The organism is Arthrobacter sp. PvP023 (assembly GCF_017832975.1).
Taxonomy (GTDB): Bacteria; Actinomycetota; Actinomycetes; order Actinomycetales; family Micrococcaceae; genus Arthrobacter.
This window is the reverse complement of record NZ_JAFIBI010000001.1, coordinates 456,979-513,196: the sequence shown is the minus strand read 5'-3', so window position 1 is coordinate 513,196 and position 56,218 is coordinate 456,979. Positions and strand designations below refer to the sequence as shown.

The window sequence follows — 56,218 nt, the reverse complement described above, 5'->3', positions numbered from 1 at the left end:
CGCGCCATTCGGACACGCACTGGTGAAGGCTGCGCAGGAGAACGACAAGATCGTCGGCCTCACCGCGGACCTGGGCAAATACACGGACATGCACATCTTCGCGCAAGCCTTCCCGGAACGGTTCTTCCAGATGGGCATGGCCGAGCAGCTGCTCTTCGGGGCGGCCGCGGGACTGGCCGAAACCGGACTGGTGCCTTTCGCGTCCACCTACTCCGTCTTCGCCGCCCGCCGGGCCTACGATTTTCTCTGCCTGGACAGCGCCGAACCGAACCTGAACGTGAACATCGTGGGCGGCCTGCCGGGCCTGACCACCGGCTACGGCCCCAGCCACCAGGCCACCGAGGACATGGCGATCTTCCGCGGCATGCCCAACCTGACCATCGTGGACCCCTGCGACTCGATCGACATCGAACAGGCCGTGCCCCAGCTCGCGGCCAGCGAGGGGCCCACGTACCTGCGGCTGCTCCGCGGAAACGTGCCCACCGTGCTGGACGAATACGGCTACACCTTCGAGCTCGGCAAGGCAAAGGTCCTGCGCGGCGGGAACGACGTCGTCTTCATCTCCAGCGGGCTCATGACCATGCGGGCGCTGCAGGCAGCCAAGGCGCTGGCCGAACACAACGTGGACGTCGCCGTCGTCCATACCCCCACCATCAAACCGTTCGACGCCGCGACCGTCCTCGCCGAGATCAACACCGACCGTCTCGCAGTGACGCTGGAAAACCACAGCGTGATCGGCGGGCTGTTCGAAACAGTCGCGTCCGCCGTCGTCACCGCGGGACTGGGCAAGCGGGTGGTGCCCGTGGCACTGCCGGACGAGTTCCTCGATGCCGGCGCTTTGCCCACCCTGCACGAGCGCTACGGCCTCTCGGTCCAGCGGATCGTGGCGAAAGTGCTCGCGGAGCTGGGCTAGCCAGAACGACCGGCGGAAGCGCGGACCCGGTTACAACACCGCTCCGCGCTTCTGCCGTAACATCAACAGTTAACCAACCGACTGTAAACAGTCGACCCCTGACATTGAGGAAGTGCCACAATGGCCGGAGCAACAGCACCCCTGCTGGGACTGCAGAAGAAAAGCCTCCGCGAGCAGGCCCTCTCCGCGCTGCGCACCGCCATCACCAGCGGTGAGCTGGAACCCGGCCGGCACTTGGTGGAAACCGAACTCTCGGACATGCTCCAGATCAGCCGGGGGACCCTGCGGGAGGCGTTGCGGCAGCTTGAGCAGGAGGGCCTGCTGTCAGCGGGCCCGCGGGGCCGCCTCTCCGTCCGGCACCTCGATGCCAAGGAAATCCGGGACATCTATTCCGTGCGGGCGGCGCTGGAATCGCTGGCTGCCCGCACGCTGTGTGAGCTGCCGGACCGCCAGCATGTGATCGGGTCGCTACGCGAGGCCATCGGCGCCATGGAAGCCGCCACCAAGGGCACCCTGGAAGAGCGGATCGAGTCAGACCTCGAGTTCCACCGCACCCTGTGCCGCCTGACCGGCAACGAGACGCTGCTCCACTCCTGGGAGTCGCTGGAAGGTTCCATCCGGATGTCCATAATGTTTGCCGGGCTGGAAAAGGGTGTCTCGAACATGAGTGTGGACCGCCATCACGACATCGTGGCCGCCATCGAAACCGGGGACGCCTCCCTGGCCCGCAAGACCATCCGCGAACACATGGACACCGCCGCGGACAACCTGGTGGCCTAGGAGTCCCGGCCGCGCGTGCTCCAGCGCCTACGCTGGGCACATGACCGAGCACAAGAACACGTGGCACGCCGAGCACAAGGCGGGGCTGAGCAGGGGACAGCGCGCCGCCGACGTCCTGCGCAACGGCATGGGCAGCTGGCCGTTCGTGGGACTCTTCATCTTGTCCATGGTGGTGTGGGCACTCGTAAATTCGTTGGCCCTTGCGGACAGAGCCTGGGATCCCTACCCCTACATCCTGCTGAACTTGTTCCTGTCCATGCTGGCCGGCCTGCAAGGTGCCATCCTGCTCATTGCCGCCAAGCGGCAGGATGCGATCGCGGCCGCCATGGCCCAGCACGATTACGACACCGATTTGCAGGCGGAAGACGAAATCCAGAAGCTCACGGCCATCAACAACCAGCAGTTGGAAATCCTCCATGAACTGCGGCAGCTCCTGTCGGAACGTGACCGGGACGGCGGGGCGAGGGCTCAGTAGTCCACAATCGCGCCGCAGGAAATATTCACTGTGGCGTCGGTGATGGCGCCGGCCCGGTCCGAGGCGATGAACACCGCCACGTTGCCCACGTCCTCCAGCGTTGCTGTCCGGTTCAGGTGCGCGCTCCTGGTGATTTCCTCCACGATCTCTTCGCGGCCCTCGGTCTGCCAGGGAAGTGTTTCCACTATCCCGCCCGTCACCATCGTGACCACGCGGATGCCGCTCTTGCCCAGTTCCAGCGCCCACTGCCGGCGCTGCCCTTCCATGGCATCCAGCGCAATCTTGAACCCGCCCAGCCCGCGCAGGGTCTGCGGACCCGAGCCGCCGAACATCAGAACCACACCGGATCCCTGCCTGATCATGTGCCGCGCCGCGGCGCGGGTGGTGAGGAAGTGGGTCCGGGTAGCTGCGATGACGGGACGGGACTCCGTGCGCCCGGCCAGGAAGACCTCCGCACCTTCCGCCGCGAACGCCCGGGCTACGGCGCCTCCGACGGGACCGCCGGCGCCGTAGACCAGGGCGGTCCGGCCCTGCAGGAGACCGCCGGGCACGGGAGCGTTTTCCTGCGGCATAGCAGGGTCACCCACTCGGAGGCTCCGCACGCGGGGGCCCCGGAGGCGGAGGCGGTTCCGTGGCCGGGGGCGGAGGAGAGCCGGGGGGCACGGTGGATTGCGAGGCAGGGACCGGCGGCGGCAGATAGCCTGCCGGCGGAGCGTCGGCCGGATCCGTCGGCCCCATGTCGAGGCGGAAGGGCGGATACTCGTCCCGCATCAGCGCCACGTAGGCAATAACGCGGTGGGTCCAACGGTTCAGGCCGATCAGCAGGTCAAAAAGCCTCCGGCCGAAGCGCCCCGTAAACAGCAGGCTGAACCCGGCCACAATCACCAGCAGGCCGATCAGCGAGACCCCGCCGCCGCCCTGGTATCCCACCCAGGTTCCATCAACCCAGGTGCCGTCCACCCATCTGCCATCCACCCATGTACGCCGGTCGCCCCAGGTGCTTGCCGCGCCTGAGAAGGCGGCGACGATCAGGAGTTGGGGAAGGGCCAACAGCCACCACTTGACCAGCACCAGGCCGCGGGAGAGGTGCTCGGGGTACTCGACGTCAAAATCTGCCGGGTAGTCGGTCCGCGCCAGCGTGAAGGGCGGATAACGGTCCGTCCCGATCGCAGCGTAGGCGTAGAAGGCCACCCGCCAGTTCCACCGCAGGACGCCCACGTTAAAGTTGAACAGCGAGCGCGGGTAGCGGCCGGTGAACAGGATGGCAAAGCCGGACACGATGGTGGTCACGAAGAAGGCGAACCACAGGAAGAACAGCACGATGTAGTGCGGAATGGCCAGGAACCACTTGATCAGCCACATGCCGCGGGAAAGCCCGGGGTCAAGGTAGCCATTCAGCCGCACGGGATAGCGGGAGGTGTCCGAGGGCTGCGGGTCAGTGGGCAGCGGCGTACGGCCGCCTCCGGGCGGTATCGCTGCTGCGGCCGTGGCGTACGGGGCATGGGCGTCCGGGCCTACTGGCACGGGCCCGGGGCCCGGGGGCGCGGCCGCCGGGTAATGCGGCGGCGGGCCGTGCCTGCCGAGCCCTGCGGCGCCGGCAACAATCAGCGGCACACCCACCGCCAGCAGGACGATGCCGCCGATCAGGAGCCCGATGAAGACCGGCCACAACAGATCGGACCGGACGCCCGCCTGCAGGTCCACGGAAACCGGAGCGGCGCCGTCGGCGTTCATAACCACCACTGCCCAGCGGCCGCTGCGCAGGTCCCACTCAATCTGTTGGGTTCCGGTTCCCTGGGCGGACGTGGACCAGAATGACTGGGCGCCCGGGGCAGCGGGTACGGCGTCGCCGGGGACCTCACGGTACTGGACGCGGAACGGGTAGGACTTCAACTCGGTGATTTCGGAATGCCGGACGTTGTCCAGGTACCGGGCCACGTCCTCCTGGGGTCCGATGCCGATAAAGATCTGTTGGCCGGACGCCGACGCCCCGCGCAACAGCAACCGGCCCGCACTGTCCACCGGCAGGACGTCCGGCAGTTCCTCGTCCACCAGGACGTTCAGGCCGGGCGAGGTGATGGCACGCGTGGCCACGTCGTAGCGCTCTGTGGGTGTGGTCAAAAATCCATTGTCACGCTGCTGGAAGTTGACCCATCCGACGGCGCCGGCAGCTGTCAGCAGCCCAAGCCCCATCAGTGCGGCGAGGGTGCCGAGCACCAGCATGACTATCCGGCCTGGTTTCATGGCCAGTCCTTTCTTGCCTCTTGCTTGGCCCCCCGGGGCTTTATCCGCCCGCTCTTTTGAGCGGGCGGGACGCTTTCACGCCGTGATCACGACTTTGAGGGCCTTGGTTTCGGCGGCGCGGGCGAATGTGTCATAGGCGTCCATGAACTGGTCGAACGTGAAGTGGTGGGTGGCGAATTTCTCGGCCGGAACCTTCTTCTGGGCCACCAGCTTGAGGAGCATCGGCGTGGTGTTGGCATTGACCAGGCCCATGCTGATGTTGATGTTCTGGATCCAGAGGTTTTCCACATGGAGTTCGACGGACTTGCCATGCACGCCAACGTTGGCCACGTTGCCGCCGGGGCGGACGATGTCCGCACACATGGTGAAGGTCGCCGGGATGCCCACCGCTTCAATGGCCACATCAACGCCCTGTCCGTCCGTGAGCGCCAGCACCTGTTCCTTCCAGTCGGCGTCGCCGGAGAGCACCACGTCGGTGGCGCCGAATTCGCGGGACTTTTCCAGCCGGTTCGCGTCAAGGTCTATAGCGATGATGGTTGCCGCGCCGTACAGCCCGGCGGTGGCGATTGCTGCCAACCCGACCGGCCCCGCGCCTACAACCGCCACGGTGTCCCCCGGTTTGACCCGCCCGTACTGCACACCGATTTCAAAGCCGGTGGGCAGGATGTCGGAGAGCATCACGGCCTGGTCGTCGCTGACCCCTTCGGGGAGAAGGTGCAGCGAGTTCTCCGCGTACGGGACGCGCACGTATTCAGCCTGCGTACCGTCGATCAGGTGTCCGAAGACCCAACCGATGCCTGCTGCCCCTTCCTCGCCCATGCAGTGCGAGTAAAGGCCGGTCTTGCAGTTGGCGCAGTGGCCGCAGGACTTGATGCAGGAGATGATGACCCGGTCCCCCACTTTTAGGCTGGTGACCGAGGAGCCCACCTCGGTGATGGTTCCCACGCCTTCGTGTCCCAGGATCCGGCCTTTCTGAACTGCAGGCACATCCCCCTTGAGGATGTGCAGGTCCGTTCCACAGATGGTGGTGGTGTCCACCTTGACGATTACGTCGCTGGGGTTCTGGATGGCGGGATCCGGGACGTCGGTCCATGATTTTTCGCCGGGACCGCCGTAGACGAGCGCTTTCATGCGACCTCCTTGACTCTGTGGATAAAACCGGGGTCCACGATCTTCACGTGGCACGCGACCACCGAACGGTCCACTCCGGATGCCAGCCGGGACAGGCGGGCGCATTCGCGGAGTTGTTCAAGGACCGTGTCGGTGACCCGGGCGCGGGACAGATCGATGGTGAGTTCTTTGCCGTGCAGCAGTGAAGTGGTGCGCCGCGCGACCACGTACAGGGCGCGAAGGTTGGCCCCCGTCACGACGCCACGGACTTCCATACTGGCAGCCTCCAGGTCCGCTTCAATGCGGACCACCACTTTAAGCCGGTGGTCAGAGTGCTCGTAGTGCGTAGTGGATTGGGCTCCATGACGGGAGAGGACGGAGGGTCGAGTACCCAGGACAGTTCGGGCGTGCTGATTCATGAAGCCGGGTCTCCTGCTATGTCCGGGAGGCGCACTGCGCCAGCCCTTCCCCAATGTTGTAGCGAGACCTGGTGTTGATCGGCGAAGCATTTCCCCTCCCCAAGGTGCGTGCGTGAGTAACGCAGGCGTGAGATGCCCCACATCAAGGATGGCGGCGCCGCGCAGCAACGGTAAGGGACGAAAGACCCCAATGCGGAGGCCTGCATGGGCGAACCACAGCGCCGCCCGGGGCTTATGGCCCGTGACAGGGGAATCGGCGGTCTGGAGAATTGCCCGATGACGAAGCCATGGACCGTGAAACATTTTTCCAAGCCCGCAGTGTTCGCCTGGCTCGTGGCATCCGCCTTCCTGTTCCGGCGCTTTCAGTTGCGCTGGGGCGCCACGGACGCCGAAGCCGACGGCGGGCTGCCGGGCGACGACCTCCTGTCCACTGCGGACCTGCAGTCCACGCGGGCCATCACCATCCAGGCTCCGGCGAATGAGGTGTGGCCTTGGCTGGCGCAGATGGGGCAGGGACGCGGTGGACTCTACAGCTACGACTTCCTGGAAAACCTGGCCGGATTGGACATCCACAGCGCCGACCGCATCCACCCGGAGTGGCAGGACATCAAGGCAGGCGACCGCTTTCACCTGGCCCCGGCTGCTTCCGCGGACCTGGAGATCGGGTTGGTGGACCAGGGCAACGCGCTGGTACTCCGCGTTCCTCCCGGATCCCCGCCCGGGCCGTTCGACTTCACCTGGGCGTTTGTCCTGCAGCCGCAGCCCGCCGGCACCACGCGTTTGGTGGTGCGGGAACGGTACGCCTACCGGCAGTGGTGGGCCCGGTGCATGGTGGAGGTGGTGGAGGTTGCCAGCTTCGTCATGTCCCGGCGCATGCTCCACGGGATCAGGACCCGCGCGGAGGGGAACTCTTAGTAGCCTGTCCGTATGCCTGAACCCGCTGCACCCGATCTCGTCCTTGCCTCCGTCCGGCAGCCCCGTGGTAGGGACTGTGTGGACATCCACATTGCCGGGGGTGTGGTCACCCGGATAACGGCGGCGGATGGGCACCGGAGCGGTGGCCGCACCGTTGACTTCGGCGGCCGGTACGCCATCCCGGGCCTGTGGGATGAGCATGTGCACATGACCCAGTGGGCCATGGCCGCCAACCGCATCGACCTGTCGCACGCCGCGTCGGCAACTGACGCCGTCGACGTCGTTCGGTCCCGTCTCGCCGACGGTCGTCTCAGCGTTGCGGTGCACGGCGAGAACGACGGCGGCAGCGGCCCGACGCTGGTGGGCGTAGGCTTCCGTGACGCCGTCTGGGCGGACGTTCCCAGCCTGGCCATGCTCGACGCTGCGACACAGGGCCGCCCTGCGGCGCTCATCAGCCACGACCTGCACTGCGTCTGGCTGAACAGCGCCGCAGCCAAACGCTACGGGGTGGAGGTGGATGTCGGCGGCCTGCTGCGGGAGGATGCGGCGTTTGCCCTGACCCGCGAGCTCGGCAGGCTGCCTGACGCAGTGGTGGACGCCTGGGTCGATGAGGCGGCGCGGAAGGCCGCCGCCCGCGGGGTGGTGGGGATGGTGGACTTCGAGATGACCTGGAACCGCGATGTGTGGCTGCGGCGGGTCAGCGGCGGGTTCGGTTCCCTGCGAGTGGAGGCTGGCGTCTATCCGGAGCATCTGGACCTTGCGCGGCGCGGGGCCATGCGGACAGGGCAGGACATCCCCGGTGGGAACGGCCTGCTCCGGGTGGGGCCGCTCAAGGTGCTGATCGACGGCTCGCTCAACACGCGCACCGCCTACTGCGTGGACCCTTATCCGCACGGCGGGCGGGGCCTGCTCACCGTTAGCGAACCGGAACTGCTGGCGCTGCTCGTCCGGGCCAGGGAAGCCGGCTTCGTCCCCGCAGTCCACGCCATCGGCGACGCCGCGAACCAGGTGGCGCTGGACGCCTTCGAGGCCGCGGGCATCCGGGGACGGATCGAACATGCCCAGTTTGTCCGGCAGGAGGATTTCGCCCGTTTTGGTCGGTTGGGCCTGACGGCGAGCGTCCAGCCGGCGCATGCCCTCGATGACCGCGACGCCGCCGACGCCAACTGGGGTGACCGTACCGACCGCGCGTTCCCGCTGCGGTCGCTGCTGGCTGCCGGGGCCACGCTGGCCCTGGGTTCGGACGCTCCGGTGGCGCCCCTGGATCCGTGGATTACGATGTCCGCCGCGACCACCCGGTCCGGCCTGGACGGACGCGGCCCCTGGCACCCGGAGCAGGCAATCACCCGGGAGGAAGCCCTGGGGGCGTCCGCCCGGGGACTGCGCAGGATCAGCGTGGGCGATCCCGCAGACATCGCCGTGCTCAACGACGACCCGCTCGAGGTATCGGACGGGGTGTTCGCGTCGATGCCGGTGGCGGCGACGCTGATTGCCGGCAGGTTCACGTACGACGACGGTTTGACGTACGACGACGGGACGGTTGCGTCCGAAGCCTGACCAGCGCGAACGGACAGTTAAGGCCCCAAGCCCCGCCCGCCGTCGTCGTTCTCCGGCTGCGCCGTCAGCAACGTACGGCGCGAACGCGGCTCATGCCTAGCCCTTGACGCGGGACTGCACCAGGTTGGCGTAGGGCAGGCGGCCGTACGCCTCGCGAAAGTCTGCGTGATACTTGGCCTCAGCCTCATTCAGCCCGCCGGCGGGAAGCTCCTTCCAGGCGAGGAGCAGTGACTTGGCGTCTGCGAGTTGCCAGATGAGCCGCCCGTCCCAGTGACCGGGCGGCTTACCGTTGCCAAAATCCAGGAATTCCTGGATCTGCCGGCGCAGGCCGCGGTTGCCCTTGCTCCCCGGTCCGGCCTTTCCAACGTAGAGGACCTCCGCGCCGTCCACCCATTCGGCGGCGAGCTTTTCCGCAGACAGCGAGGGGTCCTTTTTCTTGAACACCCCGGCAGTGCTCCTGGCCAGGAAGTGCGGCTGGAATCCTTCGGGCTGGAGGACGGCGAAGATCCCGGGTGCCTGCGGGATCCGGTTGACCTCGACTTCAGCGAAGGTCCTGAAGCCGGCGAAACCGGCTTCCCGGAGTGCCCGTTTGGTGACCTGCATGATGGGGGTCCTTGGCTCGTGAACACGTGGAGTGGCGGCGGCCGCCAAAGAAACTCTAGCCGGATGCCGGCATCAAAGTTATAGTAAGCATGCTGATTAGTTGGCGAAACCATCAACTTCGCCATGCAACGTTCAACCCGTCCTAGTCAAAGGAGACACCATGAGCACGAAGGTCGAGAAACGCATTCTGGTCAACGTCCCGGCAAGCACGGCGTACAACCAGTGGACCCAGTTCGAGGAATTTCCGCACTTCATGGGTGGCGTAAAGAGCGTGACGCAGCTCAGCGACGACCGCCTTGAATGGGTGGCTGAAATCGCAGGCGTCCGCCGGAAGTGGGAGGCGAAGATCCTGGAGCAGGTCCCGGACCGCAAGGTGGCGTGGGCCGCGACGGAAGGCGCGACCAACGCGGGGACCGTGACCTTCGAGGACGTGGGCGGAGGCCAGACGTCGGTGCAGCTGTCCCTCGAATACCAGCCGGAAGGCATTGTGGAGACCATTGGGGACAAGCTCCATGTTGTCGACCGCCAGGTTGAGGGGGACCTGAAGAGGTTCAAGGACTTCATCGAGGATGAAGGCTATGCAAGCGGCGCCTGGCGCGGGACCGTCAACGAAGGTGCCGCGCCGGGGACTCCCGGAGTGGAGGCGGCAGCGGCTTCACGCGGCGATTCCGGCAAGGCCGGCGTCTCCGGAAAGGTCGCTGCGGGCGTGGGAGTCGCCGCGGCAGCGGCAGCAGGCGTGGCCGCTAGCATGCGGGACAAGGACACGGAGCCCACCCGCACCACGGCTCCCGTTTCCGGGACCCCGGTTACAGCCGTTCCGGCGACCGACGCTTCCGGCTATGTGGAGCCCGCGGAAGCGGCCGGCACGGTATCCGGCTCCGGTTCCGCCTTGAGCGACGACCGGATCGCCAAGCCGTTCGACCAGACCAACGGCCTGGTCGATTTCGAAGGCGACTCGGATGAGACCGCGGACAGCGACACGAGAAGCGCAGCCGAGCGCAGGGACGAAGAAAACCGCGACGGCGGCCTTCCGCCTGCGGCAGGCGGCCTGGGCCAGCACTAGACAGATAAGCACTGATTGGGCATATCGCCGAACAGACCCCCGCTCCGGCGGGGGTCTGTTTATGCATCCGGCCTATCGATCCGGCCCGCCGGCATGGCTCGTTTCCGGGGGCCGCCTTTTTGTCGTAGGTCCCTGACAAAGTTGATTTATGGACGGCAATAAGGGCCCGGGGGTGGTCCCGGCGGCAGCGGTGGACGTGGTCAGGGAGCTGGCCCGTTTGCTCTCGGTTGCGCCCGTTGCCGGTGATTCTGCCGGTTGGATCGATGAGCTCCGGGTGCTGGAGGACCTGAAGTCCGCTGCTGCCGCGCGGCAGGCCCGGATCGCGGTTGCTTTTGACATAAGCCAGCGCCGTGACCAGGCCCGCTCAGGGGTCCCCGCCGAAGAGCTCGGCACCGGCGTCGCAGCGCAAATCGCCCTCGCCCGGCGCGAATCACCGGCCAAAGGCGGCCGGCTCCTGGGACTGGCGAAGGCTTTGGTCACCGAGATGCCGCACACCCTGGCCAGCCTGCAGACGGGCCAGCTCAATGAATGGCGGGCAACACTTCTGGTGCGTGAGACGGCCTGCCTGTCCTCGTCGGACCGCAGCGCCGTCGACGAGGAGTTGGCGTCCGACGTCGGGGCGTTCAGCGGGGCGGGCGACCGCGCCGTCGTCGCAGCGGCGCGGTCAGCCGCCTATCGGCGCGATCCGAGGTCCGTTACGGACCGCGCCAGCCACGCTGCCGCGGAGCGCCATGTCGGTCTTCGTCCCGCGCCGGACACCATGTGCTACGTGACGGCATTCCTCCCGGTTGCCGAGGGCGTGGCCGTCCACGCGGCCCTCACCAGGCAGGCGGACAAGTTCCGATCCGACGGAGACGCCCGTTCCCGCGGCCAGCTCATGGCCGATGCGCTGGTGGAACGCGTCACGGGAACGGCAGGCGGAATCAGCGGGGTCGAGATCCAGCTGGTCATGACGGACCGCACGCTGTTCCAGGGCGACAGCGAGCCGGCCCGGCTTTCGGGCTACGGCGTGGTCCCCGCCGGGTGGGCCCGGGAGGTCGCTGCCCAAGGCCAGGGCCACGGACGTTCCCTGAACGTTTGGCTGCGGCGGCTCTACACCGCCCCGGGCAGCGGTGATCTCGTGGCGATGGACTCCCGGGCACGCCTCTTTCCGTCAGGACTGCGCCGCTTCATCCAGGTCCGCGACCACACCTGCCGCACGCCATTTTGCGACGCTCCGATCAGGCATCTGGATCACGTCCTGCCGTGGCACAGCGGCGGAACCACCACTCAAGGCAACGGGGCGGGGCTCTGTGAAGCCTGCAACCACATCAAGGAAGCCCCCGACTGGCGCTCCCGTCCCCTGCCTGGACCCCGGCACACGCTCCAACTGACAACGCCCACCGGGCACGGCTACCAGTCCACAGCCCCGCCGTTGCCGGGAAATTCGCCTCCCGAAATAGCAGCCTCACGCCGCCGTTGTGAACTCCGGCACCAGATCAAGGCGCTCAAGCGCGTCAGGATAAGGGCTGCGGCTGCTGCGTAAGGGAGCGGCGAGTTACCCGGCTGACGCGCGCGTTACTCAGCGCGCCTGAACGAGGTTGGCGAACGGAAGCCGGCCGTAGAGACTGCGGAATTTAGCATGATAGCGGGCCTCCATGGCGTCCACCTGTTCTGCGGGGACAACCTTCCAGGCAATCACCAGGGATTGCGATTCCGCGAGCTGCCACAGAAGCCTGCCACCCCAGTGACCTACGGGCTTGCCACGCCCAAAGTCGGCGAACTCCTGTATCCGCTTCCGGAGCCCACGCTTGCCGGTGCTCCCCGCGCCAGCCTTGCCGATATAGAGGACGACTGCGCCGTCCACCCATTCAGTGGCAAGCGCATCTTCAAGAATGGAGGGATTCTTCTGCTTGAACCAGCCGCCGACACTTTCCTCGAGAAACGCATGCCTGTGTCCTGGAGGCTTCAGTACCGCGTAGATGCCGGGCGCCCGGGGGATGTCGTCTACGTCGAGTTCCGCAAACGTCTGGAAGCCGGTGAAGCCGTCTGCCCTGAGGGCGTACTCATCCACGCGTATCCCCTAACCGCGCAGCAGGGTAGTCAGATAGGGCTCGCCGACTACCGGTATGCCGTAGCTCCGCGCCTTCTTGGCTTTGCCTGACAAACTGTCGGGATCTGCCGCGACCAGCAGTTTCACCGCTTTCGTGATCGCCGGATGCGGGACATACCCTGCCGCGCGGAGGTCCGCCTCAATGTCGTTTCGATCTCGCGACATCTCACCAGTGAGCACGATCTTGTCGCCGCCCCCGAGCACCAGCGACTGGACTGCCCCACCAGTTTCCTCATTCTGTCCCGCAACTGGAGCCACGAGCCCGCGTGTTATTGATTCTTGGCTGATGCCGAGCAGGTTCCCAACAACTCGGAGGTCAGCTTCCTCTTCAGCTGTAACCACACCGTCGTCCCAAGCTGCGGCGAGCATGGAAATCATGTACTTGATGTGAAATTGTTCAGCTGTACTCCTGCTGATGTCCAGGGATTCGGCGAGGGCCACAAGGCCATCAGCCTCGGATACGGAAATCTGTCGATCCATAAGGGCGCGGTCAAGCATTGCTAGATAGGCGTTGTGCTCATCCGGACCTGCAACCTCAGGTAGCCGGTTCACCAGCCTCTCAAGGAAGTGAGTCTGCGGCTCACGCGCCGGGCGGCGAAGGGCAGGCTGACGGCGCTTCGGCTCCACGGCAGGCCACGAAGCAAAGTAGGCCCGGTCCAAGGCGCTGAACCACTCGGGGTTGCCAGAGTCCATGCGGAGATAGTTGCCCAGCACATGCGCAGCGGCCTCCGCATCGTCACCAGCACTGTGGGCGTTCGCCAGGTTGAGCCCAAAGCTGTCGCAACAGTCCTTAAGCGAGCGCCCTGCTCCGGGCAGGTAGCGGCGTGCCAGTTTCATGGTGCACAGGCAATCATGGACTTCGAACGGCAGCTCGAGGCCGGCGCGCCCTAGCTCGTGCGAGACGAATCGGTAGTCGAAATGAACGTTGTGCGCGACCAGCACGCGGCCTGCCAACAACTCCATGACGTCGTGGGCTATGTCCCCGAAAACGGGAGCATGCAGGATATCGGCAGCACGAATGCCGTGGATGTGCTGCGGGCCTAAGTCGCGCTGTGGATTCACCAGCGTCTCCCAGCGGTTGCTGACGGTGCCATCTGGATCGACGTGTACTACGGCGATCTCGGCAATGCGGTGATTGCCAGGAAAGAGCCCGGTCGTCTCCACGTCGACGACTGCGAATCCTGCATTCATCTGTTCCCCTAAGTTTGTTAGTTCTACCGGCCGCTGTCAGTCCTTGTGGACGGCCTGCTGCCCACCATCCCGTATTTCGAGGGCCTCGGTGGAATCATCCTGCGGTCCGCGCCGAGCCTGAATCTGGTGTGCCAAGCCGAGGACGGAGTCTTCGACGACGGTACTGAGCGCCGTCGACGTGCAGGGCCGGCTCTCCGGCTAGCACAGTGTTCATTGGCACATTGTCACACAGTGCTAATCTCGCCTCGCAGATCACAGATCGATACGGAGAAAGGTATGGCGGGCAAGATGCTGGGCATTCGTTAGGAAGAATGCGGAGAGGCTGGGTGCGGCAGCGAGAAAGGCATACTCGATGGCGTCAGACCCCGTCGTCCAAGCCAGGACGAAAAGGCTGGTCGAGGCATATCAAGCAGCAACAAGTCCCGAAGCCAAGCAGGCCTTCGGCCAGGCTGCCGGGGTCATCAGGTAGGCGCAAAGGAAGTGAGTCGCAGCGCCACCGGGAGGCCCCTTAAACAGCAAAGACCTGCAGGTACCTTCGCGATCTCGCTATGAGACGGCCCGGACATTCTCATGTCCCGAACGGCCCGCGTTATCTGAACGGTTACCTGCAGGCGCTTTAAGCGTACGCCCGCACGGTCCGGCAGGAAATAGGTCGGGAGCCTCTTGCTTTGGAGCCCGGATGCGTTGCCGCCTCTGCCGATTCCTGAAATCCGCAGAACATCAACCCCAGCCAAAAGCGTAGAGTGGGACCAGACGCCTGATTCTGGACGCCGTGTGCTGAGGGAGAAATCGTGACGATTGACTGGGACGAAAAAAAGGCCCTGCTGCAGGAACCGAACATCGCTGCTGTAACCCAGCTTTGCGACGAACTCATGGAAAAGAAGCCGGGCTCCATAGTCCCGTACATTGACCCCGTCCATGACGAGGACGAATGCAGGATCGTCAGTCTCCATGTCAGCCCGGGCAAAGGCACCGAATCGGGCTTCGTATCCCACTTCAATGACGATGAAGCAGCCCGGCGGGCCACGTCAATCTACGAGATCGTGGAACTCGACCCCCGCTACGTCATGCCCTGGAATGCCTACCCCTGGGTGCGGGACCCCGATCTCCCCTCCGCCCTCAACGTCCAGGAAAAGACGGACGGCCTGCGCCCCTTCCGCCAGTTCCTGAAGATCAACAGGCGCGTCTCGGCCATCATCGCCCACGGCACGGACGCCCAGACGTTCCTTACCCTCTTCGAGAAGACGTACCACCAGTCCCTGAAGAACTCCGGAATCAAGATCTACAAGGCCAGCGCCCTGGGCGGCCGGGCCTTCGCCGTTTCCGCGAACAAGCAGGAAGAACTGCTGAGCAAGAGCGTCGAGATCTACCGGGACGCGATGCAGCGCGCCGGGATCCAGCACCTCTAGGCCTTACGCTTCCAGCAGCCTTCGCCGGTGCTTGAGCTCCTTGAGCCACGCCCTGGTGACCATCGACGAAAACGGTGAGGCGCCGTCGTCGTTCGTTCCGGCAAAAGCCGTACCCGCTTCGAGGTCGGCCACCAGCGGACCTGACGCCTTTAATCCCAGCTCCAGCACCTGCGCGGCGGCGCGTTCCGCCAGCCCCAGGCTGCCGGCCCAGCCCAGGAAATGCTTCCGCGAGATCCCGGTCCGTTTGCCGTCCAGCGTGAGGGCGAGCGTTTTGTCCCCGTAAACCACTGTGGAGGGGATGTCGTAGACCGGCGCGATGGACCACTCCCCCGACGGCTCCTGCACCATCGACACATTCTTGGCGTGGAGATCGCCGTTCCCGCTCAGCCAGGCGAACGCTGCCTGGATGGCCAGGTTCCGCAGCGCCGGCAGCGGCGCCGCGCAGTACTCCGCCAGGGCGCGGCACACCTGCCCGTACGCCACGTTGTACTTGTCCGCGGGATACAGCCCCAGCACCTGCGCACCGTCCTCGACAGCGAGCCGCTGCACCGCGCCGTGTGCACCGCCGGCCAGCGGGATCCGGTCGAACCGCTCCACCAGGAGCCCCGGCCGACCCTCGACGTCCCGGATCAGCCGTACCTTGCTCAGCGGAATCCGCAGCTTGGCGGCGTAGCGGAACATCACCAGCTCGTTCTCCACCACATGCGGGAACTCCGGGGCATTGAGTTTGAGGATGTAGCGCCGGCCGGCACTGGCCACGGGCATGGAGATCATCCCCGCGGACAGCTTGTCCTGCACGCCGGCAAGCGCCACGGGGTCGATCAGCCCGGAGTCCCCCAGCAGCGCGTCGAAATCGACCGGCGCCTTTGGGTTAAGCTCGACGGCGTGTTCGTCCGGGTCCAGCGGCTCACCGTGGCCCACGATCTGCACATCACCCACGGGGTTGGCCCCGGCGGCAATCAGGAGCGACAGTTCGTCGTCCACGCTGGTCTTCACAGATCGCCGCAGCGCATTCAGCCGCCTGCCCTCCGGCAGGAGCCCGGTGAAGTATGGCGGCGCGGCCCCCGCCGCGGACAACACCGGCTCAGTGCTTAGCGGCAGGGAACTGGCGACGGCGGGACCTCCCGCCGCGAGGTACGCCGGCAGGTAGCTGAACCTGGTGCCGCCGTCGTGCCGCTCCAGCCGGGCGGCCAGGACGCCGGCCTTGTAGACATCGGCGACCCGGCGCCTCATGACCGGTCCCCGGGCGCCGGCTTGGTGGGAGCGGGGCCGTCCGCGGATGGGCGGGCTCCGTCAATGGCGCGGGCCGCGGGGCGTGTCCGCGTGGTCAGCTGAAGCTCCAGGCCAAGAGTCTCGAGCAAAGCCAGGAGCGAGTCGAGCTGCACACTTCGCTTCCCCTGTTCCACGAAGCGGACGAAGCGCTCGGATACCCCGGCGAGGTGGGCAAGGTCGTGCTGGGTCAGCCGCAACGCAGCGCGCCTGGTCCTGACTTCGGCCGCAAGCCGGTCAGCGAACATATCGGCCATTAAGACCCTTCCGATAGGCACGAACGTACCGTTTCACTTCTAAATCCAAGTCTAGGGGCGGGGGGCGCCCCTGTACAGGAACGAATCGGAATGAACGTACCGAATAAACGATCTACAGTTCCGGGGCGGTCCGATTCACAGTTGACACCCCGTGTGACCCGTGCCATATTTTAAGCGTGAACCTGTCAGACAGCCGGACAGCAGGACAGCCCCTCGCTCGCCTTAGCGCAGCCGAAGCCGTCTTCAACGTCCTCCGCGCCGATATCGAGTCCGGCAAGCTCGAGATCGGCGCCAAACTGAGCTCCGAAGCCACGCTCTCCCAGCAGTACGGGGTGAGCCGTTCCGTGGTCCGTGAAGCGCTGCGCTCCTGCAACGCCCTCGGCCTCACCACCACCAAGACCGGCCGCGGCACGTTTGTGGTGGCCAACCGGGTAGCCAAGGACCTGGTCCTAGGTCAGTACTCGGCCCTGGACCTCACCGAGGCCCGCCCGCACATCGAAGTCCCGGCCGCCGGCCTGGCCGCCGAACGCCGGACGGCCGAAGAACTGGAAGGCCTGCGGGAAATCGTGGCCGCCATGGCCGCCGAGGACGACCCCGAAGCCTGGGTGGCCCTCGACTCCAGCTTCCACGCAGCCATTGCCCGGGCCAGCCACAACCAGGTGTTCGAAAACGTGGTCTCCGATATCCGCGACGCCCTGGCGCACCAATCCGAAACCCTCAACATGGTGGCCGACCGGCAGCACGCCTCCGACCAGGAACACCAGCGGATCCTGGCCGCCATCGAATCCGGCAATGCCGTCGCTGCCAGCGCCGCGATGCAGGAACACCTGCATGCCGTAGGCGCCGCCCTCGAATCCATCCTTAGCCAATAGCCGCAACTCCCAACCCGACGCCCGTCACCGATCCCAAGGACTCCATGCTCTCCCCTGCCTTGCCCGCCCATGCCCAGGCCCCGGCTCAGACCCCGGACAATGCCGCCTTGCCGCAGCACGTTCCCCTGGCCGTGCAGACCCGCGACGGGCTCGTGGAAAGCATCCACTACGGCTCGGTGATCGCCACCGCCCCGGATGAATCGGCCGACGGCGGCCTCCGTACGCTGTTCTCGGCGGGTGACCCGCTGGCACCTTTCTACCCGCGGTCCTCGCTCAAGCCGCTGCAGGCCGTGGCGATGGTCCGTGCCGGCCTCGACCTTCCCGCCGACCTCCTGGCCCTCACCGCAGCCAGCCATTCCGGAGCAGCAGTGCACCGTGACGGCGCCCTCCGCATCCTCGAAATGCACGGGCTGACGCCCGAGGCGCTGGAAAACAGCACCGACCTGCCGTACGGCCCGGACGAACGTGAAGAATGGCTCCGCAACGGCGGCACCGCTACCCGGCTCACCCAGAACTGCTCCGGCAAACACGCCGCCATGGCCGCAACCTGCGTCATCAACGGCTGGCCGGTCCGCGGCTACCTGGATCCGGAACACCCCCTGCAGCAGCTCGTCGCCGCCACGGTCCGGGAACTCACCGTCGAAGAACCCGAGCGCACCAGCACCGACGGCTGCGGCACTCCGCTGTTCGCACTGACCCTCCGCGGGATGGCCCGCGCCTTCGGCCACCTCGCCGCCGCAGTGGTGACCAATCCCGGAAGTCCGGAAGCCGCCGTCGGCCGGGCCATGATCCAGCACCCCGAAATGGTGGCGGGCGAAGGCCGCGATGTCACCGAACTGATGCGCCTGCTCCCCGGAGCGGTGGCCAAGGACGGTTTCGAAGGGGTCCAGCTCGTGGGCCTCCCGGACGGCCGCGCCCTGGCTCTGAAAATTTCCGACGGCGGGGACCGCGCCCGCATGCCGGTGACCGTCCGCGGACTGGAAGTGCTCGACGTCGACACCTCACCGCTGGCGGGCATCGCCAGCGGAGCCGTCCTGGGCGGCGGCCGCCCCGTCGGGCAGCTGACGGCCACCGATTTCATCACGGCAACCTAGCAGCCCTGTCCCCCCCAGCTCATCTCCCCAGCCACGCCTCCCGAGGATACCCATGACCGAAACCGCATCAGCCGCCGCCTCCCGTTCCGAGCATGATCTCCTGGGTGACCGGGACGTTCCCGCCGCCGCGTACTGGGGTGTGCACACGCTCCGGGCCGTGGAGAACTTCCCCATCACCGGCCAGCCGCTCTCCTCCAACATGCACCTGGTCCGCGGACTCGCCGCCGTGAAACTCGCAGCCGCCCGCACCAACCACGAACTCGGCCTCCTCGACGCCGAACGCGCCGACGCCATCGAAGCCGCCTGCACCGACGTCATGAACGGCAAACTCAACGACCAGTTCGTCGTGGACGTCATCCAGGGCGGCGCCGGAACCTCCTCGAACATGAACGCCAACGAGGTCATCGCCAACCGCGCCCTGGAAATCCTCGGACACCCCAAAGGCGACTACACCCGCCTGCACCCGAACGACCACGTCAACCTCTCCCAGTCCACCAACGACGTCTACCCCACCGCAGTGAAACTCGGCACCATCTTCGCCGCCCGGGAACTCCTGAACGCCCTGGCCGAACTCGAAGAAGCCTGCGCCGCCAAAGCCCTGGAATTCCGCACAATCGTCAAAATGGGCCGCACCCAGCTCCAGGACGCCGTCCCCATGACCCTCGGCCAGGAATTCGGCACCTACGCCGTCACCATCGGCGAAGACCGGCTCCGCCTGGCCGAAGCAGACCTGCTCATCCACGAAATCAACCTCGGCGCCACCGCCATCGGCACCGGCCTGAACGCACCCGCCGGCTACGCCGAAGCCGCCTGCCGCCACCTCGCCGACATCACCGGCCTGCCCCTGGTCACCGCCGCAGACCTCATCGAAGCCACCCAGGACGTCGGCGCCTTCGTCCACCTCTCCGGCGTCCTCAAACGCGTCGCCGTGAAACTCTCCAAAATCTGCAACGACCTCCGCCTGCTCTCCTCCGGCCCCCGCGCCGGACTCGGCGAAATCAACCTCCCCGCCGTCCAATCCGGATCCTCCATCATGCCCGGCAAGATCAACCCGGTCATCCCCGAAGTCGTCTCCCAGGTCGCCTACGAAGTCATCGGCAACGACGTCACCATCACCATGGCCGCCGAAGCCGGACAACTCCAGCTCAACGCCTTCGAACCCATCATCGTCCACAGCCTCCACAAGAGCATCTCCCACCTCGAAGCCGCCTGCCGCACCCTCACCGCACGCTGCATCCGGGGCATCACCGCCAACACCGACCACCTCCGCCTCACCGTCGAACAATCCATCGGCCTCGTCACCGCCCTCAACCCCCACCTCGGCTACACCACCGCAACCGCCATCGCCCAGGAAGCCCTCGCCACCGGCAAAGGCGTCGCCGAACTCGTCCTCGAACACAACCTGCTCACCGCCGAGCAACTCGAAGACCTCCTCAGCCCCCAACGCCTGGCCAACCTCAGCAAGTAGCGCCCACCCCCTCTTGTAAGGACCCCCATGACACAGCCCCAGCAGGACACTGCCCAAAAGCAGGTCATCACCGACCACACCATCCCGGCGCACGCCCACGCCTCCGAAGCCTCCCTCCACCGCGAGGACGAGGGCTACCACAAGGGGCTCAAGCCCCGGCAGGTCCAGATGATCGCCATCGGCGGCGCGATCGGCACCGGGCTCTTCATGGGTGCCGGCGGCCGGCTTGCCACTGCCGGGCCGGCCCTCATCATCAGCTACGCGGTGTGCGGCTTCTTTGCCTTCATGATCCTGCGCGCCCTCGGCGAGCTGGTGATGCACCGTCCGTCATCCGGCTCGTTCGTCTCCTACGCCCGCGAATTCTTCGGCGAGAAGGCCGCCTTCGTTACCGGCTGGCTGTACTGGCTGAACTGGGCGATGACCGCAATCGTGGACATCACCGCCGTCGCGCTTTACATGAACTTCTTCAAGAAATACTGGGCACCCATCGCGGACGTTCCCCAGTGGACCTGGGCGTTGACGGCCCTGATCCTGGTCCTCGGCCTGAACCTGATCTCCGTCAAGGTCTTCGGCGAACTTGAGTTCTGGTTCGCGCTCATCAAGGTGGTGGCGCTGGTGACCTTCCTGCTGGTGGGCATCTACTTCGTCATCTTCGGCACACCCGTGGCCGGCCAGGAAGTGGGCTTCAGCCTGATCGCAGACAACGGCGGCATGTTCCCCAACGGGCTGCTTCCGGCGATTGTCGTCATGCAAGGCGTGGTGTTTGCCTACGCCTCGATCGAACTGATCGGTACCGCCGCCGGGGAAACCGAGAACCCGGAAAAGATCATGCCCAAGGCCATCAACACAGTAATCTTCCGCATCGCGGTGTTCTACGTCGGCTCCCTGGTGCTGCTTTCCCTCCTCCTGCCGTACACCGCGTACAAAGCCGGCGAAAGCCCGTTCGTCACGTTCTTCGGCTCCATCGGGGTTGAGGGCGTGGACGCCATCATGAACCTGGTGGTCCTGACCGCGGCGCTGTCCTCGCTCAACGCCGGGCTGTACTCCACCGGCCGGATCATGCGCTCCATGTCGGTCGCCGGATCCGCGCCCAAGTTCGCCGCCCGCATGAACAAAGCAGGCGTCCCCTACGGCGGCATTGCCTTGACCGCAGCCGTGGCCGTCCTCGGTGTGGTGCTCAACGCCATCGTTCCCGCCGAAGCCTTCGAAATCGTCCTGAACGTGGCGTCCCTGGGCATCATCAGCACCTGGGCCGTGATTGTGATGTGCCAGATGCAGCTGGCCCGACTCGCCAAGCGGGGCGAACTCCTCCGGCCGGCGTTCCGTATGCCCGGCGCCCCGGTGACCGGCTGGATCACGCTGGCCTTCCTGCTGGCAGTGCTGGTCCTCATGGCCTTCGACTCGCCCGTGGGGACCTGGACCATCGCCTCGCTGGTCATCGTCGTCCCCGCGCTGATGCTGGGCTGGCGCCTCTGCCGGGAACGCGTCCTGGAGATCGCCGCGGTCCGCGACGGCTTCACCGGCCCGTACCCGCTCGTAGCCAACCGCCCGGGCCCGGGCGCGAAGGACAAGAGCTAACCGCTCCTCCGGCCAGGCGTTTCAACAGCGCGAACGGACACTTGCGGCCCTGAAATCTTCGGATTCAGCGGCCGCAAGTGTCCGTTCGCGCTGATGTGTGACCGCTGCTAAATCGGTAGCATGAAGCCATTGCGGGCAGTTGCACACCAGCGCGGGTCCTGGCACTCCGGGACCGGGGAAGAGGTAGCTCATGTCAGGATCCAAACTTGCCGTGGTGGGCGCCGGGAGCGTGGGCACCTCGCTGGCCTACGCAGCCCTGATCCGCGGTTCGGCCAGCCACATCGCCTTGTTCGACGTCAACGCCCTCAAAGCCGAAGCGGAGGTCCTGGACCTCGCCCACGGCACCCAGTTCGCCGCGGCGGCGGCCACCGTCACCGGCGGCGGCGATATCGCGGTGACGGAAGGCGCCGACGTCGTGGTGATCACGGCCGGCGCGAAACAGGCTCCGGGCCAGACGCGCCTGGACCTGGCCGGGACGAACGTCGGCATCCTCGAACAGCTCATGCCGCAACTGCTCCAGCATGCCCCGGACGCGGTCTATGTCCTGGTAACCAACCCCTGCGACGTGCTCACCGTAGCGGCGCAAAAGATCTCCGGCCTGCCCCCGGAGCGCGTCTTCTCCTCCGGCACCGTGCTGGATACGTCCCGGCTGCGCTGGCTGCTGGCCCGCCGCGCCCGAGTCTCAGTGGCCAGCGTGCATGCCAGCATGGTGGGCGAGCATGGCGACACGGAGTTCCCGGTCTGGTCCGGCGCTACCATCGGCCCCGTCCCCATCCGGGACTGGGAAGTGGACGGCGAACGCATCTTCACCCCTGAATACCTTGCCGAAACGGCCCGCGAGGTGACGCAGGCGGCCTACAAGGTCATCGCCGGCAAGGGTGCCACCAACTACGCCATCGGCCTGTCCGGTGCTCGGATCGTGGAAGCCCTGCTCCGGGACGAGAACGCCGTCCTGCCCGTGTCCACCGTGCTGGACGGCCCTTACGGAATCTCCGGCGTGGCGTTGTCCCTTCCCAGCATCGTTGGGCGCGGCGGTGTCCACCGTGTCCTTCATACACCGATGGACGACGGCGAACTTGCCGCCCTGCAGCATTCGGCGGCCACGCTGCGGAACACGATGGGTACGCTGGGAATCTAAGAGCTGCACCCTTCGTTGAAGGGTACGGACTCTACAGCCACTGCGCACGGTACCAAGGGAAGGGAGAACGTTGTGCCTCACATTGCCGGCTCCCGCTCCCTCCCTCTGAGCCGTCCGCTTCGGATCGCTCTGTTTCTGGGCGTCCTCGCAATCCTGGCCGGTTTCATCGGCATGCACGTCTTAGCGTCCCCGCACGGCCGGCACGGCCCGGGCGCCCTGTCCGCCGTTCCCGCCGGCACCACCCACGCATTCCACGCCGCGGCGCCGGGTACAGCAACCCACACCGCGCCCAATGCCATGGCGGACGGCACGGCGCACTCCGCAACCTTGGATCCGGCGTCCGCCCGGCCCATGGGCAGCAGCGCGCCTGAACCGCCGCCGTCGTGCGTCTCCTCCGGCGAAACCGGTGAGATGTCTGCCCCGCACGCAAGCTGCATTCCTGCACCGGCAACCGCAGCCGTGTCCGCGCCGCCCCCCGGCGCCACATCCTTGGCCGGGCCGGAACCGGCCGCGGACACCGGCCGGGTGCCGGACGCCTACACACACGTGCCCGGCAGCCCAACGCCCGGCGAACTCTCCATTAGCCGGACGTAAAACGGGAGCTGCACCGTGACGCTTCCGGTGCTTCCACCTGCCCCTGGATGCCTGCTCCCCGCGTTGAACCCCCGCGCACGAAGCCAGGCAGCCGCCCCTCCCGGCGCCCCATGCCGGATTCCCGAAGGACACCATTCACATGAAGAAGCCAATTACCCTCTCAGCCGCTGCCCTGGCCGCCGTCATCACACTCGCCGGCTGCGGCTCGAACTCCACCACCGGCTCCTCAACGATGCCCGCGGACCACGGGGCCATGAGCTCCAGTTCCGCGCCGGCGGGCAGCCCTGACTCCATGGGCCACAACTCCGCGGACACGCTATTCACCCAGTCCATGATTCCGCACCACGCACAGGCCGTGGAAATGAGTGACATGATGCTCGGCAAGCAGGGCGTCAGACCGGCCGTCACAGAGCTGGCCACCAAAATAAAGGCCGCGCAGGGCCCGGAAATCGAACAGATGATCGGCTGGCTCAAGGGCTGGAATGAACCCACTGCCATGGCCGGGCACGGCGAGGCAGGCCACAGCATGGCCGGCATGATGAGCGACGACGACCTTAAGGCGCTCGACGCCGCCCAGGGCAAGGAAGCTGACAAGCTGTTCCTTACCCAGATGATTGCGCACCACGAGGGCGCCGTGCAGATGGCAAAGGCCGAAATAGCCGACGGGCAGAACAGCGACGCCGTGAAGCTCGCCCAGGAAATCGTTGCCGCCCAGGAGGCCGAAATCAAGCAGATGCAGGAGCTGCTGGCAACGCTTTAGCCCGCCGGCCCCCGGCGCCGGACCGGGACCACACCCGGCCCGGCGCCCCCTGCCTTTACCCGCCCCCAGCCTCTGGAGCCCGTCTTGTATCTATTCCACGCTTCCCGGCGCGGCCGCCTCATCGCCCTCGCATCGGGCCTCCTTCTGGTGCTTGCCGGCTGCTCCGTCGGCCAGCAGCCGACTACCGGGAAAACAAGTCAGCAGGCACCTCAGCGAGGCCTGCCCAACAGCCACGTCCACGGCCTGGCCGTCAATGACGAGACCGGCAAGCCGCTCCTTGCCACGCACGACGGCTTGTTCGACCTCTCGGCAAACCCTGCGGTCAGGATCGGACCCGCCCACGATCTCATGGGCATCACTGCCGGCCCGGACCAGGGCACGTTGTACGCTTCCGGGCACCCGGAGAAGGGCTCTCCGCTCCCGGACCCGCTGGGTCTGTTGCGTTCCACCGACAATGGCGCCACCTGGGAGCCGCTGTCCAGGCAGGGGGAATCAGACTTCCATGCCCTGACCACCACCAGATCCGGGATCGTTGCGTTCGACGGCGCCCTGCGCATCAGCGCCGATGGAAAGTCATGGCAAAAGGTCCCCGCCTCCTTCGTTCCTGCCGCCCTGGCGGGCAGCCCGGGCGGCGACGTAGTCCTCGCCACCACCGCGGAGGGGCTGCAGCGGTCCGCTGACGGCGGGCGCACGTGGGCGCTGAACCGGGCGGCCCCGATCCTCCGGTTTGTAGCTTTAGTCGGAAACAACGACGTTGTGGGGGTGGAGCCGGGCGGCGCCGTCCACCAGTCCCGGGACGGTGGTGGCACTTGGGTTCCGCGGGGCACCCTCCAAGGCGAGGTGTACGCCATTGACGCGGCGGCCGGCAGTGGCGGAGCCGTCCGCGTGTGGGCTGCCACGTCAGCCGGGCTCCTGGAGTCTGCCGACGGCGGGGTCAGCTTCCGTCCCCATGACCCTTCCTAGCGGCCCGGGGTTGTGCTGGCGTAATGCAACGCCGCCGCAACCCCGGGCGGGTGCAGGTTCGCATATGCTCAGCGGAGAAGTTCACGCTGGCTCAACGACGAACCACCACAGGAGAAACGCTCATGACCACCTGGCGGATCAGGGATTTCCATTCGGCCGACCTTGACGGCATCCTGCACCTCTGGGAATCCCTCAAGGCCAGCAACGTGGAGCCCGTCTACGCGCTCTCCGAGGTCTTGGCCTCCTGCGAGAAGGACCACGCCGTGGTGGCGGTGCAGGGCGACATGGTGGTGGGCGCCGCCGTCGGACGCGCCGCGCACGACCAGGGCTGGATCGTCTTCCTGGCCACGCTCCCCGAGTACCGCGGCCGCGGGATCGGCACCTCGCTGCTGGCCGCCGTCGAGAACCGGATGGCCCCGCACGGGCTGAACAAACTGTCCGCGCTGATGCCGGAGTCGGAAACCCGGGTGGAGGCCTTCCTGAGCCGCGGCTTCGTCCTTAAGAAGAACCTGCGCTACTTCGAACGCACCATCCCCGTGCAGCGCCAGGAGCTCGAGCCCCTGGGCCTTCTCGGCGGCCGCATCCTGGCCCGCGACCTCTGGGAGAACGTGGCCGGCATGCGCAACGAGAAGGAACTGCTGGAACGCAGGCTGGTGCTCCCCCTGGCCGAGGCGGACCTGGCGGACGAATTCGGCGTGGTGCCGCCGCGCGCCGTCGTCCTCTTCGGCCCTCCCGGCACCGGCAAGACCACGTTTGCGAAGGCGATCGCGTCCCGGCTCGAATGGCCGTTCGTGGAAGTATTCCCTTCCCGGCTCGCGGCCGATCCGAAGGGCCTCGCCGGCGCCCTCCGTGAAACCTTCCTGGAAATCGCCGAGCTGGAACATGCCGTGGTGTTCATCGACGAGGTGGAAGAGATCGCATCACAGCGGTCCGGCGAACCGCCGTCTCCGTTGCAGGGCGTCACCAATGAGCTCCTGAAGATCATCCCGGCCTTCCGCGAACAGCCGGGCCGCCTGCTGGTGTGCGCCACCAACTTCATCCGCGCCCTGGACACCGCTTTCCTGCGCCACGGCCGGTTCGACTACGTGATCCCCATCGGCCTGCCCGACCGGCAGGCCCGTGAGGCCATGTGGCAGCGTTTCATCCCGGCCACCGTGGTGGACGACGTGGACGTTGAGCTGCTGGTGGACCGCACCGAGGGTTTCTCCCCCGCGGACATTGAGTACGCGGCCCGGAGCGCCTCCCAGCGGGCGCTGGAAAAGGCAGTGTACGACGACGGCGGGCTGGCTTCCGGTGGCGACGTATCCGTCCGCGACGCGGTCCGGAAGGGCCCCGCGACGCAGGACTACCTCGACGCTATTGCGGACACCCGCACCACGGTGAGCAAGGAGGTCCACCAGGACTTCCTTGAGGACATCGACTCACTGGGCCGGGTGTAAGTTCCCACGCGCGTTCTATGATGATCCTGTTCCTCACTGTTGTCAGCGGCGTCGCCTGGACGGCGGTGTACGTTGAGGCAATCCGGATCGGATTCCGGGACAGGACCTACGCCATCCCGGCAGCAGCCCTGGCGCTGAACTTCGCGTGGGAGGCCATTTTCGCCTCGCGTTCCGTGGCGACAGTGCTTTCCGTCCAGGGCGTCATCAACATTGTGTGGGCGCTGGCGGACGTCGCCATCCTGTACACGTTCGTGAGGTTCGGCCGGGCCGAGCTTCCCGCCTGGGTGACGCGGAAGCTCTTCCTCGGCTGGGCGCTGCTCCTGGGAGTCACCGCCTTTGCCGTTCAGCTGCTGTTCGTGGTGGAGTTCGGCTGGGACCAGGCCTCCCGCTATGCGGCCTTCCTGCAGAACCTGCTGATGTCCGGGCTTTTCATCGCGATGTTCGTGGCCCGCGGCGGCCCGCGGGGTCAATCGATGCTGATCGCCGTTGGGAAGTGGATTGGCACCCTGGCACCTACGGTCGTGTTCGGCTGGTTCGGGAACTCACCGCTCATCCTGGGCCTCGGCGCCCTCTGCAGCGTCTTCGACCTCGCCTACATCTGGCTTGTGCTTCGAGCGCGAAAGTCCGCTCCCGGCGGTAATCTTTGACCCATGTCTTCCAACCCCCTCAGGCATGCCATGGCCCGCATGGGCGGCCGCGACCCGCATGAGCAGCACCGGGCAGCCACTCCGCTGGAGCTGTTTTTCGACCTCACCTTCGTGATTGCGTTCGGAGTGGCCGGAAGCCAGTTCGCCCACGAGATCGCCGGGGCCCACTTCGGTGCCGGGCTGCTGGGGTTCTCGTTCACGATGTTTGCCGTCATCTGGGCATGGATCAACTTCACCTGGTTAGCCAGCGCGTACGACACGGATGACTGGGTTTTCCGGGTGGTCACCATGATCCAGCTGCTTGGTGTCCTCATTCTGGCCATGGGGATCGAGCCGCTGTTCCACTCGCTGGCGGAGGGCGACCATGTGGACAACGCCGTCATAGTGGGCGGCTACGTGATCATGCGCCTGGCCCTGGTGTTCCAGTGGCTGCGTGCCGCGCGGCAGGACCCGGCCCGCCGCCAGACCTGCCTGCGCTACGCCACCTACCTTGGCGTGGTGCAGCTCGGGTGGATCGCAGTGCTGATCATTCAGGCGGACTTGCTGACCACCATCCTGCTGACCGTCCCCCTCTACGTCCTGGAAATGGCGACGCCGTACGTGGCGGAACGCTCCATGCGGACCCCGTGGCATGCGCACCACATCGCAGAACGCTACGGCCTGCTGGCCATCATCGCCCTCGGTGAATGCCTGATCGGTGCCATCGAAACGCTCCGCGCCATCGTGGCAAACCATGGCTGGAGCGTCGACGCCGCCCTGGTGGGTTTCGGCGGCACGGCGTTGGCCTTCGCCATGTGGTGGATCTACTTCATCCTGCCCGCCGGCCGCGCCCTCCATCTTCAACGGCACCGCTCGTTCTTCTTCGGCTACGGCCACATCCCCATCTTTGCTGCCATCGCCGCAACCGGCGCCGGACTGCACGTGGCCGCCTACTACATCGACCATGAGGCGCACATCAGCGCCGCCGTGGCCGTGACCAGCATTGCGGTCCCCGTAGCGCTGTTCAAACTCTCCCTCACATGGCTGTACAGCGTGATGATCTGCGTGGACCGCACGGTCATTGCCGTCGCGGCGGGCGTCCTCGCGGCACTGGCGGGCAGCGTGGGGCTCGCCGCTGCCGGGGTCTCCGTGCCCATCTGCTTGCTGGTGATCGTGCTGGCGCTGGGCGTTTCAATTGTCATTGACGAGAAGCGCGGCACCCACAAGATGACCGCGGCTCTGGAACAGATGGAGCGGAAGGTCTCGACGGGCTAGACCGCCAAGGGGTGACCTTCGGCCCTTCAACAGCACCACCGCGGGCTGCCAAGGTGTCCCTATGGCCGGAAACCCTCGAGCCGGGAGGTGCTAGGCATGGACACAATAGTCAAGACCACGCACGGCCGGCTGCGCGGCAGCATCGCCGACGGCGTGCACCGTTTCCTGGGCATTCCGTTCGCGGCGTCGACAGCTGGCGCGAACCGGCTTCGGCCGCCGCAGCCGGTCCAGCCCTGGAGCGGAGTGCGGGACGCCATTCAGTACGGCACGGCCCCTTTCCAGCTTGCCCCTCCGGAAAGTGCGGGTACGGAGTGGGACACGGCCCTGGCCGGCGAGGACTGCCTGAACCTCAACGTCTGGACACCGGACCACGGCAGCCGCGGCCTGCCGGTTATGGTCTGGATCCAGGGCGGCGCGTTCGAAATCGGCTCTACAGCGGCGTACAACGGCACGAACTTCGCCAGGGACGGTGTCGTTTGTGTGGTGATCAACTGGCGCGTCGGCGCCGACGGGTTCCTGGACCTTGGGGACGGGCAGGCGAACATCGGCCTCCTCGACCAGGTGGCGGCCCTGGAGTGGGTCCGTGACAACATTGCAGCCTTCGGCGGCGATCCCGCCAACGTCACCGTGTTTGGCCAGTCGGCAGGTGCCATGAGCATCGGCGTTCTCCTCTCGATGCCCCGCGCCGAGGGGCTGTTCCGTCGGGCCATCCTGCAAAGTGGCGCCGCCCACCATGCCCTTCCCACCCAGACGGCCCAAAGGATCGGCGGATTCCTTTCCGAGAAGCTCGGCGTTCCGCAGACCCGGGAGGCAATGGCCGCGGTCCCCGTTCAGCGGTTCCTCGCGGCGCAGACGGAGCTAAAGGCGGACCTGGCGGCCCGTCCGGACCCGGCGCGCTGGGGACCCGAGGTGGTTGCCAGTTCGATGCTCTGGCAACCGACAGTCGAAGGCGATATCGTTCCGCGCAGCCCCATCGAACGGATCGCTGCCGGCGCCGGCTCCACAGTGGACCTTATGGTCGGCAGCAATACCGAGGACTGGAAGCTGTTCCTTGCCATTACCGGGGTAATCGCCAAGGTCACGGAGCGGGACCTGGCCGAGTCCAGGAGTGTGGACGGCTTCCCGCCAATCAGCGTGTACGGGCTCCCCGCCGAGACGGCATTGCGCGAATACCGGTCCCACTATCCGGGAAGTACTCCCGGCGAGCTGCTTGCCGCCGTGGAAACCGACTGGTGGGTGCGGATTCCGGCGCTCCGCCTGGCGGATGCCCACGCGAAGGCAGCGTCTACGACGTCGGCGCGCACGTACATGTACGAATTTGCGTGGGCCGCTCCCGGCCTCGGCGCAGTCCACGCCGTGGAAGTGCCGTTCGTTTTCGACACCCTGGACACGGATTCCAGGCTCTTCGGACCGCTGCTTGGAACAGACCCGCCGCAGGAACTGGCTGATGCCATGCACGCCGCGTGGATTTCCTTCGCCTCTGCAGGCGATCCGGGGTGGCCCGGCTACGATCTCGAACGCCGTGCCACCATGCTTTTCAATACCGGTTCGGGAGTCGTTGACGACCCCCGGCCATGGGAACGGGCCCTCTGGGAGGGCGTCCGCTAGGACTCGTAGGAGAGGTTCTCGTAGTCGGTGTCGTCCGCCTCGTCCAGGCGGTCATCCAGTTCTTCCAGCAACCAGGGGTTGACGCGGGCCAGGATCAACCGGATTTCTTCAACGGGCACAGCGTCGTAGAGCACCGGCCGGGCGTCGTCATAGCGGGTGACGGGCGGCTTGTCCGGCCACTTTTCCGCCAGCGCCTTGACTCGCTCGGGCAGTGAGTTGTGGGCGTTGTCGGCAATTTTGACCAGGGTGGCGTCATGGTCCTCGGCGATGAAACGGATGCCGGCCTGGTAGTCGTCCGGGTTGTCGTGCAACCGCTTGGTGACACGCTCAATGATGCCGACGGCGCGTTCGGAAACGCCCATGTCCAGCAAAGCCTGCCGGGTGATGGGGGTGTCCTCCGCGATGTCGTGCAGGTAGCCGGCAATCCGGATGTCGTCGTCGAAGTCCGCCAGCGCATCGCCGACGGCGAGAACATGTTCGCGGTACGGCCGCTTGAGCTTGTCCTTCTGGCGGTTATGGGCAACTTCGGCGAGGACCTTGGCCGTCTCAACAGTGAATCGTGGCTGGGGGACGTTTGCGTCCGTGGTTCCTGTTTCTGGCATGGTTCCAGCCTACGCGCCTGCGTCCGGTATGCCGGGCCACACCCACGGCTCCAACGGCAGCGCCGAAGGATCAAAGTGGGCAAGGGCCCCCTGCAGTGGTCCGGCCGGGAGCCCCAGCGACTCCAGGATGATGTCGCGGACGCGCCCGGCATCCAACCCGGCCGCGGCAAGATCGGCCAGGGTCACGGCGCCGTCTCGCTTGGCCAGCCGCGCGCCGTCGGAATTCACCACCAGCGGCACGTGGGCATATTCCGGAACTGGAATATTCAAGAGGGAAGCCAGGTAGGCCTGGCGGGGGGTGGAGGGCAGCAGGTCGTCCCCGCGCACCACCTGGTCGATCCCCTGCGCCGCGTCATCCACCACCACCGCCAGGTTGTAGGCAGTCACCCCGTCATTCCGGCGCAGTACGAAGTCGTCCACCACCCCCGTGTATGTGCCATGCAGCCTGTCTTGCACCGTCCAGTCGGTCACGGTCGAGCGAAGCCGGACGGCAGCGGGCCGAATGGTTCTCTTGAACTCACGTTCCGCCGGGTCCAGGTTCCGGCACGTCCCCGGGTACGCACCTTGCGGGGCATGCGGCGCGGACGGCGCTTCCTGGATTTCGCGCCGGGTGCAGAAGCATTCGTAGGTCAGGCCCGCGGCGGCGAGACCGCCGATCGCTTCCGCATACAGCGGCTCGCGTTCCGTTTGGCGCACGACGCCGTCGTCCCAGGTCACACCGATGGCCGCCAGATCGCGGAGCTGCTCCGCCTCGGCACCCGCACGGGCCCGGTCCAGGTCCTCCACGCGCATCAGGAAACGCCGGCCGGTGGAGCGGGCGAAGAGCCAGGCCAGGATCGCCGTCCGGAGGTTTCCCACGTGCAGTTCGCCGGAAGGGCTCGGAGCGAAACGGCCGGCTGATGTCATGGCACCAGCCTAATCCGGACAACACAAGAGCCCCTCAACTACCGAACACCCCGGGTGATCCGGAATCGGTGGCTCAGGGGCTCTTGCCGTGCCGGGCCCGGGAGCGTGGCTCCGGACCCGTTGCACTGCTGACGGAAATAAATTGCGGAAAGACTATGCGTGAACAAGCGTCAATCAGCGGCGGCGTCCTTGCGGGAAGCCTTGTCCAGGGACCGGGTGGTGTGCCGGGGCTCCTGTAGCCTGCGGGATCCGGCGGTAGCCTGCGTCCCTTGTTGCCATCATTTCAACAGAAGCCCTACAGTAGGCGCAACGAGCTGGTGCTTCTTTGATCAATCTGATCAACCACCAAGGCGCGAGCAGGCAGGAAGTGGTCAGATTGCAGGAACTCGATCCAACGGACCGGCGGATCCTTGCCGCACTGGACGACGACCCCCGCGTGCCCATCATGGTGCTGGCACAGAAGCTGGGCCTGGCGCGCGGAACTGTACAGTCGCGCCTGGAACGGATGACGGCGTCGGGCGCCCTCCGCCCCAACAGCAGCCGTGTGCTGCCTTCCGCGCTCGGCCGGGGCGTCGCCGCAGCGGTGAGCGCCGAACTTGACCAGAGCCATCTGAACGAGGCCATCGCCGCGCTGCGCAAGATCCCCGAAGTCCTGGAATGCCACGCGCCGGCCGGCGACACCGATCTCCTCATCCGGGTGGTCGCCAAAAGCCCGGATGACCTCTACCGGGTGTCCGAGGAAATCCGCCTCTGCCCCGGCATCGTTCGCACCTCCACCAGCATGTTCCTGCGCGAGGTCATCCCGTACCGAACCACCGGACTGTTGGACGCCTGAAAGCCGGAACCGCCACGGGGAGTCCTCCCCATCGCCGCGTCCCGCCAGAGCCGCTAGGCTTGCCGTGGACTTCAACCAGGGGGAAAAGTGGCGGGGAACTTCTACGGTGCGGACGTCGCACAGCTACGCCAGCTCGCGAAGGATCTGGCGAAAGGTGCAAGCCGGCTGGAGCAGCTGGGGCAACAGTTGGGCGGCTCCATCGCCTCCAGCCCCTGGAAAGGCAACGACGGCGAGCGTTTCCGCAGCGACTGGAACGGCTCACACGCGAAGACACTCAGGGCTGCGGCGGCGGGCATCCACAGCGCATCCAAAGCGCTGCTGCAGAACGCCGAGCAGCAGGACCGGGCCAGCACCGGTTCAGCAGGCGGCGGCGCGGGCGGCTCGGGCGGCCCCGGCACCGGTGGCAATTCTCCGACGGACGGCGCCGCCCAGGAACTGACGGACCGGCTCAACGGCATGACGCCGGAGGAACGCTATGACTACCTGGACAGTGACGAGTTTAGGAACTGGGCGCTTGCTAACCCCGACGCAGCGAAGGCCGCCCTCGACGCGGCTGCCGACTCCGGGCTGATTAGCAAGAACTCGCCGGAGTATTCGGCCTTCCTCACGGACTATTGGAACCAGCAGGCCATGCGGGACATGGGCATCGACCCCGCCGACTGGGATACTTCCAAGGGCACGGAGTACAACTGGGAGACCATCAAGAAGGTCTACGATTTCTACGGCCAGGCGTATCTGTCCAACCCAGACCTCCAGTGGGCGGGCATGGCCAACATGATCGGCCCGTCATTTGCCGGCGGATTCAAGGACATGGCCATGATGCGGGACCTCGCCCAGCAGATCGTGGACAACCCGGCCTCGGACATTCCGCTTCCCATGCTGGATCAGATCGAGCAGCTTGCAGGCATGACCGACCAGGAGATCAAGTTCTACGAAACCAGCATGCTGGACATGAACAAGGAGATCTTCCTTGACCAGGCCCGGCAGCACCAGGCTTATATGACTGGCGGACTGGACGAAATCAAGCGGCTCCGAGACTCCGGTGTGATCGATCACCCGACAGCACGCGCCTGGTCACAGATCGACTCCGGCGAACCCGCCCAGGTGCAGGAAGGCAACACCGCACTCCTGTACCGCGAGCAAAACGAAATCATCGCCGACGACTACGACGCCATGCGCAGCCACGCTGGCGGGGAGGCAGTGACGTACATGGTCACTCTGGCCGGCGAACCGTCCATCCCGGGCGCGAAAAGCTACCCCGAGGTGTTCCCCTACAAGTTCAGCGTGGAAAGCCCCGGCCCGGAGAACGTGCCCTTCACCAATTGGGACAATCCCGCCCAGTTCCGCACGGACTTCACCACGGGCTTTCCGGACGGTAATATCGCCAACGCCGACCAGCGCTGGGCCCTCATCGAGCAGGACACCCTGCCGGCCTACCAGAACCTCCTGGCCACCGACCCCGCGCGTGCCCAGCAGATCATCGGCTCCGACTTCAACGACCGCGTGGACCAGTACCGCCCCACCAACAATATTCCGGGCATCATGGACCGCTTCGCCTCCGGCTTCGACGCGGAGGTGCACCAGTGACGCCCGCGAAGTCGACGTTATATAGGCGCCTTAGCCGGCAGGCCGCCGCTCTTGTTGCCCTTGCCTGCTGCCTCGCCCTCACCGGCTGCCAGATCAGCAACCCGAACGCTACCGAACCGACGCCCCAAGGGAGCAGCACCATGAGCACCTCCGAGTATTCCACCCTCGACGCCGCCGGTGTGGAACAGATAAGGGCCACCAAGACCGCGCGGCTGGACATGAGTTCGGGCTCCCTGAAGAAGGCGGACGTCCGGGTTTCCGAGGAGAGCTACGGCCCGGAAATCAACACCCGCGACTCAGGAAAGATCGCGCTGACGATCGCCGCACCCAGCGGCGAGATCACTGGCGAAACGGACCGGATCCGCTTCAACACCACGAACAAGCGCCCCGACTTCAGCGAAGTCACCTATTTCCTCACGGCCGATTCAGCGGATCAGTATTTCAGCCTGATCCGCGACGGCGTCCAGCGCTATGGAATCGACAGCGCCTCAGCCGAACGGTGGATTGCCTCCGCGGAAGCGGACCGCGCAAAGAAAAGCGACTTCTCCATCACCCCGGGCACGTCCACCGGGCTGGAGGTCAACTACGACCTCCGGTACGACGGCTCCAAGGACACCCAAGTGATCATCGTCCATGTCAGCCCGGCAGCCTGACTGGAGGGCTCACGCCTAAACCGGCGGGCCGGCGTTCGACTTCAGGCTCTTCATCACCAGCGTTGACGTCAGCCGCTCCACGCCGGGCAACGAGGTGAGCTCGGCGTCGTAGAAGCGCTGGTAGGCGGGCAGATCCTCCGCGATCACCTTCAGGAGGTAGTCCGGCGAGCCGAACAGCCGCTGCGCTTCCACGATGTTGGGATTGTCCGCCACCCGGTTCTCGAAGATCTCCATGGTGGGCCTGTCCACCTGCCGCAGCGTCACGAAAACGATCGCCTCAAACCCGAGCCCGACGGCGGCCGGGTCGATGTCCGCACGGTAGCCCCGGATCACCCCCGTCGACTCCAGGTCGCGCAGCCGCCGGTGGCACGGCGCCACCGTCAATCCCACCTTTGAGGCCAGTGCGGTGGCCGTCATCCGGCCGTCCTCTTTGAGGTGGCGCAAGATATTTCTGTCAATGTGGTCAATCACGCAATTATCTTACCGCTATGGCGCATTTCCTGAGTAAATCAGGGAACACTTCTGCCGACGATTTGCCTAGAGTTTCTCTTATCAGCACGTCGTAGGAGGCCGCCCGTGAATTCCCAGTTGTTCCTTGCATTCCTGGTGGTGGCCGGCGCCTTGGCCTGCACGCCCGGCGTGGACTGGGCCTACTCCATCGCGGCCGGCCTGAAAGAGCGCAGTTTCGTCCCCGCAGTGGCCGGGCTCTGCGGCGGCTATGTCCTGCACACGGTGCTGATGGTGGCCGGACTGGCCGCCTTGCTCGCCGGCCTTCCGGGCGTCCTCGGCTGGCTGACCGTGGCCGGAGCCGCATATCTGCTGTGGCTGGGCTTCGGCACCATCCGGTCATGGCGCGGCGCCACCTTCGGCGCCGGAGTCGCGTCCCCGGAAAGTTCGATGGCGGGAGGCCCGGCGGTCAGCGCCGCCGCGCCGGCGGAGTCCAACCAGTTCCGCACCTTCCTCCAGGGCGTGGGCACCAGCGGGATCAATCCCAAGGGGCTGCTGTTCTTCGTGGCGCTGGTTCCCCAGTTCGTCAGCCCGGAGGCGTCCCTGCCCGTTCCGGTGCAGTCCGCGCTGCTGGGCCTGACGTTCGTCCTGCTGGTGGCTGTCGTGTACACCTGCGTGGCGCTGCTGTCCCGGAAACTGCTGCACTCGCGGCCCGGGGCCGCCCGGCGGGTGACCCTTGCCAGCGGGATCATCATGGTGGCGCTGGGGACGGTGCTGCTGTCAGAGCAGCTGATTCCCCTGGCAGCCGGGATCGCCTGGCAGTAGCACCCGCCAACGCCGGGCTAGACCTTGCGCTCCATGAACCATTCGGTGAAGGCCGCGGCGCGCCCGTCCGGTCCGAGCCGGACCACCCAGAGGTTCTCATAGCTGGGACGGTCCCCCAGATACGTGGTGCGCCCCTGGACAAAATGCAGGTCACCGTCCGAGCCCAGTGGCGACCACTCGAAGGTCCATTCGTCGGGCTCGTCCGCCGCGGTCAGCCAGCGTTCCACGATCTGCTCGTGCCCGCGCCACGCATCCGGGTCGTTGGGCCGCGTGGCGTACACGGCGTCCTCGGTAAAGAGCGCCCGGATGTCATCAGGCTTATTGGTGGTCCACGCCGTGATGTACTTTTCCATCCACTGCACGATTGCATCGTTCATTGGTCCGTTGTACCGCGACCCGGCACCGCCCACAAGGGCCCGGCTGCCAACGCCCCGCCCCCCGCTGCCCGGAGGATCAATACCGGCCCTGCGGGATCATTCCCGGTCCAGCTGTTTCCATTCCTGTTCCCAGAGCCTGCGCTCCTCAACGTCCTTTCGGATGACCTCAAAGGTTTCCAGTTCGGCGGGTTTTCCACGCAGCCAGTCCCGGGGATTGAGCGATTTCCGGCCGTTGTCCAGCAGCAGCAGAGCGCGGTCCGTGAGGGCATCGTTGCGCAGCGCAAGATGGGTCTTGCGGCGCCGCAGAACTTCCTTCAGGGCGGATTGGGCCGAAGCGTGGGCCCCGAGCCGCCGCAACGAACGGGCGCGGAGCAGCAGCAGCGCAGCTGCGAGGTCATCGGAATTGAGCAGCCCTTCAGTCCAGACCACCACTTCCTTGTCCCGTCCCAGGGAGTGCGCCAGCGAACAGCGGGCCAGGGCGGCCGGCAGCGAGGGCGGCAGCGAGGACACGGTGTGCAGCGCCGCCTCAAGGTGGCCCGTTTCCCGCAGCGAGTGCGAAAGTGCCAGGAATACGGCTTCCTCGCTGAACAGCACCGGAACGTCAATGCGTTCGGCAACTTCAACCCGGGTGACCACGCGCGTCAGGTAGCCGGACGCGAACTGGTTGGCGTCGTCGTCGTTCCTGGTGGTGAGGCCCCGCTGCAGGAGCTCGGAGGCGCGCAGGTATCCGCCCTGCTTGTAGGCAAGCAGCCCGGCCATGACGTAGCACAGCCCGGCCCAGCCGGGATGGGCACGGCCGGCGGCGATCAGCCGGTTGGGGTCGGTGTTGTGGAAGACCGCGTCATAGACGGTCTTGGCAGCCTTCCCCGGTAGCCGCTTGAGCCTGGGGACGGGGCCGTCCACGCTGAGGAGGGCACCGTTCCGGCCGCCCAGGGCGCTGTGCAGGATCCCGCCCACGCCGTCGGCAAGGTCCCGCACAGGGGTGCGGACCTGCGCGTCGCCGAACGGAGTGAGGTCGCGGCTGTCGCGGTAGATCGGTCCTGAGGTCTGTCCGGCGCTCATGCTTCCATGCTAGTGGTGCACGCTTGGCAGCCGCTGGGAGGCTAACTGACCGCGGCCACCCAGACACCGATGATCCAGGTGCTCGCGGCGAGGCAGGCCAGGCCGAACTCCACCAGCATGCCAACGCCTGTTGCTTTCAATGCTGCCCAGCTGGTGGTCATGGCGGTCCGGAAATCACGGGTGCGGTGTGATTCGCTGAGCAGCAGTCCGGCAGCGAAGCCCACGAAAAGGCCCACCACCGGGATCAGGAACATGCCCACCACGCCGAGGACCAGCCCCACCGCCACGCTGCGGCTGGGGATGCGGTGCTCCCTGAGCTTGCGTCCCGTGAGCACGGCGCTGGCAGCCATTCCGGCCAGCACGAAGGCCAGCCCCACCCCGAAGACCACCCAACCGGCGGTTCCAGCGCCGCCCCAGATGGCCCAGGCCAGCAGGCTGAGTCCAATGAGGATGCTGCCCGGCAGCACGGGGATAACGGTGCCGGCCACCCCCACGACGATGGCAAGGCCGCAGAGGACAGTCACGAGGATCTCGGGGTTCATGCCCCCAGTCTAGGGTTGCCTGCGGGCGGGCAGCGGACGGCGGCTGCCTTGAAAAACGACGACGGCGGCGCCTCCCCAGCACGGGAGGCACCGCCGTCGAACTTCCTGGCGGAGGATACTCCGCAGTTACTCCGCCTCGACCGCGGCGGCCACGGCGGCGGAAACGGCCGGCGCGACGCGCGGATCCAGCGGGCTGGGCACGATGTAATCGGCGGACAGTTCGGGTTCGGCCAGTTCGGCGATGGCGCGGGCGGCGGCAAGCTTCATGGCGGGCGTGATCCGGCGGGCGCCGGCATCCAGCGCCCCGCGGAAGATTCCCGGGAAGGCCAGCACGTTGTTGATCTGGTTGGGGAAGTCGCTGCGTCCCGTGGCCACAACGGCGGCGTAGCGCGAGGCGACCTCCGGCAGGACTTCGGGATCCGGGTTGGAGAGGGCGAACACGATGGAGCTGTGGTTCATGAGCTTCAGGTGCTCCTCGTCCAGCTTCGAGGAGGAGACGCCGATGAACACGTCGGCTCCGAGCAGCGCCTCGCCGGGACCGCCGGTGATGCCGCGCGGGTTGCTGCGCTGCGCCATCTGGGCCTTCTTGCTGGCGGGATCGGCCGCGATGTCCGCGCGGTCCTTGTTGATGACGCCGCGTGAATCGAGCAGGACGACGTCCTGGATGCCGGCGGTGAGCAGGATCTCCGCGACGGCGATGCCCGCCGCGCCCGCACCGGAAACCACCACGCGGAGTCCTTCGAGTTCGCGGCCGGTCACCTTCGCGGCACCGGTCAGTGCTGCGAGGGCAACGACGGCGGTGCCGTGCTGGTCATCGTGCATGACGGGGCAGTCCAGGGCTTCGATGAGCTTTTCCTCAAGCTCGAAGCAGCGCGGAGCGGAGATGTCCTCCAGGTTCACGGCGCCAAAGCTGGGGCGCAGGCGGACCAGGGTCTCAACGATCTCGTCCACGTCGGTGGTGTTCAGAACCAGCGGGATGGAGTCTAGGTCGCCAAAGGCCTTGAAGAGCGCGGACTTGCCTTCCATGACGGGAAGGGACGCGCTGGGGCCGATGTTGCCGAGGCCCAGCACGGCGGTGCCGTCGCTGACCACAACCACCAGGCGCTGGGCCCAGGTGAGGGTCTTGGCGAGTTCCGGGTCGGCGTGGATGGCGCGGCTGACCTGGGCGACACCCGGAGTGTAGGCAATGGAAAGATCGCGCTTGCTGGACAGGGGGACCGTGCTGGAGATGGACAGCTTGCCGCCCTGGTGGGCTTCGAAGATCTCCTGGTCGGTCAGCACGGTTGCCTCCTCGGAGGAAGCGGCGGAGCTGTCGGCGGGAGTGATGGTTTCAGTGGACACGTCGTTGTCTCCTGGGGCTAGCCGTGGGCACACGGCACATGAAGGCTCAAGCACATAGGAGGCTCAAGATGGGCTGGCTGGAAATTCTGCGGCCCAAGGGATGGTGGGGCCGCGGTGAAGCTCCTGCAAGGTACGGGCTGCTAGCCGCTCCGGTTCTGCAATGGTAGACAGATGCGTGGTGGCCGAATGGACACTGGTCCGACCACCCGGCATGATAAAACGTTTTTTCATTGTTTTACGTGAGCTACGTCACTCTAATCCGGCGTCACTAACGCCTTGGTGGTCTAGACCGGTTACGTCTTTCGTTAGCAGCGGGTGAGGAGCGAACACGCTTTCTTCAGGTCTTCTTCGGCCTCGAACAGTGACAGCCTGCGGCAGCGGACTGCCTGCACCAGGCCCGAAACGGTCAGCAGCAGAACGCGGGATTTGGCGGCGTCGCCGGTTGCCACCGTGACCGCCTGCTCGGCGATGACGTCGATCTCCCGCAGGAGCACCGTGGTGTCCTTGTCCTTTGCGTAGACGCACTGGCTCAGGCATTGCTCCACGGCCGGCTGCATCAGCCGCATGTGGAAGATCTCCATCATGACGCCTGCAACGGAATGGCCGCGGCCTCCGCCGGATTCCGGCCAACTTCCCACCTGCAGCTCTCCCAGTTGCTTCCGGTAGAGGCCCAGCATCAGGTGGGTGGGGGAAGGAAAGTACCGGTACAGCGTTCCCAGCGGGACGTTGGCCTTCGCGGACACCTCGGACAGGCTCACGGAATCCAGCCCTTTCCGGGCGAATCCTGCAGCGGCATCCAGGATCCGGGCGTAGCGGATCTGTTGCCTGGGCAGGGTCGGCGGCGAAGCCATGGGGGGAAGATCTGGATTGAGTTCAAGCATCAGCAGCGTTCCGGGAGTGGGTTTCGTACAGCGGTCAGGCGATCCCCATCACAGCACTGCCGCAGCAATTCGAGTCCACTATACGGCACCGGTCATGGCGCCAATTAGTCAAAACGGTGGGCTCCGCGGCCGTCGTGGTGCGCCTGTTTTAGTCCACGCCTTTGATCTTCACCACGAACACCGCGCCCAGCAGCCCGATCACGGCGGCGGCAACGTACAGCGAAACGTAGCCGCCCCACAGCGTGACGAACGGGAACGCAATGAGGGGTGCCAGGACCTGCGGCAGCGAATTGGCAATGTTAATGACGCCGAGGTCCTTGCCGCGGTCCAGGGCGCTGGGCAGAACCTGGGTGATGAGCGCGAAGTCCACTGCCAGGTAGGCGCCGAAGCCGATGCCCAGGACCGAGGCGCCCGCAATGGCGCCTGCCCAGTTGGGAGCGAACGCGAGGATCAGCGATGCGACGGCGATGATCACGGACGAGGCGATGACCAGCGGCTTCCGCTTGCCCATGCGGTCGCTGAGCGGGCCGCCGATCACGCTGGTGACGATCACCATCACCGCGTACAGGCCGGTGAGGATCAGCACCCCGAAGGCCGGCTCGATCCCCTGTGTCTCCTTCAGGTGCACCGCATCCGTCAGGAAGAACAGCAGGTACAGGGTGACCATGTGGTTGCCGATGTTCACCAGCAGCCGGGTCAGCCAGGCCCAGGCGAAGTCCGGATAGAGGAGGGGTGAGATCCAGAAGCCCCTGGCGAAGCCGGCCAGGCTGAATGGCGGGCGCGCCTCCGCTGGCAGCGGCACGTCGTCGCTCTTGAAGAAATACAGTGCCACGCCGGCAATCAGCGCTGCCGCGCAGACCAGGTACCCCACCCCGAAGTTCCCGCTGACGACGGCGGCGATCACCGCGCCGATCAGGATTCCCAGCGTCTGACCCATCGCGGCGAGCCCGCCCACCGCACCCCGCTGCGGCACCGGCACGCGGTCCGGGATGGCGGCGGTAATGGCGGCGTAGGCGCCGTTGCAGCCTGCCTGCACGAGGCACCAGAGGATGGTCATGACAGCCACATTCGGGGCGCCGGCCAGGGCAATGAGTGCGGCTGCGCCGAGAACGGCCCCGAACACAACCCACGGCACCCGGCGGCCCAGCCGTGATGTGGTGCGGTCGCTGAAGGCGCCGAAGAGCGGGTTGGCCACCAGGGACACAGCGGCTCCGGCGCCCGTGACGAGCGCCAGGATGGCTTCCTTGTCGCCTTCACTGAAGTGCGCGGCCTGCTGGCCAAGCAGAACCTGGATGGGGCCGAAGAAAGCCGCATTGATCCCAACATTCACCAGCACCACGCCGGTGGTCCAGAGCGGGCGGACGCGCCGCTCCGGTTCGGCGAGCGCCGGTGTCGAACCTCCCGCTTGCGGCGAAGCCACAGCGGAAGGGTCCGGGACGTGCCCCGGCAGATCTGACAGGCTCATGGCGGCTCCCCCAGGAACTGATGATTGGTGTCCGATCAGACTATCGTGAGCATCACGGCCCGCACGCGGGTTGTGATGCCCCCCGATAAGCTGAGCCCAAGGAGGACCAATGACCGCTTCCGCAGCCACCCCGGAAACCCCCGACAACGAAGGCATCCCCGAGAGCCGCAGAATCAACACTGCCGACCTTTACGACGAACGGGGCGAGGAACTCGACTCCATCGCGCTGCAGTTCCAGTCGCTGGGCGGCCTCTCGCACTTCAGCGGGCCGGTCCGCACCATCCGGTGCCTGGAGGACAACGCCCTGGTCAAGTCCACGCTCGGAACCCCGGGCGACGGCGCCGTGCTGGTGGTGGACGGCGCCGGTTCCCTGCGGACGGCGCTCATGGGGGACATGATCGCCGCGAGCGCGGTCGCAAACGGCTGGGCCGGCGTCGTCATCAACGGCGCCATCCGGGACCGCGAGGTCCTGGCCGACCTGCCGCTCGGCGTCAAGGCGCTCGGCAGCAATCCCCGCAAGAGCGCCAAAACCGGCGCAGGCGAAACGGACGTGGAACTGGAGATCGACGGCGTCACGGTGCGCCCGGGCGCCATGATCTGGTGCGATCCGGACGGCATCCTGGTGGAACGCCAAGGTTAATTCTTCATTTCGCAGGGGCTTTGCAGGATCAGGGGAACAAATCGCAAAGTAAGATAGTTACTGAAAGCAACTATCAAGCTTGATCCCCTTTTCTTTGTAATGGAGCAGTCATGTCCAAAACCGCCGCAGGGCCCGTAGCCGGGGACGTCCTGACGAAGCGTCAGACCATCACAGTGATGGTGGGTCTCATGCTCGGCATGTTCCTCTCCTCACTCGACCAGACCATCGTGTCGACGTCGATCTACACCATCGCCAATGACCTCGACGGGCTCTCCCTCCAGGCGTGGGCCACCACGGCGTACCTCATCACGTCCACCGTGAGCACTCCGCTGTACGGCAAGCTCAGCGACATCTTCGGGCGCCGCCCGCTCTACCTGGCCGCCATCGTGATCTTCCTGGCGGGCTCCCTGTATGCAGGCTCGGTGCACTCGATGACCGAGCTGGCCATTGCCCGCGGCATCCAGGGCATGGGCGCCGGCGGCCTGCTGGCCCTCGCACTGACCATCATCGGCGACATTGTGGCCCTCAAGGACCGGGCCAAGTTCCAGGGCTACTTCATGTCCGTCTTCGGCATCTCCTCGGTCCTCGGCCCGGTGGTGGGCGGCGCCTTCGCCGGGTCCGCGAACATCCTGGGCTTTGACGGCTGGCGCTGGGTGTTCTTCATCAACCTGCCCATCGGCCTGGCCGCGCTGGCGGTCGTGTTCCTCTACCTGCACCTGCCCGCCAAGCACGTCAAGCAGAAGATCGACTATTGGGGCGCCGCAGCAATTACGCTGGCCATCGTTCCGCTGCTCCTGGTGGCCGAACAGGGCCGCAGCTGGGGCTGGACCTCTGCGGCGTCCCTCCTCTGCATCGGTTTGGGCATCGTGGGCATCATCGCGTTCCTGCTGGCCGAGAAGCGCGCCGGCGATTACGCCCTGATTCCGCTCCGGCTCTTCCGGAACCTCACGTTCGGCCTGTCCTCATTGCTGAACTTCATCATCGGCATCGGCATGTTCGGCGCCATCGCGATGCTCCCGATGTACCTCCAGCTGGTCAAGGGCCTCACTCCTACCGAGGCCGGCCTGATGATGATCACCTTCACCGTGGGCATCCTCACCGGTTCCATCACCGCCGGACGGACCATCTCGGCGTCGGGCACCTACCGGATCTTCCCCATCATAGGCACGGCCGTGCTCACCGCGGCCGCCACCGTGATGGGCTTCTCGCTGGGCGTGGACACCGGGCTCTGGGTGCCGGGCGTCATCGCGGCGTTCTTCGGCCTGGGCCTGGGCTTCTGCATGCAGCCGCTCACGCTGGCCATGCAGGTTTCCGTTCCGCCGAAGGACATGGGCGTGGGCACCTCCTCCGCGGCGTTCTTCCGGTCCATGGGCGGTGCAGTGGGCACGGCGGTCTTCATTTCCATGCTGTTCAGCCTGGCCGCGGACCGCATCGCCACGGGCATGAAGGACGCCATGCAGAACGCCGATTACCTGAAGGTCCTGAAGGACCCTGCTGTGGCCGCCGATCCCGCCAACGCCAAGCTGTACGAGTTCTTCCAGAACGGCGCCACCAACGATTCCCTCAATGACACCAGCTGGCTGCACACGGCCAACCCTGTCCTCACCCGCCCCATCACCGAGGGCTTCGCGCAGTCGATCGACGCCGTGATGCTCACTGCCGCCGTGCTGACCGGGGTTGCTTTCCTGATCAGTTTCGCGCTGCCGAAGAAGAAGCTGACGGACCCGAAGACGGCTTCAAAGGAAGCGGTGGCCGCCCACTAAGCCGCCCGGCCGGGCGTACGCCACGGGAGGCAGCCTTTTGGGCTGCCTCCCGTTTCGTTTCCGCCCCTAAGTGGAACCTCACAGCGTGAAGTGGCACACTGTTTAGCGCGTGTGCGCCGGCCAGCAGGGCCGGTTCCGTGGTCAACGATGTCCGCACAGCTAAAAACCCAACGCATCAAAAGCCCAAGGGAGATCCATGTCCACATCCAGCACCGAAGGCCGCCCTGGCGTTCCCCGCAAGGTGATCGGCCTCGCAATCGCGGGAGCGGTGGGCGGGTTCCTCTTCGGCTTTGATTCCTCCGTTGTCAACGGCGCCGTGGACGCCATCAAGGACGAATTTGCCCTGAGCGAGGCCGTCACCGGCTTCGCCGTGGCCGTCGCCCTCCTGGGTTGCGCCGCCGGCGCCTTCCTGGCGGGCAAGGTGGCCGACAAGTACGGCCGCATCCCCGCCATGAAGCTCGGCGCCGTCCTGTTCCTGGTGAGCGCCGCCGGCACCGGCTTCGCGTTCGGCGTCTGGGACCTGATCTTCTGGCGCCTGGTGGGCGGGCTCGGCATCGGCCTGGCCTCCGTCATTGCCCCGGCGTACATCTCGGAGATCTCGCCGCGGCACGTGCGCGGCCGGCTCGCGTCGCTGCAGCAGCTTGCCATCACCACGGGTATCTTCGCCGCCCTCCTCTCCGACGCGCTGTTCGCCAACTCGGCAGGCGGCGCGGACCAGCCGCTCTGGCTCGGCCTTGAGGCCTGGCGGTGGATGTTCCTCGCAGGTGCCGTGCCCGCCGTCGTCTACGGCTGGATCGCCTACACCCTGCCCGAATCCCCGCGCTTCCTGGTCTTCAAGGGCAAGGAGGACGAGGCACGCAAAGTGTTCCAGACCATCGCCCCGGCAGAGGACACCGACCGCCACATCCGCGAAATCCAGACCGCCATCGAGGAAGACAAGCTCGCCGGCCAGAAGGGCTCGCTCCGCGGGAAGGTCTTCGGCCTGCAGGCCGTGGTGTGGATCGGTATCACGCTGTCCGTGCTGCAGCAGTTCGTGGGCATCAACGTGATCTTCTACTACTCCACCACCCTGTGGAAGGCCGTGGGCTTCCAGGAGAAGGACTCGCTCACCATTTCGGTGGCCACGTCCGTCACCAACATCCTGGTCACGCTCGTGGCCATCGCCCTGGTGGACCGCATCGGCCGGCGCCCCATCCTGCTGGCAGGTTCCGTGGGCATGGCCGTTTCGCTGGGGGCCATGGCCCTGGCCTTCGCCTCGGCCACGGGATCCGGCGAGCAGATTTCGCTCCCCGGCGCCTGGGGCCCGGTTGCGCTCGTGGCCGCGAACGTCTTCGTGGTCAGCTTCGGCGCCTCGTGGGGCCCGCTGGTGTGGGTGCTGCTGGGCGAGATCTTCCCGTCCCGGATCCGCGCCCGCGCCCTGGGCCTCGCCGCGGCCGCCCAGTGGATCGCCAACTTCGCCATCACCCTGAGCTTCCCCGTGATGGCGGCAGGTTCGCTGCCGCTGACGTACGCCATGTACGCACTGTTCGCGGCGGCGTCGTTCTTCTTTGTGATGTTCAAGGTGCCGGAGACCAACGGGATGTCCCTGGAACAGGCGGAGACGCTGTTCGTGCCAAAGGGCACCGTCAAGGTCTAGCCGCCCGGCTCCTCACCGGTTCCGCTCAAGCGTGAGCGCGAGAGCGCGAGACCGCGACCGCGCGAGCGGACAGATAGGGCCCATGTTCACCACGAACATGGGCCCTATCTGTCGTCCAGGCAGCCTGCCGGTTTGTCGCTCCGGTTACACCACGTGGGGTTCGTGGGCCGCCAGGTAGCGGCGTCCGCCGAAGGCAATCGCGATGGCAACCACCATGGCCAGGGCGCCGGCGAAGAACGGAACCTGCGGGCCGAAGTGCTCACCCAGCTGGGCGGCCGCGAACGGTGCCAGGGCGCCGCCCATCCAGCGCACGAAGTTGTAGCCGGCTGACGCCACCGGCCGCGGCGAGTCGGAGACGCCCATGGCCAGTTCCGTGTACACCGTGTTGTTGATGCCCAGCAGCGCACCTGAAACCACCACCAGTACGACGACGGCGGGAACCGAGTGCCCGGCGGCCAGCCCCAGCCCGGCCAGGTCCAGCATCAGGACCGCCAGGGTCCCGGTGAGCACCTTGGTGGCGCCGAAACGGTTCTGCAGCGCGGGCGCCACAAAGACCGAGAAGACCGCGACCGCCACGCCCCAGCCGAAAAACACGCCGCCGATGCCGTAAGCGTCCATGCCGAGGATGAACGGCGTGAAAGCCAGGATGGTGAAGAAACCGTAGTTGTAGAACAGGCCGCTGGCCGCCGTCGTCCGCAGCCCCTTGTGGCCCAAGGCGAGCAGCGGGTCGCGGAGCCTGACCTTCCGCTCCGGCAGCGGGGTGGTGGGGAGCAGCGCGATGAGGGCGATAAAGGCCGCTGCCATGAGCACAGCGGTGCCGAAGAACGGTGCCCGCCACTGCCAGCCGCCCAGCAGGGCACCCAGGAGCGGGCCGAGGGAGATGCCCAGGCCCAGTGCCGCCTCATAAAGGATGATCGCCGTTCCGGCGCCTCCGCTGGCAACGCCCACAATGACGGCAAGGGCGGTGGCTACAAAGAGCGCGTTGCCCAGGCCCCACCCGGCGCGGAAGCCGATCAGTTCACCCACGCTGCCCGACATTCCGGACAGCGAGGCGAAGACCACGATCACCGCCAGTCCGATCAGCAGGGTCTTCTTGCCGCCGATGCGGGACGACACAAAGCCGGTGACCAGCATGGCCACCGCCGTGACCAGGAAATAGCTCGTGAACAGCAGCGACACCTGGCTTGGGGTGGCGTCCAGGTTCTTGGCAATCGCCGGGAGGATCGGATCCACCAGGCCGATGCCCATGAACGCGAACACCGCGGCGAGGGCCGTGGCCCACACCGCCTTGGGCTGCTTGAGCAAGGAAGCCTTCTCGGCTTCCAGGGTTTCTTCTACTGCTGGCCGCGTGGCGGCGAGCTGGCCTTCCATGAAGGGCACTCCTAAGTCGTGGCTATTAGTTGTGAAGTGTTCCGTTGATCTTTTCGATCACCGGGAGCGCGGCGGCGAGGGCCTGCCGGTCATCATCGGTGAGGGTTTCGAGGATTCCGGCCATGACGGCATTGCGCCGCTCATTGGCGGAGTCGACGGCGGCACGGCCTTCCGCGGTCAGCACAACCCGCACAGCGCGCGAATCGTCCGGATCGGGGTCGCGGCGCACGAGGCCGGCCTTCTCGAGCTTGATGATCTGCTCGGTGGCGCTGGGCACCCGGACGCCCAGGTTCCTGGCTATTTCGCCGACCCGGACGCCGTCGCCAAGCAGCATCTTGAGCGTGCTGAGCTGCGCGGCGCTGAGCTCGCCCTCCGCGTCGAGGCGGCGGACCAGGTAGACGCTGTGGCGGAGCGCTTCCCGGAAATCCTGGGCGAGGGTCTGCAGCGCGACCGGCGCGGACTGAACGTTGTTCATAGTTAGGTATCCTAACAGTTAGGGTACCTAAAAATCAACCAACGCTCTCTCAGTTGTGGCCGGAAAAACCCGAACGCTCTCTCACTTTTGGCGCGAAAAGCCTCAACGCTCTCTCACTCCGGGCTGCCTCACGGGGCGTCAAAGCGTGAGTTTCATGCCTTCATGGCTGGCTTCGAAGCCGAGACGTTCGTAGAAGCGGTGGGCATCTCTGCGCGATTTGTGGGTGGTGAGCTGCATCAGCGAGCACCCCCGACGGCGGGACTCCTCCGCTGCCCACGTGACCATGGCGGCTCCGATCCCCAGTCCACGCAACTGTGCCGACACCCTGACGGCTTCGATCTGGCTGCGCCAGGACCCCCGCCGCGAGAGGCCCGGGATGAAGCTCAGCTGGAACGTGGCCACAACCGGGCCGGCCGGCTTCCCCTGCTCGAGGAGCTCGCCGACGACCAGAAGGTGGCAGGGATCGGCGTCGATCGCCTCGAAGGCACGCTCATACGGATCCATGTCCGAGGTGTCCTCGCGGGTTGCACCCAGCCGGTCGTCAGCCAGCAGCTCCAGGATCTGCGGGAGGTCCGCCCGCGTCGCGCGGCGGAGGCGGAAGATGCCGCGGTCGACGTCGAGGGTCAGGAGGGCGGGCTGCTTGGGCAGGGGGGGCAGGTCGTAGCGCTCGGAGGTCACACAGCCAGCCTGCCACAGACGCTCTCTCACTTCCTGCGCCAAAAATACAGACGCTCTCTCACCCGGCGAGGCAGGGTGAGAGAGCGTCTGCGAAAAAGCGGCAGGAAGTGAGAGAGCGTCCGCTGGGAGCCCTAGGCCTTAACCTCCGCCTTGACCTCTTCCACCAGCGCCTCGACGGCCGCAAAGAGCGGATGTCCGGGCGTCAGGCCGGTCACCTTCTCCGTGGCCTCCGCAGCCGTGGACGACGCCACGATCTGCGCCAGCTCGGCTGCCTCGGCGTCGGCGGGATCGTTGAAGCGCAGGGCAGCGGCAATGGCTCCCAGCAGCGCCTCCGGCACGATTCCGCGTTCGGCCAGTTCCGCGGCCGGGCCGATGAACCGCTCGTGCCGGCTGAGCTTGCGAAGCGGCGCCCTGCCCACCCGGTTCACGGTATCCGGGAGGTACGGGTTGGTGAAGCGGCCCAGGATCTTCTCGACGTAGGCTTCCTGCTCCTCACGGTTGAACCCGTGCTTGTGGATCAGCAGCTCCTTGGTCTCGTCCAGGACAGCGCGCACATCCGCAGCGACATCCTGGTCAGCCATGGCCTCGGAGATCTTGCCAAGCCCTGCCTCGAACCCGAAGTATGCAGCCGAGGCGTGCCCGGTGTTCACGGTGAACAGCTTCCGTTCGATGTAGGGCTCCAGGTTGTCCACAAACGTGGCGCCCGGGATGACCGGCACATTCTCCCCGAAGGGCGTGCGGTCGATGACCCACTCGTAGAACGTCTCCACCGTGACATCCAGGCCCTTGCCCGGCTCCTGGTTGGGCACGATCCGATCCACGGCCGTGTTGGCGAACACCGCCGCGGCCTCGAGCGGTCCGGTAGCGGGGTCCCACTGCGCCGCCACTTCGTCCCGCAGGATGTCCGTGGCGTTGATGGCGTTCTCGCACGCCATCACCTGCAGCGGGGCCAGCCCGGCAGCCCTGGCCGCGATGCCCTTGGCAATCACCGGGGCCACGAACTTCAGGATGTGCGGCCCCACCGCCGTGGTGACGACGTCCGCCGTCGCGATCTCTGCAACAACGTCCGCTTCCTGGGTCGCGGAGTTAAGCGCCCGGAAGTTGTCCACGGTACGGACCGTGGGGTTGTCCCCCACCTCGTGGACGTCATAGCTGTCCGCGGCGGCGAGCTGCGAGATCAGGTCCTCCGCGACGTCGGCAAACACGAGTTCGTAGCCTGCCTGGTGCAGCAGCAGTCCCACAAAGCCGCGGCCGATGTTCCCGGCTCCAAAATGGACAGCCTTCACTATGCGTTGACCTTTCCGAACAGTTCCAGCACTTCGTCAACCGTGGTGGCCGCCTCGAGCTGGGCCACCTGCGCCTTGTTGGTGAACACCTTGGCGATGGAGGACAGGATCTGCAGGTGCTCGTTGTTGATGCCGGCCACGCCCACGACGAACTTGACCTCCTTGCCGTTCCAGTCGATGCCGTTCGGGTAACGGATCACGGACACGGCAGACTTCATGATGTGGTCCTTGGCGGCATTGGTGCCGTGCGGAATGGCCAGGAAGCTGCCCATGTACGTGGACACGGATTCCTCGCGTTCGTGCATGGCATCGATGTAGCCGCTGTCCACGGCGCCGCGGTCCAGAAGCAGCCGGCCCGCTTCGTCGATTGCGGCGTCCCGGGTGGTTGCCGTGCCGTTGAGGACCACGCTGTCAGCCACCAGGATGTCCGACGGCGTTGCGGCTTCGGCAGCTGCCGGGACGGCAGTCGCAACTGGCGCCGCGGCCGCAGCTGCGCCAGCCGTTCCCTCAGTGTTGCTGCTCTTGACCAGCTCCACGATCTCGTCGTAACGCGGGCTGTTCATGAAGTTGTCCACGGACACGTGCACGGCACTGCCCGTGGCGGGCTTGGCCCGCTCGGTGAGGTCCTGGTGCGTGATCACAACATCGTAGGTGTCGCTCAGGTTGGCGATGGCGGAGTTGGTGACCTTGACGTCCGGGAAGCCGGCCGCCTTGATCTTGTTCCGCAGCACCGAGGCGCCCATGGCGCTGGAGCCCATGCCGGCGTCGCAGGCAAAAACGATGTTCTTGATGGGGCCCGCCATAACGGCCGTGGTTGCTCCCGCACCGGTCAGGGTGGAGGAGACGGAGCTCTTCTTGCCCTTCATGGCTTCCATCCGGGAGGTGGCGGCGCTCAGGCTATCCTCCTCGGTTTCACCGACGGGGGTCTTGCTGGCCTTCAGGATCACGGAAGCGATGAGGAAGGACACCGTGGCAGCGAGCAGCACGGACAGTGCCACCCCGAAGTAGCTGTCGCTGGCGGTTGCGGCGAAGACGGCGATGATGCTGCCCGGGGCGGCCGGGGAGCGCAGGCCGGCGCCGGTGAGCACCAGGGTGAAGATGCCGGTCATGCCGCCGCCGATTGCGGCCAGGATGATGATGGGCTTCATCAGCACGAACGGGAAGTAGATTTCGTGGATGCCGCCGACGAACTGGATCAGGGCGGCGCCGGGGGCTGAGGCCTTGGCCAGGCCCTTGCCGAAAATCATGTAGGCGAGCAGGATGCCCACGCCGGGGCCGGGGTTGGCTTCGAGCAGGAACAGGATGGACTTGCCGTTGGCGAGCGCCTGCTCCGTCCCCAGCGGCGTCAGGATGCCGTGGTTGACGGCGTTGTTCAGGAACAGCACCTTGGCCGGCTCGATGAAGATGCTGGTGAACGGCAGCAGTCCGTTGTTGACCAGGAATTCGACGACGGCGCTGGCGCCGTTACTGAAGGCCTTCACCACCGGGCCGATCACCAGCATGCCGAAGATGGCCAGGGCCGCGGCAACAATGCCGGCAGAGAAGTTGTCGATCAGCATCTCGAAGCCCGGCTTGACCCGGCCCTCCCAGACCTTGTCCAGCTTCTTCATGATCCACGCCGTCAGCGGCCCCATGATCATGGCACCGATGAACATGGGGATGTCCGTACCGACGATCACACCCATGGTTGCGGCCGCGCCCACAACGCCGCCGCGGACGCCGTGGACAATCCGGCCACCGGTGAAGCCGATCAGGAGGGGCAGGAGGTAGGTGATCATTGGCCCGACAAGCTTGGCCAGTTCCTCATTGGGAGTGAAGCCGGCCGGAATGAAGAAGGCCGTGATGATGCCCCAGGCGATGAAGGCCCCCATGTTGGGCATAATCATTCCGGACAGGAACGTCCCGAACCTCTGGACGTGAACCCGCATGCTTGTGGGGGGTTTTGCAACTGTCTCTGTTGCCATGTGATTTCCTAACCGTGATTCCTGCTGCACCGCAGGATGGTCCGATATTTTCCGACGACTAACTGGTGGAACTGGTGGAGATCCGGTGGAGCCATTCGAGAAAGAGCTTGAGTTCCGAGCTGGAGAGCTGGTCCGAGTGCGATGCCTGGAGCGCGGCGTTCAAGGCGATCGCTGCGACTACTACCGACGATTTACCGGACGTGTCGGGACCGGCGCCGTTGGCCTGCTCCGCGGACACCGCGAAAATCATGGCGTCACGGGTCATGGTGGATAGTTCAAGGTTGCGTTCCGCGGCAGGTTCCGCAATCAGCATCAGCGTCACGCCCACGTTCGCCGCCAGTATGCTTCTGGCCGCCTCACGCGGCTGCACGTTCAGCTGCCCTGCCACTGCTGCTTTGTTCAGCATTTCCTCCATGAGCGCCTCGGCATCGGCGACGATGGCCGGACGGCTCTCAGGACGAATGTTGCCAAACATGACCAGGTACAGTTCCGGCTGGTTCAGCCCGAACTGCACATGGTTGTCCCACATCCGCCGGATGTCTTCCAGCGGATGTCCGGACGGCGCGAAGTCGCGTTCGCCGGCCACGTACTCTTCGAAACCCGCCGCGACGACGGCGTCAAACAGCCCTTCCTTGTCACCGAAGTGGTGATAGAGGGTGGGAGCGGAGACCCCTGCCAGCTGGGTGATCTGGCGGGTGGAAACTGCCGCGCCCCCGGAGTTGGCCAGCAGTTCGGCGGCTGCACGCAGCAACCGAACTTTGGGCGGAAGCTGGCCATCGAAACTCATAACCGCTACCCTAGCACCTATAGCAACGCTATATGAAGTGCATCACATACAATTTTTTCAGGCACCGCAAAAGCCGTCGGACGTAGCCGTCGAGACGGTCCGGGCAATCGCCCGGGCAACGAATGGCGGGGCCTGCTTACGGCAGAGAACGAGGACCTTCAGTGCAGAACTTCCAAGGAGTAGGCGTCAGCCCCGGCCGGATCATCGGCACCATCCGCCAAATGCCCAAGCCCATCAGTGAGCCGCCGGCAGGCGAACAGTTGCCCGCCGGCGTCACGGCCGAGGACGCGACAGCCGCCCTCAAGGCGGCCTCCCAAGCCGTGCACGACGAACTGAAGGCCCGCGCCGCGCACGCCACGGGTGACGGCAAGGCCGTCCTGGAAGCCACGGCATTGATGGCCAAGGACACCATGCTGATCAAGGGTGCCGCCAAGCTCGTTGCCCGCGGCGCCTCGAGTGAGCGCGCCATCTGGGAGTCCGGCTCCTCCGTCTCGGAAATGCTCCACAACCTGGGCGGCTACATGGCTGAACGCGCCACCGACGTCCTGGACGTGCGCGCACGGATCGTCGCCGAGCTGCGCGGCGTGCCCGCACCCGGCATCCCCGCCTCCGCCACCCCGTTCGTCCTGGTGGCCGAGGACCTGGCACCCGCCGACACCGCCACCCTGGACCCGAACAAGGTCCTGGCGCTCGTCACGGCAGGCGGCGGACCCCAGTCCCACACCGCCATCATCGCCCGCTCCCTCGGCCTTCCCGCCGTCGTCGCCGCCGTCGGCGTGGACGAACTCCCGGACGGCATGGAGGTCTATGTGGACGGCGCGGCCGGCACCATCACGGCCGAGCCCGACGAATCGCTGCGTACCGCGGCGGAAGCATGGGCAGCCACGGCTTCCCTGCTGGCCGAGTTCAGCGGAACGGGCGCGACGGCGGACGGCCACCTTGTGCCCCTCCTCGCCAACGTCGGCGGCGGCAAGGATGCCGAGGCGGCCGCGAAACTCGGTGCCCAGGGCGTCGGACTGTTCCGCACCGAGTTCTGCTTCCTGGAACGGGACACCGAACCCACCGTGGAAGAACAGGCTGCGGCCTACAAAAGCGTCTTTGATGCCTTTCCGGGCAAGAAGGTGGTGCTGCGGACACTCGACGCCGGCGCCGACAAGCCGCTCCCGTTCCTGACCGACTCCACGGAGCCCAACCCCGCCCTCGGCGTCCGCGGCTACCGCACGGACTTCACCACGCCCGGCGTCCTGGACCGCCAGCTGGAGGCAATCGCCCTGGCCGAGAAGCAGTCCGAAGCGGACGTGTGGGTCATGGCCCCGATGATCTCCACGGCGGAAGAGGCCGCCCGCTTTGCCTCCATGTGTGCAGACGCCGGCATCAAGACCCCGGGTGTCATGGTGGAGGTCCCTTCTGCCGCGCTGACGGCTGAGGCAATCCTGCGCGAAGTGGGGTTCGCCAGCCTGGGCACCAACGACCTCACCCAGTACGCCATGGCGGCCGACCGGCAGCTCGGCCCGCTGGCCGGGCTGAACACTCCGTGGCAGCCCGCCGTCCTGCGCCTCGTCGGCCTCACTGTTGAGGGCTCGCGCGCGGAGGGCCACAACAAACCCGTGGGCGTCTGTGGCGAGGCTGCTGCGGACCCGGCCCTCGCCGTCGTGCTTACCGGATTGGGCGTTTCCACACTGTCCATGACCGCGCGGTCCCTCGCGGCAGTAGCCGCAGTGCTCAAGACCGTCACGCTGGCCGAGGCGCAGCAGCTGGCCAAGCTGGCGCTCTCCGCACCGAGCGCCACTGAAGCCCGGTCCTGGGTGCGCGAAAAGCTGCCCGTGCTCGCTGAACTCGGCCTCTAACAGCCGCCCACCGACAATCCATCAGGAGAAGCAATGCCCGAACGTACCGCAACCATCGCCAGCCGCTCCGGCCTCCACGCCCGCCCTGCCGCGCTGTTCGCCGAAGCGGCCGGCAATGCCGGCGTTGACGTCACCATTTCCATGCAGGGCGAGCCTGCGGAGGAAGCCCTCGATGCCGCCAGCATCCTTTCGCTGATGACGCTGGGTGCCGCCAAGGGAGACGTCGTGGTGCTGCGGGCCGACGGCGACGGCGCCGACCAGGCACTGGATGCGCTGGTCACCCTCCTGGAGACGGACCTCGACGCCGTATAGCGGCGTCGGTACTGGTTCATCGATACCGGCCGGGTCGCGCAGGGGGCGCTAGGATTTCCGCATGGCACTGATTGCTCCCCGCGTGACGGCCGGGCTTCCCGGCGATGAAGCCCTGAATCTGAAGCATGCCCTCGACGGCAGCCATGACATCACGGTGTTTGTGGACGGCACGGTCCACCGGTTGCCGCCGCAGGCGCGCGACGCCGTGGTGGATCTCCTGAGCCGCTTCAGCCGTGGCGAAGCGGTGACGGTCAGCAGCGTTGAGGAAATGCTGACGACTTCCCAGGCTGCGGACCTCGCCGGCATCTCCCACACGTACCTTCGCAATATGACGGACCGCGGCGAAATTCCGGTGGAGTACCGCGGCACGCACCGGCGGATCCGGCTGACGGCCATCATGGAATGGCTGGAGAGGCAGAAGAAGACCAAGGCGGCCGGCGGCGGCGATGAGCCGCTTTGATGTAGCGCCGGATGCAATTTGTGAAGCAGTGATAAGGATCAAGCAACGATCCCCGCTTACCGCCGGAACGCCGCAAAGGCCGGGGTTACCCTTTATTTGTGGGTAAATTCAGAGGGTGGCACATTGTGGCGGGGTTCGCCGCCATGCTGCTGACTGCCGCCCTCGGAACGGCCATGGGCCTGAACAACACCGCCGCTTTTATGGCCAGCTGCGTGGCCTTTGTTGCCGTCTCCAAAGGCCTGGAAAGCCACCTCGCCCGCCGCCGGCGCGAAGCTGCCGTCCGCCTCCTCGAACAAAGCCAGTCGCGGACGTCGGTCGAGGACCGCTGACGCATCTGGCACGTGGATGGCCATTGACACGGGGCGGGATCGCTCACCAGACTTGTTAGCGGTAACAATTTTGCCGATGGCCCCGGTGGTCCGGCGCGAAAGGGATGCAATGCGCACTGTCAGCGAACTGCCCGGGCTAAGCGGCGGCACCGGAGCCGGAAGCTCCGCTCCGGAATTGAACTGGGCCGGGAATTACCGCTATACGGCCGCTTCGATCCACCGTCCGCGCACCCTCGAAGAAGTCCAGGAGGTGGTGGCCGGCGCCTCGAAAATCCGCGCCCTGGGCTCCCGGCACTCGTTCAATGCCATCGCCGACTCCCCCGGATCGCTGGTCTCCCTTGAAGACCTGGACCCCGGCATCCGCATCGATGCCGCGGCGCGCACCGTCACGGTCTCCGGCGGCACCCGCTACGGCACCTTGGCGGAGCGGCTGGAATCCGCCGGTTTCGCATTGCCCAACCTTGCCTCCCTCCCGCATATCTCCGCGGCCGGAGCCATCGCAACCGCAACCCACGGCTCCGGCGATGCCAACGGCAACCTCGCAACGTCAGTCGCCGCACTGGAAATCGTGGCAGCGGACGGAACCGTCCACCGCCTCAAACGCGGCAGCTCGCCCGACTTTGACGGCGCCGTCGTCGGGCTTGGCGCCCTGGGCGTCGTCACCAAAGTGACGCTGGACATCGAACCCACTTTCACGGTGCGGCAGGACGTCTTCGAAGCCCTTCCCTGGGAAACGGTTCTGGGAAATTTCGACGCCGCCACCTCCAGCGCTTACAGCGTCAGCCTGTTTACGGACTGGAGCGGGGACGCCGTGGCGCAGGCCTGGCTCAAGAGCCGCGTCTCCGGCGCGGCCGCACCCGGCGCCGGCCCGGCGGCCCTGACCGGCGAGGCCTTCGCCGCCCGCACATTCTTCGGCGGGACGCGGGCCGGCGTCGCCCGGCACCCCCTGCCCGGGGTCTCGGCCGAAAACTGCACCGAGCAACTCGGCGTTCCGGGGCCCTGGTCCGAGCGGCTGGCCCACTTCCGCATGGCCTTCACACCCAGCAGCGGCGAGGAACTGCAGAGCGAGTTCTTCGTCCGCCGCGAACACGCCGTGGACGCCATCGGGGAGCTCCGCGCCCTCTCGGAGCGCATCACCCCGCTGCTGCTTGTCTCGGAAATCCGCACCGTGGCGGCGGACAAGCTCTGGCTGAGCACCGCTTACGGCCAGGATTCGGTGGGGTTCCATTTCACCTGGAAGCAGCGGCAGGACGAGGTGGAGAAGGTGCTCCCCGTCATGGAGGAGGCTCTGGCGCCCTTCAACGCCCGGCCGCACTGGGGCAAGCTGTTCCATGCCGGCGCCGATGCCGTGGCCGGGCTGTACCCGCGCTTTTCCGACTTCAAAGACCTCGCCGGACGGATGGATCCGGAGCACAAATTCCGCAATGAGTTCCTG

56 protein-coding genes (2 of these 56 running past the window's edge) are annotated in these 56,218 nt (G+C 66.3%); 32 read left to right on the top strand and 24 right to left on the bottom strand.

Annotated features, from left to right (window positions below; genetic code table 11):
* The 3 genes from JOE31_RS02445 to JOE31_RS02435 form a co-directional block, all read left to right on the top strand.
* On the top strand, nt 1-913 hold the 3' portion of the coding sequence (locus tag JOE31_RS02445; RefSeq protein WP_209741976.1) for a transketolase family protein. The gene continues 95 nt to the left of window position 1, outside the view; 913 of the gene's 1,008 nt are visible here — the last part of the coding sequence; its start codon lies off the left edge, out of view; its stop codon occupies nt 911-913.
* 120 nt (nt 914-1,033) lie between these two features.
* The gene (locus JOE31_RS02440; RefSeq protein WP_209741975.1) at nt 1,034-1,693 is read left to right on the top strand and encodes a GntR family transcriptional regulator; all 660 of its coding nucleotides are present in this window, start codon (nt 1,034-1,036) and stop codon (nt 1,691-1,693) included.
* A gap of 40 nt (nt 1,694-1,733) precedes the next feature.
* The gene (locus JOE31_RS02435) at nt 1,734-2,168 is read left to right on the top strand and encodes a DUF1003 domain-containing protein (protein WP_209741974.1); all 435 of its coding nucleotides are present in this window, start codon (nt 1,734-1,736) and stop codon (nt 2,166-2,168) included.
* Here JOE31_RS02435 and JOE31_RS02430 read toward each other — a convergent pair.
* From JOE31_RS02430 to JOE31_RS02415, 4 genes are all read right to left on the bottom strand, one after another.
* Entirely contained in the window at nt 2,162-2,755 is a 594-nt protein-coding gene (locus tag JOE31_RS02430; protein ID WP_307864357.1) for an SDR family oxidoreductase, read from the bottom strand. The genes JOE31_RS02435 and JOE31_RS02430 overlap by 7 nt on opposite strands.
* The gene (locus JOE31_RS02425; RefSeq protein ID WP_209741973.1) at nt 2,748-4,412 is read right to left on the bottom strand and encodes a DUF4389 domain-containing protein; all 1,665 of its coding nucleotides are present in this window, start codon (nt 4,410-4,412) and stop codon (nt 2,748-2,750) included. The genes JOE31_RS02430 and JOE31_RS02425 overlap by 8 nt, the downstream gene beginning before the upstream one ends.
* 75 nt (nt 4,413-4,487) lie before the next feature.
* Nucleotides 4,488-5,543: a zinc-dependent alcohol dehydrogenase family protein gene (locus tag JOE31_RS02420; RefSeq protein WP_209741972.1), complete on the bottom strand. Its 1,056-nt coding sequence runs from the start codon at nt 5,541-5,543 to the stop codon at nt 4,488-4,490.
* Nucleotides 5,540-5,941: a hypothetical protein gene (locus JOE31_RS02415; protein WP_209741971.1), complete on the bottom strand. Its 402-nt coding sequence runs from the start codon at nt 5,939-5,941 to the stop codon at nt 5,540-5,542. Before JOE31_RS02415 ends, JOE31_RS02420 begins: the two co-directional genes overlap by 4 nt.
* A gap of 276 nt (nt 5,942-6,217) precedes the next feature.
* Between JOE31_RS02415 and JOE31_RS02410 the strand changes: the two genes are divergently transcribed.
* Nucleotides 6,218-6,856: an SRPBCC family protein gene (locus JOE31_RS02410; RefSeq protein WP_209741970.1), complete on the top strand. Its 639-nt coding sequence runs from the start codon at nt 6,218-6,220 to the stop codon at nt 6,854-6,856.
* Between the two features lie 12 nt (nt 6,857-6,868).
* Nucleotides 6,869-8,413, top strand: a complete 1,545-nt coding sequence (locus JOE31_RS02405; RefSeq protein ID WP_209741969.1) for an amidohydrolase — start codon at nt 6,869-6,871, stop codon at nt 8,411-8,413.
* 96 nt (nt 8,414-8,509) lie between these two features.
* On the opposite strand, the gene JOE31_RS02400 is transcribed toward JOE31_RS02405, so the two are convergent.
* Entirely contained in the window at nt 8,510-9,016 is a 507-nt protein-coding gene (locus JOE31_RS02400; protein ID WP_209741968.1) for a hypothetical protein, read from the bottom strand.
* Between the two features lie 160 nt (nt 9,017-9,176).
* Here JOE31_RS02400 and JOE31_RS02395 point away from each other — a divergent pair, with 160 nt between their 5' ends.
* Together JOE31_RS02395 and JOE31_RS02390 are read left to right on the top strand one after the other, a co-directional pair.
* Nucleotides 9,177-10,079, top strand: coding sequence for an SRPBCC family protein (locus tag JOE31_RS02395; RefSeq protein WP_209741967.1), 903 nt, complete (start codon nt 9,177-9,179; stop codon nt 10,077-10,079).
* 148 nt (nt 10,080-10,227) lie between these two features.
* Nucleotides 10,228-11,604, top strand: coding sequence for an HNH endonuclease signature motif containing protein (locus JOE31_RS02390; protein WP_209741966.1), 1,377 nt, complete (start codon nt 10,228-10,230; stop codon nt 11,602-11,604).
* Nucleotides 11,605-11,640: 36 nt separating this feature from the next.
* On the opposite strand, the gene JOE31_RS02385 is transcribed toward JOE31_RS02390, so the two are convergent.
* Both JOE31_RS02385 and JOE31_RS02380 read right to left on the bottom strand, forming a co-directional pair.
* Nucleotides 11,641-12,138 carry a hypothetical protein gene (locus JOE31_RS02385; RefSeq protein WP_374100876.1) on the bottom strand — a complete coding sequence of 166 codons (498 nt, stop codon included), beginning with the start codon at nt 12,136-12,138 and terminating at the stop codon, nt 11,641-11,643.
* A gap of 3 nt (nt 12,139-12,141) precedes the next feature.
* The gene (locus JOE31_RS02380) at nt 12,142-13,362 is read right to left on the bottom strand and encodes an exonuclease domain-containing protein (protein ID WP_209741964.1); all 1,221 of its coding nucleotides are present in this window, start codon (nt 13,360-13,362) and stop codon (nt 12,142-12,144) included.
* A 791-nt stretch (nt 13,363-14,153) separates the two neighbouring features.
* On the opposite strand from JOE31_RS02380, the gene JOE31_RS02375 reads away from it, so the two are divergent.
* Nucleotides 14,154-14,771: a uracil-DNA glycosylase gene (locus JOE31_RS02375; protein ID WP_011693794.1), complete on the top strand. Its 618-nt coding sequence runs from the start codon at nt 14,154-14,156 to the stop codon at nt 14,769-14,771.
* A 3-nt stretch (nt 14,772-14,774) separates the two neighbouring features.
* Here JOE31_RS02375 and JOE31_RS02370 read toward each other — a convergent pair whose 3' ends face one another.
* On the bottom strand, nt 14,775-16,004 hold the full coding sequence (locus JOE31_RS02370; protein WP_209741963.1) for a type II toxin-antitoxin system HipA family toxin: 1,230 nt from the start codon (nt 16,002-16,004) through the stop codon (nt 14,775-14,777).
* The gene (locus tag JOE31_RS02365; RefSeq protein WP_209741962.1) at nt 16,001-16,297 is read right to left on the bottom strand and encodes a type II toxin-antitoxin system Y4mF family antitoxin; all 297 of its coding nucleotides are present in this window, start codon (nt 16,295-16,297) and stop codon (nt 16,001-16,003) included. The genes JOE31_RS02370 and JOE31_RS02365 overlap by 4 nt, the downstream gene beginning before the upstream one ends.
* 176 nt (nt 16,298-16,473) lie before the next feature.
* Between JOE31_RS02365 and JOE31_RS02360 the strand changes: the two genes are divergently transcribed.
* From JOE31_RS02360 to JOE31_RS02305, 12 genes are all read left to right on the top strand, one after another.
* Nucleotides 16,474-17,169 carry a FadR/GntR family transcriptional regulator gene (locus JOE31_RS02360; RefSeq protein WP_209741961.1) on the top strand — a complete coding sequence of 232 codons (696 nt, stop codon included), beginning with the start codon at nt 16,474-16,476 and terminating at the stop codon, nt 17,167-17,169.
* A 44-nt stretch (nt 17,170-17,213) separates the two neighbouring features.
* The gene (locus JOE31_RS02355; RefSeq protein ID WP_209741960.1) at nt 17,214-18,263 is read left to right on the top strand and encodes an asparaginase; all 1,050 of its coding nucleotides are present in this window, start codon (nt 17,214-17,216) and stop codon (nt 18,261-18,263) included.
* A 52-nt stretch (nt 18,264-18,315) separates the two neighbouring features.
* Nucleotides 18,316-19,731 (top strand): aspartate ammonia-lyase, encoded by a 1,416-nt coding sequence (locus JOE31_RS02350; protein ID WP_209741959.1) that lies wholly within the window; start codon nt 18,316-18,318, stop codon nt 19,729-19,731.
* 27 nt (nt 19,732-19,758) lie between these two features.
* Entirely contained in the window at nt 19,759-21,309 is a 1,551-nt protein-coding gene (locus JOE31_RS02345; RefSeq protein ID WP_209741958.1) for an amino acid permease, read from the top strand.
* Nucleotides 21,310-21,499: 190 nt separating this feature from the next.
* Nucleotides 21,500-22,447 carry an L-lactate dehydrogenase gene (locus JOE31_RS02340; RefSeq protein WP_209741957.1) on the top strand — a complete coding sequence of 316 codons (948 nt, stop codon included), beginning with the start codon at nt 21,500-21,502 and terminating at the stop codon, nt 22,445-22,447.
* Between the two features lie 72 nt (nt 22,448-22,519).
* A complete protein-coding gene (locus tag JOE31_RS02335) occupies nt 22,520-23,041 on the top strand; it encodes a hypothetical protein (protein WP_209741956.1) in 522 nt (173 codons plus the stop codon).
* A gap of 139 nt (nt 23,042-23,180) precedes the next feature.
* Nucleotides 23,181-23,801, top strand: coding sequence for a DUF305 domain-containing protein (locus JOE31_RS02330; RefSeq protein WP_209741955.1), 621 nt, complete (start codon nt 23,181-23,183; stop codon nt 23,799-23,801).
* 84 nt (nt 23,802-23,885) lie between these two features.
* Nucleotides 23,886-24,764 (top strand): F510_1955 family glycosylhydrolase, encoded by an 879-nt coding sequence (locus JOE31_RS02325; protein ID WP_209741954.1) that lies wholly within the window; start codon nt 23,886-23,888, stop codon nt 24,762-24,764.
* A 122-nt stretch (nt 24,765-24,886) separates the two neighbouring features.
* The gene (locus JOE31_RS02320; protein WP_209741953.1) at nt 24,887-26,203 is read left to right on the top strand and encodes an ATP-binding protein; all 1,317 of its coding nucleotides are present in this window, start codon (nt 24,887-24,889) and stop codon (nt 26,201-26,203) included.
* 17 nt (nt 26,204-26,220) lie between these two features.
* Entirely contained in the window at nt 26,221-26,850 is a 630-nt protein-coding gene (locus JOE31_RS02315) for a hypothetical protein (RefSeq protein WP_245198925.1), read from the top strand.
* Between the two features lie 3 nt (nt 26,851-26,853).
* Nucleotides 26,854-28,104: a low temperature requirement protein A gene (locus JOE31_RS02310; RefSeq protein ID WP_209741952.1), complete on the top strand. Its 1,251-nt coding sequence runs from the start codon at nt 26,854-26,856 to the stop codon at nt 28,102-28,104.
* Between the two features lie 96 nt (nt 28,105-28,200).
* The gene (locus JOE31_RS02305) at nt 28,201-29,712 is read left to right on the top strand and encodes a carboxylesterase/lipase family protein (RefSeq protein WP_209741951.1); all 1,512 of its coding nucleotides are present in this window, start codon (nt 28,201-28,203) and stop codon (nt 29,710-29,712) included.
* On the opposite strand, the gene JOE31_RS02300 is transcribed toward JOE31_RS02305, so the two are convergent.
* Entirely contained in the window at nt 29,709-30,314 is a 606-nt protein-coding gene (locus JOE31_RS02300) for a phosphohydrolase (RefSeq protein ID WP_209741950.1), read from the bottom strand. The genes JOE31_RS02305 and JOE31_RS02300 overlap by 4 nt on opposite strands.
* A 9-nt stretch (nt 30,315-30,323) precedes the next feature.
* Nucleotides 30,324-31,220, bottom strand: a complete 897-nt coding sequence (gluQRS, locus tag JOE31_RS02295) for a tRNA glutamyl-Q(34) synthetase GluQRS (RefSeq protein ID WP_209741949.1) — start codon at nt 31,218-31,220, stop codon at nt 30,324-30,326.
* A 367-nt stretch (nt 31,221-31,587) separates the two neighbouring features.
* Here gluQRS and JOE31_RS02290 point away from each other — a divergent pair, with 367 nt between their 5' ends.
* The 3 genes from JOE31_RS02290 to JOE31_RS02280 all read left to right on the top strand — a co-directional run bounded on the left by JOE31_RS02290 (nt 31,588) and on the right by JOE31_RS02280 (nt 34,295).
* Nucleotides 31,588-32,055: an Lrp/AsnC family transcriptional regulator gene (locus JOE31_RS02290; protein WP_307864356.1), complete on the top strand. Its 468-nt coding sequence runs from the start codon at nt 31,588-31,590 to the stop codon at nt 32,053-32,055.
* Nucleotides 32,056-32,142: 87 nt separating this feature from the next.
* Complete coding sequence (locus JOE31_RS02285; protein ID WP_209741948.1) at nt 32,143-33,642, top strand: WXG100 family type VII secretion target; 1,500 nt, start codon at nt 32,143-32,145, stop codon at nt 33,640-33,642.
* A 140-nt stretch (nt 33,643-33,782) separates the two neighbouring features.
* The gene (locus JOE31_RS02280; protein ID WP_307864355.1) at nt 33,783-34,295 is read left to right on the top strand and encodes a hypothetical protein; all 513 of its coding nucleotides are present in this window, start codon (nt 33,783-33,785) and stop codon (nt 34,293-34,295) included.
* A gap of 15 nt (nt 34,296-34,310) precedes the next feature.
* Here the strand turns inward: JOE31_RS02280 and JOE31_RS02275 are convergent, their stop codons facing one another.
* Complete coding sequence (locus JOE31_RS02275; RefSeq protein ID WP_209741946.1) at nt 34,311-34,766, bottom strand: Lrp/AsnC family transcriptional regulator; 456 nt, start codon at nt 34,764-34,766, stop codon at nt 34,311-34,313.
* Between the two features lie 105 nt (nt 34,767-34,871).
* On the opposite strand from JOE31_RS02275, the gene JOE31_RS02270 reads away from it, so the two are divergent.
* A complete protein-coding gene (locus JOE31_RS02270; protein WP_209741945.1) occupies nt 34,872-35,567 on the top strand; it encodes a LysE family translocator in 696 nt (231 codons plus the stop codon).
* A 17-nt stretch (nt 35,568-35,584) separates the two neighbouring features.
* On the opposite strand, the gene JOE31_RS02265 is transcribed toward JOE31_RS02270, so the two are convergent.
* The 6 genes from JOE31_RS02265 to JOE31_RS02240 form a co-directional block, all read right to left on the bottom strand.
* Nucleotides 35,585-35,944, bottom strand: coding sequence for a nuclear transport factor 2 family protein (locus JOE31_RS02265; RefSeq protein WP_209741944.1), 360 nt, complete (start codon nt 35,942-35,944; stop codon nt 35,585-35,587).
* A gap of 96 nt (nt 35,945-36,040) precedes the next feature.
* Nucleotides 36,041-37,006 carry a hypothetical protein gene (locus tag JOE31_RS02260; RefSeq protein ID WP_209741943.1) on the bottom strand — a complete coding sequence of 322 codons (966 nt, stop codon included), beginning with the start codon at nt 37,004-37,006 and terminating at the stop codon, nt 36,041-36,043.
* 41 nt (nt 37,007-37,047) lie between these two features.
* Nucleotides 37,048-37,548 carry a DUF456 domain-containing protein gene (locus JOE31_RS02255; RefSeq protein ID WP_209741942.1) on the bottom strand — a complete coding sequence of 167 codons (501 nt, stop codon included), beginning with the start codon at nt 37,546-37,548 and terminating at the stop codon, nt 37,048-37,050.
* A gap of 126 nt (nt 37,549-37,674) precedes the next feature.
* Nucleotides 37,675-38,889, bottom strand: coding sequence for an NADP-dependent malic enzyme (locus JOE31_RS02250; protein WP_209741941.1), 1,215 nt, complete (start codon nt 38,887-38,889; stop codon nt 37,675-37,677).
* A 305-nt stretch (nt 38,890-39,194) separates the two neighbouring features.
* Entirely contained in the window at nt 39,195-39,770 is a 576-nt protein-coding gene (locus tag JOE31_RS02245) for a TetR/AcrR family transcriptional regulator (protein ID WP_209741940.1), read from the bottom strand.
* Nucleotides 39,771-39,918: 148 nt separating this feature from the next.
* A complete protein-coding gene (locus tag JOE31_RS02240; protein ID WP_209741939.1) occupies nt 39,919-41,235 on the bottom strand; it encodes an MFS transporter in 1,317 nt (438 codons plus the stop codon).
* A 109-nt stretch (nt 41,236-41,344) separates the two neighbouring features.
* Between JOE31_RS02240 and rraA the strand changes: the two genes are divergently transcribed.
* The 3 genes from rraA (at nt 41,345) to JOE31_RS02225 (ending at nt 45,274) form a co-directional block, all read left to right on the top strand.
* Entirely contained in the window at nt 41,345-41,875 is a 531-nt protein-coding gene (gene rraA, locus JOE31_RS02235; protein WP_209741938.1) for a ribonuclease E activity regulator RraA, read from the top strand.
* Nucleotides 41,876-41,985: 110 nt separating this feature from the next.
* Entirely contained in the window at nt 41,986-43,638 is a 1,653-nt protein-coding gene (locus tag JOE31_RS02230) for an MDR family MFS transporter (protein WP_209741937.1), read from the top strand.
* Nucleotides 43,639-43,834: 196 nt separating this feature from the next.
* Nucleotides 43,835-45,274, top strand: coding sequence for a sugar porter family MFS transporter (locus tag JOE31_RS02225; RefSeq protein ID WP_209741936.1), 1,440 nt, complete (start codon nt 43,835-43,837; stop codon nt 45,272-45,274).
* A gap of 144 nt (nt 45,275-45,418) precedes the next feature.
* On the opposite strand, the gene JOE31_RS02220 is transcribed toward JOE31_RS02225, so the two are convergent.
* From JOE31_RS02220 to JOE31_RS02195, 6 genes are all read right to left on the bottom strand, one after another.
* Nucleotides 45,419-46,645 carry an MFS transporter gene (locus JOE31_RS02220; RefSeq protein WP_209741935.1) on the bottom strand — a complete coding sequence of 409 codons (1,227 nt, stop codon included), beginning with the start codon at nt 46,643-46,645 and terminating at the stop codon, nt 45,419-45,421.
* A gap of 25 nt (nt 46,646-46,670) precedes the next feature.
* Nucleotides 46,671-47,120 (bottom strand): MarR family winged helix-turn-helix transcriptional regulator, encoded by a 450-nt coding sequence (locus tag JOE31_RS02215; RefSeq protein WP_209741934.1) that lies wholly within the window; start codon nt 47,118-47,120, stop codon nt 46,671-46,673.
* A gap of 138 nt (nt 47,121-47,258) precedes the next feature.
* Nucleotides 47,259-47,798: a GNAT family N-acetyltransferase gene (locus JOE31_RS02210; protein WP_307864354.1), complete on the bottom strand. Its 540-nt coding sequence runs from the start codon at nt 47,796-47,798 to the stop codon at nt 47,259-47,261.
* Nucleotides 47,799-47,929: 131 nt separating this feature from the next.
* Complete coding sequence (locus JOE31_RS02205) at nt 47,930-49,084, bottom strand: mannitol-1-phosphate 5-dehydrogenase (protein ID WP_209741933.1); 1,155 nt, start codon at nt 49,082-49,084, stop codon at nt 47,930-47,932.
* Nucleotides 49,084-51,048 carry a PTS mannitol transporter subunit IICBA gene (locus JOE31_RS02200; RefSeq protein WP_209741932.1) on the bottom strand — a complete coding sequence of 655 codons (1,965 nt, stop codon included), beginning with the start codon at nt 51,046-51,048 and terminating at the stop codon, nt 49,084-49,086. The genes JOE31_RS02205 and JOE31_RS02200 overlap by 1 nt, the downstream gene beginning before the upstream one ends.
* Nucleotides 51,049-51,106: 58 nt before the next feature.
* On the bottom strand, nt 51,107-51,835 hold the full coding sequence (locus tag JOE31_RS02195) for a TetR/AcrR family transcriptional regulator (RefSeq protein ID WP_011693828.1): 729 nt from the start codon (nt 51,833-51,835) through the stop codon (nt 51,107-51,109).
* Nucleotides 51,836-51,996: 161 nt separating this feature from the next.
* Here JOE31_RS02195 and ptsP point away from each other — a divergent pair, with 161 nt between their 5' ends.
* The 5 genes from ptsP to JOE31_RS02170 all read left to right on the top strand — a co-directional run.
* Complete coding sequence (ptsP, locus tag JOE31_RS02190) at nt 51,997-53,682, top strand: phosphoenolpyruvate--protein phosphotransferase (protein WP_209741931.1); 1,686 nt, start codon at nt 51,997-51,999, stop codon at nt 53,680-53,682.
* Between the two features lie 33 nt (nt 53,683-53,715).
* Nucleotides 53,716-53,994 (top strand): HPr family phosphocarrier protein, encoded by a 279-nt coding sequence (locus JOE31_RS02185; RefSeq protein ID WP_209741930.1) that lies wholly within the window; start codon nt 53,716-53,718, stop codon nt 53,992-53,994.
* A 61-nt stretch (nt 53,995-54,055) separates the two neighbouring features.
* The gene (locus JOE31_RS02180; protein WP_209741929.1) at nt 54,056-54,454 is read left to right on the top strand and encodes a helix-turn-helix domain-containing protein; all 399 of its coding nucleotides are present in this window, start codon (nt 54,056-54,058) and stop codon (nt 54,452-54,454) included.
* Nucleotides 54,455-54,552: 98 nt separating this feature from the next.
* Nucleotides 54,553-54,783: a hypothetical protein gene (locus JOE31_RS02175; RefSeq protein WP_011693832.1), complete on the top strand. Its 231-nt coding sequence runs from the start codon at nt 54,553-54,555 to the stop codon at nt 54,781-54,783.
* Nucleotides 54,784-54,892: 109 nt separating this feature from the next.
* Nucleotides 54,893-56,218, top strand: partial view of an FAD-binding protein gene (locus tag JOE31_RS02170; protein WP_245198917.1) — the 5' portion only. 24 nt of this gene lie beyond the right edge of the window; the window shows 1,326 of its 1,350 coding nt (coding positions 1-1,326); it begins with the start codon at nt 54,893-54,895; its stop codon lies beyond the right edge, outside the window.

What these genes read in the sequence shown, in the direction of transcription:
- JOE31_RS02365 (WP_209741962.1), bottom strand. Translation starts at nt 16,297, where the DNA reads ATGGCCGATATGTTCGCTGACCGGCTTGCGGCCGAAGTCAGGACCAGG.
- JOE31_RS02330 (WP_209741955.1), top strand. Translation starts at nt 23,181, where the DNA reads ATGAAGAAGCCAATTACCCTCTCAGCCGCTGCCCTGGCCGCCGTCATC.
- JOE31_RS02245 (WP_209741940.1), bottom strand. Translation starts at nt 39,770, where the DNA reads ATGCTTGAACTCAATCCAGATCTTCCCCCCATGGCTTCGCCGCCGACC.
- JOE31_RS02350 (WP_209741959.1), top strand. Translation starts at nt 18,316, where the DNA reads ATGACCGAAACCGCATCAGCCGCCGCCTCCCGTTCCGAGCATGATCTC.
- JOE31_RS02255 (WP_209741942.1), bottom strand. Translation starts at nt 37,548, where the DNA reads ATGAACCCCGAGATCCTCGTGACTGTCCTCTGCGGCCTTGCCATCGTC.
- JOE31_RS02185 (WP_209741930.1), top strand. Translation starts at nt 53,716, where the DNA reads ATGCCCGAACGTACCGCAACCATCGCCAGCCGCTCCGGCCTCCACGCC.
- JOE31_RS02240 (WP_209741939.1), bottom strand. Translation starts at nt 41,235, where the DNA reads ATGAGCCTGTCAGATCTGCCGGGGCACGTCCCGGACCCTTCCGCTGTG.
- JOE31_RS02320 (WP_209741953.1), top strand. Translation starts at nt 24,887, where the DNA reads ATGACCACCTGGCGGATCAGGGATTTCCATTCGGCCGACCTTGACGGC.
- rraA (WP_209741938.1), top strand. Translation starts at nt 41,345, where the DNA reads ATGACCGCTTCCGCAGCCACCCCGGAAACCCCCGACAACGAAGGCATC.
- JOE31_RS02405 (WP_209741969.1), top strand. Translation starts at nt 6,869, where the DNA reads ATGCCTGAACCCGCTGCACCCGATCTCGTCCTTGCCTCCGTCCGGCAG.
- JOE31_RS02415 (WP_209741971.1), bottom strand. Translation starts at nt 5,941, where the DNA reads ATGAATCAGCACGCCCGAACTGTCCTGGGTACTCGACCCTCCGTCCTC.
- JOE31_RS02425 (WP_209741973.1), bottom strand. Translation starts at nt 4,412, where the DNA reads ATGAAACCAGGCCGGATAGTCATGCTGGTGCTCGGCACCCTCGCCGCA.
- JOE31_RS02225 (WP_209741936.1), top strand. Translation starts at nt 43,835, where the DNA reads ATGTCCACATCCAGCACCGAAGGCCGCCCTGGCGTTCCCCGCAAGGTG.
- JOE31_RS02370 (WP_209741963.1), bottom strand. Translation starts at nt 16,004, where the DNA reads ATGAGGCGCCGGGTCGCCGATGTCTACAAGGCCGGCGTCCTGGCCGCC.
- JOE31_RS02435 (WP_209741974.1), top strand. Translation starts at nt 1,734, where the DNA reads ATGACCGAGCACAAGAACACGTGGCACGCCGAGCACAAGGCGGGGCTG.
- JOE31_RS02400 (WP_209741968.1), bottom strand. Translation starts at nt 9,016, where the DNA reads ATGCAGGTCACCAAACGGGCACTCCGGGAAGCCGGTTTCGCCGGCTTC.
- JOE31_RS02310 (WP_209741952.1), top strand. Translation starts at nt 26,854, where the DNA reads ATGTCTTCCAACCCCCTCAGGCATGCCATGGCCCGCATGGGCGGCCGC.
- JOE31_RS02215 (WP_209741934.1), bottom strand. Translation starts at nt 47,120, where the DNA reads ATGAACAACGTTCAGTCCGCGCCGGTCGCGCTGCAGACCCTCGCCCAG.
- JOE31_RS02220 (WP_209741935.1), bottom strand. Translation starts at nt 46,645, where the DNA reads ATGGAAGGCCAGCTCGCCGCCACGCGGCCAGCAGTAGAAGAAACCCTG.
- gluQRS (WP_209741949.1), bottom strand. Translation starts at nt 31,220, where the DNA reads ATGACATCAGCCGGCCGTTTCGCTCCGAGCCCTTCCGGCGAACTGCAC.
- JOE31_RS02180 (WP_209741929.1), top strand. Translation starts at nt 54,056, where the DNA reads ATGGCACTGATTGCTCCCCGCGTGACGGCCGGGCTTCCCGGCGATGAA.
- JOE31_RS02395 (WP_209741967.1), top strand. Translation starts at nt 9,177, where the DNA reads ATGAGCACGAAGGTCGAGAAACGCATTCTGGTCAACGTCCCGGCAAGC.
- JOE31_RS02355 (WP_209741960.1), top strand. Translation starts at nt 17,214, where the DNA reads ATGCTCTCCCCTGCCTTGCCCGCCCATGCCCAGGCCCCGGCTCAGACC.
- JOE31_RS02315 (WP_245198925.1), top strand. Translation starts at nt 26,221, where the DNA reads ATGATGATCCTGTTCCTCACTGTTGTCAGCGGCGTCGCCTGGACGGCG.
- JOE31_RS02340 (WP_209741957.1), top strand. Translation starts at nt 21,500, where the DNA reads ATGTCAGGATCCAAACTTGCCGTGGTGGGCGCCGGGAGCGTGGGCACC.
- JOE31_RS02305 (WP_209741951.1), top strand. Translation starts at nt 28,201, where the DNA reads ATGGACACAATAGTCAAGACCACGCACGGCCGGCTGCGCGGCAGCATC.
- JOE31_RS02230 (WP_209741937.1), top strand. Translation starts at nt 41,986, where the DNA reads ATGTCCAAAACCGCCGCAGGGCCCGTAGCCGGGGACGTCCTGACGAAG.
- JOE31_RS02420 (WP_209741972.1), bottom strand. Translation starts at nt 5,543, where the DNA reads ATGAAAGCGCTCGTCTACGGCGGTCCCGGCGAAAAATCATGGACCGAC.
- JOE31_RS02265 (WP_209741944.1), bottom strand. Translation starts at nt 35,944, where the DNA reads ATGAACGATGCAATCGTGCAGTGGATGGAAAAGTACATCACGGCGTGG.
- JOE31_RS02195 (WP_011693828.1), bottom strand. Translation starts at nt 51,835, where the DNA reads ATGAGTTTCGATGGCCAGCTTCCGCCCAAAGTTCGGTTGCTGCGTGCA.
- JOE31_RS02410 (WP_209741970.1), top strand. Translation starts at nt 6,218, where the DNA reads ATGACGAAGCCATGGACCGTGAAACATTTTTCCAAGCCCGCAGTGTTC.
- JOE31_RS02345 (WP_209741958.1), top strand. Translation starts at nt 19,759, where the DNA reads ATGACACAGCCCCAGCAGGACACTGCCCAAAAGCAGGTCATCACCGAC.
- JOE31_RS02390 (WP_209741966.1), top strand. Translation starts at nt 10,228, where the DNA reads ATGGACGGCAATAAGGGCCCGGGGGTGGTCCCGGCGGCAGCGGTGGAC.
- JOE31_RS02260 (WP_209741943.1), bottom strand. Translation starts at nt 37,006, where the DNA reads ATGAGCGCCGGACAGACCTCAGGACCGATCTACCGCGACAGCCGCGAC.
- JOE31_RS02200 (WP_209741932.1), bottom strand. Translation starts at nt 51,048, where the DNA reads ATGGCAACAGAGACAGTTGCAAAACCCCCCACAAGCATGCGGGTTCAC.
- JOE31_RS02300 (WP_209741950.1), bottom strand. Translation starts at nt 30,314, where the DNA reads ATGCCAGAAACAGGAACCACGGACGCAAACGTCCCCCAGCCACGATTC.
- JOE31_RS02440 (WP_209741975.1), top strand. Translation starts at nt 1,034, where the DNA reads ATGGCCGGAGCAACAGCACCCCTGCTGGGACTGCAGAAGAAAAGCCTC.
- JOE31_RS02380 (WP_209741964.1), bottom strand. Translation starts at nt 13,362, where the DNA reads ATGAATGCAGGATTCGCAGTCGTCGACGTGGAGACGACCGGGCTCTTT.
- JOE31_RS02280 (WP_307864355.1), top strand. Translation starts at nt 33,783, where the DNA reads ATGAGCACCTCCGAGTATTCCACCCTCGACGCCGCCGGTGTGGAACAG.